Source organism: Methylobacterium sp. 1A, from assembly GCF_058072805.1.
Genome location: NZ_JBYQVE010000002.1, coordinates 1,710,781 through 1,766,765, shown reverse-complemented (window position 1 = coordinate 1,766,765; position 55,985 = coordinate 1,710,781). Strand labels below are relative to the sequence as shown.

At 71.3% G+C, this 55,985-nt stretch carries 52 protein-coding genes and 1 tRNA gene (2 of these 53 only partly in view); 18 read left to right on the top strand and 35 right to left on the bottom strand.

Going from position 1 to position 55,985, the window contains the following annotated elements; all coding sequences use genetic code 11:
• The 13 genes from ACX9MN_RS28405 to ACX9MN_RS28345 form a co-directional block, all read left to right on the top strand.
• Positions 1-299, top strand: the final stretch of a protein-coding gene (locus ACX9MN_RS28405) for a methyl-accepting chemotaxis protein (RefSeq protein ID WP_331297781.1). Its footprint begins 1,630 nt before the window's first position; only the last 299 of its 1,929 coding nucleotides appear in the window; the start codon falls outside the window, past its left edge; it ends in the stop codon at positions 297-299.
• 54 nt (positions 300-353) lie between these two features.
• On the top strand, positions 354-1,937 hold the full coding sequence (locus ACX9MN_RS28400; protein WP_489726083.1) for a chemotaxis protein CheW: 1,584 nt from the start codon (positions 354-356) through the stop codon (positions 1,935-1,937).
• Positions 1,938-1,987: 50 nt separating this feature from the next.
• On the top strand, positions 1,988-3,043 hold the full coding sequence (cheB, locus tag ACX9MN_RS28395; RefSeq protein WP_489726082.1) for a chemotaxis-specific protein-glutamate methyltransferase CheB: 1,056 nt from the start codon (positions 1,988-1,990) through the stop codon (positions 3,041-3,043).
• 19 nt (positions 3,044-3,062) lie between these two features.
• Positions 3,063-3,662, top strand: coding sequence for a HEAT repeat domain-containing protein (locus tag ACX9MN_RS28390; RefSeq protein ID WP_489726081.1), 600 nt, complete (start codon positions 3,063-3,065; stop codon positions 3,660-3,662).
• 12 nt (positions 3,663-3,674) lie between these two features.
• Positions 3,675-4,538: a CheR family methyltransferase gene (locus ACX9MN_RS28385; protein ID WP_091927700.1), complete on the top strand. Its 864-nt coding sequence runs from the start codon at positions 3,675-3,677 to the stop codon at positions 4,536-4,538.
• Position 4,539: 1 nt separating this feature from the next.
• On the top strand, positions 4,540-4,911 hold the full coding sequence (locus ACX9MN_RS28380) for a response regulator transcription factor (RefSeq protein ID WP_020095615.1): 372 nt from the start codon (positions 4,540-4,542) through the stop codon (positions 4,909-4,911).
• Complete coding sequence (locus ACX9MN_RS28375) at positions 4,908-7,490, top strand: chemotaxis protein CheA (RefSeq protein ID WP_489726080.1); 2,583 nt, start codon at positions 4,908-4,910, stop codon at positions 7,488-7,490. Before ACX9MN_RS28380 ends, ACX9MN_RS28375 begins: the two co-directional genes overlap by 4 nt.
• On the top strand, positions 7,490-7,759 hold the full coding sequence (locus ACX9MN_RS28370) for a hypothetical protein (protein WP_042672513.1): 270 nt from the start codon (positions 7,490-7,492) through the stop codon (positions 7,757-7,759). Before ACX9MN_RS28375 ends, ACX9MN_RS28370 begins: the two co-directional genes overlap by 1 nt.
• On the top strand, positions 7,756-8,553 hold the full coding sequence (locus ACX9MN_RS28365; protein WP_103986041.1) for a ParA family protein: 798 nt from the start codon (positions 7,756-7,758) through the stop codon (positions 8,551-8,553). Before ACX9MN_RS28370 ends, ACX9MN_RS28365 begins: the two co-directional genes overlap by 4 nt.
• A gap of 51 nt (positions 8,554-8,604) precedes the next feature.
• Positions 8,605-8,973, top strand: coding sequence for a response regulator (locus ACX9MN_RS28360; protein ID WP_085986780.1), 369 nt, complete (start codon positions 8,605-8,607; stop codon positions 8,971-8,973).
• Between the two features lie 93 nt (positions 8,974-9,066).
• On the top strand, positions 9,067-10,314 hold the full coding sequence (locus ACX9MN_RS28355) for a methyl-accepting chemotaxis protein (RefSeq protein ID WP_146074033.1): 1,248 nt from the start codon (positions 9,067-9,069) through the stop codon (positions 10,312-10,314).
• Positions 10,315-10,452: 138 nt separating this feature from the next.
• Complete coding sequence (locus ACX9MN_RS28350; protein WP_012320756.1) at positions 10,453-11,457, top strand: magnesium transporter CorA family protein; 1,005 nt, start codon at positions 10,453-10,455, stop codon at positions 11,455-11,457.
• A gap of 97 nt (positions 11,458-11,554) precedes the next feature.
• Entirely contained in the window at positions 11,555-13,240 is a 1,686-nt protein-coding gene (locus tag ACX9MN_RS28345) for a methyl-accepting chemotaxis protein (protein ID WP_489726079.1), read from the top strand.
• Positions 13,241-13,255: 15 nt separating this feature from the next.
• On the opposite strand, the gene ACX9MN_RS28340 is transcribed toward ACX9MN_RS28345, so the two are convergent.
• The 5 genes from ACX9MN_RS28340 to ACX9MN_RS28320 all read right to left on the bottom strand — a co-directional run bounded on the left by ACX9MN_RS28340 (position 13,256) and on the right by ACX9MN_RS28320 (position 19,001).
• Entirely contained in the window at positions 13,256-13,576 is a 321-nt protein-coding gene (locus tag ACX9MN_RS28340; protein ID WP_091683019.1) for a DMT family transporter, read from the bottom strand.
• Between the two features lie 128 nt (positions 13,577-13,704).
• Positions 13,705-15,390, bottom strand: coding sequence for a B12-binding domain-containing radical SAM protein (locus ACX9MN_RS28335; protein ID WP_489726078.1), 1,686 nt, complete (start codon positions 15,388-15,390; stop codon positions 13,705-13,707).
• A gap of 254 nt (positions 15,391-15,644) precedes the next feature.
• Entirely contained in the window at positions 15,645-16,487 is an 843-nt protein-coding gene (locus tag ACX9MN_RS28330) for an SDR family NAD(P)-dependent oxidoreductase (RefSeq protein ID WP_489726077.1), read from the bottom strand.
• A complete protein-coding gene (locus tag ACX9MN_RS28325) occupies positions 16,484-17,251 on the bottom strand; it encodes an enoyl-CoA hydratase-related protein (protein ID WP_489726076.1) in 768 nt (255 codons plus the stop codon). Before ACX9MN_RS28325 ends, ACX9MN_RS28330 begins: the two co-directional genes overlap by 4 nt.
• A 10-nt stretch (positions 17,252-17,261) precedes the next feature.
• Entirely contained in the window at positions 17,262-19,001 is a 1,740-nt protein-coding gene (locus ACX9MN_RS28320; protein WP_489726075.1) for an acyl-CoA dehydrogenase family protein, read from the bottom strand.
• Positions 19,002-19,138: 137 nt separating this feature from the next.
• Between ACX9MN_RS28320 and ACX9MN_RS28315 the strand changes: the two genes are divergently transcribed.
• Positions 19,139-20,137 carry an L-threonylcarbamoyladenylate synthase gene (locus ACX9MN_RS28315; RefSeq protein WP_234081292.1) on the top strand — a complete coding sequence of 333 codons (999 nt, stop codon included), beginning with the start codon at positions 19,139-19,141 and terminating at the stop codon, positions 20,135-20,137.
• A 133-nt stretch (positions 20,138-20,270) separates the two neighbouring features.
• On the opposite strand, the gene wrbA is transcribed toward ACX9MN_RS28315, so the two are convergent.
• Positions 20,271-20,873, bottom strand: coding sequence for an NAD(P)H:quinone oxidoreductase (wrbA, locus tag ACX9MN_RS28310; RefSeq protein WP_091683025.1), 603 nt, complete (start codon positions 20,871-20,873; stop codon positions 20,271-20,273).
• Between the two features lie 135 nt (positions 20,874-21,008).
• Between wrbA and ACX9MN_RS28305 the strand changes: the two genes are divergently transcribed.
• On the top strand, positions 21,009-21,881 hold the full coding sequence (locus tag ACX9MN_RS28305) for a LysR family transcriptional regulator (RefSeq protein WP_489726074.1): 873 nt from the start codon (positions 21,009-21,011) through the stop codon (positions 21,879-21,881).
• Between the two features lie 6 nt (positions 21,882-21,887).
• Here ACX9MN_RS28305 and greA read toward each other — a convergent pair whose 3' ends face one another.
• Complete coding sequence (gene greA / locus ACX9MN_RS28300; RefSeq protein ID WP_020096234.1) at positions 21,888-22,361, bottom strand: transcription elongation factor GreA; 474 nt, start codon at positions 22,359-22,361, stop codon at positions 21,888-21,890.
• A gap of 129 nt (positions 22,362-22,490) precedes the next feature.
• Here greA and ACX9MN_RS28295 point away from each other — a divergent pair, with 129 nt between their 5' ends.
• Positions 22,491-23,300, top strand: a complete 810-nt coding sequence (locus ACX9MN_RS28295; RefSeq protein ID WP_489726073.1) for a class I SAM-dependent methyltransferase — start codon at positions 22,491-22,493, stop codon at positions 23,298-23,300.
• Between the two features lie 12 nt (positions 23,301-23,312).
• Here ACX9MN_RS28295 and acuI read toward each other — a convergent pair whose 3' ends face one another.
• The 14 genes from acuI to tuf all read right to left on the bottom strand — a co-directional run bounded on the left by acuI (position 23,313) and on the right by tuf (position 42,749).
• The gene (gene acuI / locus ACX9MN_RS28290; RefSeq protein WP_489726072.1) at positions 23,313-24,299 is read right to left on the bottom strand and encodes an acrylyl-CoA reductase (NADPH); all 987 of its coding nucleotides are present in this window, start codon (positions 24,297-24,299) and stop codon (positions 23,313-23,315) included.
• Positions 24,300-24,372: 73 nt separating this feature from the next.
• Entirely contained in the window at positions 24,373-24,957 is a 585-nt protein-coding gene (locus ACX9MN_RS28285; RefSeq protein ID WP_132367084.1) for a hypothetical protein, read from the bottom strand.
• A 212-nt stretch (positions 24,958-25,169) separates the two neighbouring features.
• On the bottom strand, positions 25,170-26,267 hold the full coding sequence (locus ACX9MN_RS28280) for a cell wall hydrolase (protein WP_489726363.1): 1,098 nt from the start codon (positions 26,265-26,267) through the stop codon (positions 25,170-25,172).
• 425 nt (positions 26,268-26,692) lie between these two features.
• Positions 26,693-30,904: a DNA-directed RNA polymerase subunit beta' gene (gene rpoC, locus ACX9MN_RS28275; RefSeq protein WP_026605423.1), complete on the bottom strand. Its 4,212-nt coding sequence runs from the start codon at positions 30,902-30,904 to the stop codon at positions 26,693-26,695.
• Between the two features lie 176 nt (positions 30,905-31,080).
• A complete protein-coding gene (rpoB, locus tag ACX9MN_RS28270; RefSeq protein WP_020096228.1) occupies positions 31,081-35,205 on the bottom strand; it encodes a DNA-directed RNA polymerase subunit beta in 4,125 nt (1,374 codons plus the stop codon).
• Between the two features lie 245 nt (positions 35,206-35,450).
• Positions 35,451-35,828, bottom strand: coding sequence for a 50S ribosomal protein L7/L12 (gene rplL, locus ACX9MN_RS28265; protein ID WP_020096227.1), 378 nt, complete (start codon positions 35,826-35,828; stop codon positions 35,451-35,453).
• A 49-nt stretch (positions 35,829-35,877) separates the two neighbouring features.
• Entirely contained in the window at positions 35,878-36,396 is a 519-nt protein-coding gene (gene rplJ / locus ACX9MN_RS28260; RefSeq protein ID WP_026605422.1) for a 50S ribosomal protein L10, read from the bottom strand.
• 539 nt (positions 36,397-36,935) lie between these two features.
• Positions 36,936-38,579: a B12-binding domain-containing radical SAM protein gene (locus tag ACX9MN_RS28255; protein ID WP_091980893.1), complete on the bottom strand. Its 1,644-nt coding sequence runs from the start codon at positions 38,577-38,579 to the stop codon at positions 36,936-36,938.
• 258 nt (positions 38,580-38,837) lie between these two features.
• Positions 38,838-39,536: a 50S ribosomal protein L1 gene (gene rplA / locus ACX9MN_RS28250; RefSeq protein ID WP_020096224.1), complete on the bottom strand. Its 699-nt coding sequence runs from the start codon at positions 39,534-39,536 to the stop codon at positions 38,838-38,840.
• A gap of 11 nt (positions 39,537-39,547) precedes the next feature.
• Positions 39,548-39,997, bottom strand: coding sequence for a 50S ribosomal protein L11 (gene rplK, locus ACX9MN_RS28245; RefSeq protein WP_010686899.1), 450 nt, complete (start codon positions 39,995-39,997; stop codon positions 39,548-39,550).
• A gap of 218 nt (positions 39,998-40,215) precedes the next feature.
• Entirely contained in the window at positions 40,216-40,749 is a 534-nt protein-coding gene (gene nusG, locus ACX9MN_RS28240; protein ID WP_012320778.1) for a transcription termination/antitermination protein NusG, read from the bottom strand.
• 76 nt (positions 40,750-40,825) lie between these two features.
• A complete protein-coding gene (gene secE, locus ACX9MN_RS28235; protein ID WP_020096222.1) occupies positions 40,826-41,122 on the bottom strand; it encodes a preprotein translocase subunit SecE in 297 nt (98 codons plus the stop codon).
• Between the two features lie 182 nt (positions 41,123-41,304).
• A tRNA-Trp gene (locus tag ACX9MN_RS28230) sits at positions 41,305-41,381 on the bottom strand.
• Positions 41,382-41,558: 177 nt separating this feature from the next.
• Positions 41,559-42,749 (bottom strand): elongation factor Tu, encoded by a 1,191-nt coding sequence (gene tuf, locus ACX9MN_RS28225; protein ID WP_020093754.1) that lies wholly within the window; start codon positions 42,747-42,749, stop codon positions 41,559-41,561.
• A 308-nt stretch (positions 42,750-43,057) separates the two neighbouring features.
• Between tuf and ACX9MN_RS28220 the strand changes: the two genes are divergently transcribed.
• Positions 43,058-43,921 (top strand): outer membrane protein, encoded by an 864-nt coding sequence (locus tag ACX9MN_RS28220; protein ID WP_489726071.1) that lies wholly within the window; start codon positions 43,058-43,060, stop codon positions 43,919-43,921.
• Between the two features lie 168 nt (positions 43,922-44,089).
• On the opposite strand, the gene phnN is transcribed toward ACX9MN_RS28220, so the two are convergent.
• The 9 genes from phnN to phnG are packed head-to-tail and all read right to left on the bottom strand — an operon-like array spanning position 44,090 to position 50,790.
• On the bottom strand, positions 44,090-44,620 hold the full coding sequence (gene phnN, locus ACX9MN_RS28215; RefSeq protein ID WP_489726070.1) for a phosphonate metabolism protein/1,5-bisphosphokinase (PRPP-forming) PhnN: 531 nt from the start codon (positions 44,618-44,620) through the stop codon (positions 44,090-44,092).
• A complete protein-coding gene (locus ACX9MN_RS28210) occupies positions 44,620-45,756 on the bottom strand; it encodes an alpha-D-ribose 1-methylphosphonate 5-triphosphate diphosphatase (RefSeq protein ID WP_234081297.1) in 1,137 nt (378 codons plus the stop codon). The genes phnN and ACX9MN_RS28210 overlap by 1 nt, the downstream gene beginning before the upstream one ends.
• A gap of 11 nt (positions 45,757-45,767) precedes the next feature.
• On the bottom strand, positions 45,768-46,475 hold the full coding sequence (gene phnL / locus ACX9MN_RS28205) for a phosphonate C-P lyase system protein PhnL (protein WP_020093758.1): 708 nt from the start codon (positions 46,473-46,475) through the stop codon (positions 45,768-45,770).
• Positions 46,472-47,245 carry a phosphonate C-P lyase system protein PhnK gene (gene phnK, locus ACX9MN_RS28200; protein WP_489726069.1) on the bottom strand — a complete coding sequence of 258 codons (774 nt, stop codon included), beginning with the start codon at positions 47,243-47,245 and terminating at the stop codon, positions 46,472-46,474. The genes phnL and phnK overlap by 4 nt, the downstream gene beginning before the upstream one ends.
• The gene (locus tag ACX9MN_RS28195; protein WP_489726068.1) at positions 47,242-47,715 is read right to left on the bottom strand and encodes a GNAT family N-acetyltransferase; all 474 of its coding nucleotides are present in this window, start codon (positions 47,713-47,715) and stop codon (positions 47,242-47,244) included. The genes phnK and ACX9MN_RS28195 overlap by 4 nt, the downstream gene beginning before the upstream one ends.
• Before the next feature lie 8 nt (positions 47,716-47,723).
• Entirely contained in the window at positions 47,724-48,611 is an 888-nt protein-coding gene (locus ACX9MN_RS28190; RefSeq protein ID WP_020093761.1) for an alpha-D-ribose 1-methylphosphonate 5-phosphate C-P-lyase PhnJ, read from the bottom strand.
• A complete protein-coding gene (locus ACX9MN_RS28185) occupies positions 48,608-49,714 on the bottom strand; it encodes a carbon-phosphorus lyase complex subunit (RefSeq protein WP_489726067.1) in 1,107 nt (368 codons plus the stop codon). The genes ACX9MN_RS28190 and ACX9MN_RS28185 overlap by 4 nt, the downstream gene beginning before the upstream one ends.
• A 3-nt stretch (positions 49,715-49,717) precedes the next feature.
• Positions 49,718-50,305, bottom strand: a complete 588-nt coding sequence (gene phnH, locus ACX9MN_RS28180) for a phosphonate C-P lyase system protein PhnH (protein ID WP_020093763.1) — start codon at positions 50,303-50,305, stop codon at positions 49,718-49,720.
• A gap of 2 nt (positions 50,306-50,307) precedes the next feature.
• Positions 50,308-50,790, bottom strand: a complete 483-nt coding sequence (phnG, locus tag ACX9MN_RS28175; protein WP_489726066.1) for a phosphonate C-P lyase system protein PhnG — start codon at positions 50,788-50,790, stop codon at positions 50,308-50,310.
• Positions 50,791-50,869: 79 nt separating this feature from the next.
• On the opposite strand from phnG, the gene phnF reads away from it, so the two are divergent.
• Positions 50,870-51,613: a phosphonate metabolism transcriptional regulator PhnF gene (phnF, locus tag ACX9MN_RS28170; RefSeq protein ID WP_489726065.1), complete on the top strand. Its 744-nt coding sequence runs from the start codon at positions 50,870-50,872 to the stop codon at positions 51,611-51,613.
• A 163-nt stretch (positions 51,614-51,776) separates the two neighbouring features.
• On the opposite strand, the gene phnE (ACX9MN_RS28165) is transcribed toward phnF, so the two are convergent.
• From phnE (ACX9MN_RS28165) to ACX9MN_RS28145, 5 genes are all read right to left on the bottom strand, one after another.
• Entirely contained in the window at positions 51,777-52,643 is an 867-nt protein-coding gene (phnE, locus tag ACX9MN_RS28165) for a phosphonate ABC transporter, permease protein PhnE (RefSeq protein ID WP_489726064.1), read from the bottom strand.
• Positions 52,640-53,521: a phosphonate ABC transporter, permease protein PhnE gene (gene phnE / locus ACX9MN_RS28160; RefSeq protein WP_020093767.1), complete on the bottom strand. Its 882-nt coding sequence runs from the start codon at positions 53,519-53,521 to the stop codon at positions 52,640-52,642. The genes phnE (ACX9MN_RS28165) and phnE (ACX9MN_RS28160) overlap by 4 nt, the downstream gene beginning before the upstream one ends.
• Before the next feature lie 16 nt (positions 53,522-53,537).
• Positions 53,538-54,464: a phosphonate ABC transporter substrate-binding protein gene (gene phnD, locus ACX9MN_RS28155; protein ID WP_012320793.1), complete on the bottom strand. Its 927-nt coding sequence runs from the start codon at positions 54,462-54,464 to the stop codon at positions 53,538-53,540.
• A gap of 118 nt (positions 54,465-54,582) precedes the next feature.
• The gene (gene phnC, locus ACX9MN_RS28150; RefSeq protein WP_489726063.1) at positions 54,583-55,431 is read right to left on the bottom strand and encodes a phosphonate ABC transporter ATP-binding protein; all 849 of its coding nucleotides are present in this window, start codon (positions 55,429-55,431) and stop codon (positions 54,583-54,585) included.
• 114 nt (positions 55,432-55,545) lie between these two features.
• A protein-coding gene (locus ACX9MN_RS28145) for an LbetaH domain-containing protein (protein ID WP_489726062.1) crosses the window boundary here: on the bottom strand, positions 55,546-55,985 show its 3' portion. It continues 181 nt past the right edge of the window; 440 of the gene's 621 nt are visible here — the last part of the coding sequence; its start codon lies off the right edge, out of view; it ends in the stop codon at positions 55,546-55,548.

Here is a 55,985-nt window from a genome sequence, read left to right as displayed (position 1 = left end):
CCGCCGCCGAGGTCGAGAAGAACCGGGCGATCACCCGCGACCTCGAGACCACCGCCGACGACATGGGCGTGGTGCTCGACGGCAACCGGCAGATCCTCCAGGGCGCCGACCTGATCATCCGCAACGTCGAGGAGGCGAAGCGCGGCGTCGACCAGATCGCCACGGCGGCCCGCCAGGGCGGCCAGGCGGTGAACGAGGCGCAGCAGGCCGCCCGCGAGCAGGCGAACGGCGCAGAGGAACTCGCCGCCGCCATCGAGGAGGTCGCGTCGCTGGCCGACGAACTCCAGAACCAGGACTGAGACGCGCCCGGCCGGGACGGCCCCACCCGAATCCTGCTCAGCCCGGAGCCCGCCATGTCCAACGACGCCTCAGCCTCGGCCGCGACCGACCGGTCGGAGACCGCCTCCGCGCTCCAGTTCGTGACCTTCCACGTCGCCCGCGAAACCTACGCGGTGCCCCTCGCGGAGGTGCAGGAGATCATCCGCCTGCCCGACATGGTCGACGTTCCGCTGGCACCCCCCGCCCTGGTGGGACTGGCCAACCTGCGCGGCTCGGTCCTGCCGGTGGCGAGCCTGCGGCGGCTGTTCGAGCTGCCCGACCGGGTCCACGACGACGCCGCCCGGGTGGTCGTGGTCGGCCAGGGGTCCGGCGACGGCGGCGGCGCCGGCGGGACCTCCGGCTTCGTGGTCGACCGGATGGCGAGCGTGATCACCGCCGAGCCCGGGGAGATCGAGGGGACCGACGGCCTCACAGCCACCGCGGCGACCGAGCTGCTCGCGGGCGTGATCAAGCGGCCGGCCGGCATCGTGCTGATCATCGATCTCGGGCGCCTGCTGCAGCGCAGCGGGTCCGGGCGCGCCGGCGCAGAGGGCGGGTCGGGCGGACGGAACGCGGTCGGGCCGATCGAGGCCGGCGGCGCGGCCTCGGCGCGGCCGGAGCGCGAGGCCGGGCTCTCCGACGAGATCCAGCTCGTGTCCTTCGAGCTCGCGGGCCAGGAATACGCCCTGCCGATCGAGCAGGTGCAGGAGATCGTCCAGGTCCCCGACCGCGTCAGCGAGCTGCCGAAGGCCGAGCGCCACGTCATCGGTGTGATCAACCTGCGCGACCGGCTGCTGCCCCTGGTCAGCCTGCGGGCGCTGTTCGGGCTGCCGAGCGTGCCCCTGGGAGAGCAGAACCGGATCGTGGTGGTCGCCTCCCGGGAATCCGCCGGCTCCGTCGGCATCGTCACCGACACGGTGAAGGAGGTGCTGCGGGTGCCCCGCGCGGTGGTCGACCCGCTGCCCGACCTGCTCGCGCAGGGCGACGCGCTGCGCGAGGTCGAGGCGATCTGCCGGCTCGGCGGCGGCAGGCGGCTGGTCTCGATCCTGTCGGCCGCCCGCCTGTTCGCCACCACCGGGATCGCCGGCGGCCTCGCCGGCCTCGGAGCCGCAGAGGAGGGCCCCGTGCAGGAACGTCAGACCGCGACCGCGCCGACGCGCGCCGACGAGGAGGAGCAGTTCGTCGTCTTCCGCCTGGCGGACGAGGAGTACGGCGTGCCGATCGACGCCGTGCACGAGATCGTCCGCGTCCCCGAGCAGCTCACCCACGTGCCGCGGACGCCCGGCTTCATCGAGGGCATCGTCAACCTGCGGGGGGCGGTGCTGCCGGTGGTCGACCAGCGCCGCCGCTTCCGGCTCCCGGAGGCCGCGCGCAACGACCGCCAGCGCATCATGGTCTTCGCGATCGCGGGGGTGCGGACCGGCTTCATCGTCGACTCGGTCTCGGAGGTCCTGAAGATCCCCCGCTCGGCCATCGTGCCGGCGCCGGACCTCGCGCAGGACGAAGACAGCGCCGTGGAGCGGGTCGCCAACCTCGCCGCCGCCAAGCGGATCATCCTGATGGTGAACGTCGACCGGCTCCTCAGCCGGCACGAGGTCGCGGATCTGCAGGCGGCCTGAGCCGCCGTCTCCGGGCCCGGTCCGAGGCCGCTCCTGCCACGCAACCCGCCATGCCCAAGCTCCTGATCGTCGACGACTCCGCCCTGATGCGCAAACACCTTCGCCTGATCTTCGAGGAGACGGGCCAGTTCGAGGTGCGCACGGCGCGCAACGGCCGCGACGCCCTGGACCAGATCGACAGCTTCGAGCCCGACGTGGTCACCCTCGACATCAACATGCCCGAGATGGACGGGCTCACCTGCCTCGGCGAGATCATGGCGGCGCGCCCGCGCCCGGTGGTCATGGTCTCGTCGCTGACCCGCGAGAGCGCCGCCGTGACCCTGGAGGCGATGCAGCTCGGCGCCGTCGATTACGTGGAGAAGCCCGGCGGCACCGTCTCCCTCAACATCGGCGAGGTCCGGGACGAGATGGTCGCCAAGGTCCGCGTCGCGGCCCGCGCCAAGCCCCGCCGCGCCCGCGGCCTCCTCGACCGGGTCCGGCGCGGGCGCGGCGAGATCGCGAAGCGCCGCCCGGCGCCCCGGGCCGCGGCCCGCGTCGAGGGCTGCGTCCTGATCGGCGTGTCGACCGGGGGACCGCGGACGCTGGAGGAGATCCTGCCGGAGCTTCCGGCCGACCTGCCCTGGCCGGTCGTGATCGCCCAGCACATGCCGAGCTCCTTCACGGGGGCCTTCGCCCAGCGCCTGGACCGCCTCTGCGCCCTGGAGGTGGTGGAGGTGACCGCCCCGGTCCCCCTCGCGGCGGGCCGCGTCTACATCGGCCGGGGCGACGCCGACGTGGTGATCGAGCGCCGGCTCGGCCGGCTCGCGGTCGCCACCGTCCCGAGCGACCCGGCCCTGCGCTGGCACCCCAGCGTCGACCGCCTCGTCCGCAGCGCCCGGGATCACCTGCTGCCGGAGGCCCTGATCGGCGTCGAACTCACCGGCATGGGCGACGACGGCGCCGCCGCCCTGGCGGCCCTGCGGGCTGCCGGCGGCCGCACCATCGCGGAGGCCGAGTCGAGCGCCGTCGTGTTCGGCATGCCGGCCGAGCTGATCCGCCTCGGCGGCGCGACCCTGACGCTGCCCGCCCGCTCCATCCCGGCCCAGCTCGTCGGCTGGCTCTCCTGAGATCGACACCGAGACTGCCATGGCCCTGGTCCGCAAGCACCCCGCCCTCCCCGCGCCGGCGGAAGCCCCGGAGGATCCCCGGATCGCCCTGGAGGGCCCGACGGCCGCCGGGCGCCGCGACGCGGCCCATCGCCTGGCCGCCGATCCCGACGCCGCCGGCCTGCTGGCCGACCGCCTCGGCCGCGAGGCGGACCGGAGCGTCGGCGAGGCGATCCTCGGCGCCCTCGGCCGCATCGGCACCCCGGCGGCGGCAGAGCGCCTGTTCGGCCTGCTGGGCTCGGAGGACGTCTGGCTGCGCAACGCCGCGATCGAGACGCTGCAGGAGATGGACGCGGCGGTGCTCGGCGCCCTCGAGCGGGCCCTCGCCGATCCCGACAGCGACCGCCGGATCTTCGCGGTGAACGTGCTGGTCTCCCTGCGCCACCCGGCGGCCGCGACCTACGCCCGCCGGGTCCTGGCCGAGGACGGGCACGTCAACGTCTGCGCCGCCGCCCTCGACGTGCTCGCCGAGATCGGCACGCCCGAGATGGTGCCGGAGATCGAGGCCGCCGCCGCCCGCTTCCCCGACGCGCCGTTCCTGCGCTTCGCGGCCAGGGCCGCCTGCCGCCGCATCACCTGACTGGCGGCCGGCATGACCGCACCGTTCCCGCCGCCGACGCCCGTCGTCACCGATGCCGACTTCGTCCGCTTCCGCGACTTCTTCTACCGCAAGACCGGCATCATGTTCGCCGACAACAAGCGCTACTTCGTCGACAAGCGCCTGCAGGAGCGGATGCTCGCGAGCGCGCTGCCGGTCTTCCGCGACTACTTCAACACCCTGCGATTCCAGGCCAGCGGCCAGGAGTTCCAGACGCTCGTCAACCTGATGACCGTCAACGAGACCTACTTCTACCGCGAGGAGTACCAGTTCCGCTGCCTCGTCCGGTCGATCCTCCCGGAGGTCACCCGGCGCAAGCGGCCGGGCGAGCCGGTGCGGATCTGGTCGGTGCCCTGCTCGACCGGCGAGGAGCCCTACTCGATCGCCTTCCAGCTCCTCGACACGTGGCCGGAGGTCGACCGGTACGACATCGAGATCGTCGCCTCGGACATCGACACCGCCGTGCTCGACCAAGCCAAGCGCGGCCTCTACGGCGACCGCGCGGTCCAGCACGTCCCCCGGGCGACCCTGGAGCGCTACACCCGGCGGGTGCAGGGCGCCCACGAGGTGATCCCGGACATCCGCGAGTCGATCGCCTTCGCGCGGGTCAACCTCTCGGACCCGCTCTCGACCCGGCAGTTCCGCGGCTTCGACGTCGTGTTCTGCCGCAACCTGCTGATCTACTTCGACGACGCGTCCCGCCGCGGCGCCGCCCAGACGCTCTACGAGGCGCTCGATCCCGGTGGCTTCGTCTGCCTCGGCCATTCCGAGTCGATGAGCCGGATCTCCGCGCTGTTCGACCTCCGGAAGTTCGCGGAGGCGATCGTCTACCAGAAGCCCCTGAGCGCGGAGGCCTGACATGGCCAGGATCCTCGTCATCGACGACGCCACCACGGTGCGCCTGTACTACCGCGACGTGCTGGAAGAGGCCGGCTTCGCGGTCGAGGAGGCCGTGAACGGCTACGAGGGCCTGGAGAAGGCCGTCGCCGAGGGCTTCGACCTCGTCCTCGTCGACGTGAACATGCCCAAGATGGACGGCTACGCCTTCCTGCGGCAGGGCCGGACCATGCCGGAGCTCCAGGCGGTGCCGGCCGTGATGATCTCCACGGAGAGCGCCGGCGCCGACCGCGCGCGGGCCTTCGCGGCGGGCGCCAACCTCTACCTCGTCAAGCCGGTGCGCCCGGACGCCCTCGTCGCGGTCGCCACCGTGATGGCCGGAGCCGCACCGTGACCAACGCCCTGCTCGCCCAGTTCATCCCCGAGGCCCGCGAGCTCCTGGAGCGCGCGGGGAGCGGCATGCTGGCCCTGGAGAAGTCGCCGGGCGCCGAATCCCTCGACGACGTCTTTCGGGCGGTGCACACCCTCAAGGGCACGTCCGGCCTGTTCGAGATCGCGCCGCTGACCCATCTGGTCCACGCGGCCGAGGACCTTCTGGTCGAGGTCCGGGCCGGTACGCTCGTCCTGGAACCCGCCATCGTGGACGGGCTCCTCGACAGCCTCGATCTGGTCGGCCACTGGATCGACGTCCTGGAGAGCCGCGCGGTCCTGCCGGACGACGCCGACGCCGTGATGGCGAGCCGGGTGACGGCCCTGCGGGCGTGGCTCCCCGCGGCGATCGAGGCCACCGTCGCGCGGGCCGATTACGGGCCGCCGGACTGGCTCGCCGACCTCCCCGAGGCGGACCGGCAGGCCGCCTGGAGGCGCGCCGCGGCCTCGGGCGCCCCCCTGACCGTCTGGCACTACGAGCCCGACGAGACCTGCTTCTTCCGCGGCGACGACCCGGCCCATCTGGTGGCGCAGGCCCCGGGCCTCGTCGCGCTGCGGGTACGGCCGCGCGCCGCAACTCCGTCGCCGGAGACCTGCGATCCGGTGCTGAGCTGGCTCCGCTTCGAGGTTCTGTGCGTCGCCGACGCCGAGGCGGTCGCCGATCATCTGCGCTACGTCGCCGATCAGGTCCGGGTCGGCGCGATCCGGCCGGACGACCTGATCGTCCTGACCGGGACGGAGGATGAGGCCGAGGTGTTCGGCGACTTCGCCGCGCGGGCCGGGACGCTCCTCGCCGAGGACGCCCGGGCGGACCTCGCCGCCGCCGCCGCCGCCCTGCTGGGGATCGTCGGCGCCGGGACCCGGCAGGCCTGCGCCCTGCGCTGGATCGCGGCGCTGGCCGCCACGGCGGAGACCGAGACGCTGCGCCGCCTCGCCGCCGACCTCGGCGGCCCGCGGCCGGCCTCGGGTTCGCCGCCGACCGATCGGCCGCCCGCAGAGGCGCCCGCCCCGGACCTCGCCCTGCGCCAGCAGGCAGAGGCGATCCTCGCCGCGCAGGCCGAGATGCTGGCCGTGCCGACGGACCCGGCCGTCGCGGAGGGCCGGTTCGAGTCCGTGCGCACGGTGGTGCGGCGCTGCCTGCCGCATCTGGTGCCCGGCCGGGCCGCCGCCCTGGAAGCAGCCCTGGGCCGAGCGCGCGCGGGCGCCACCGAGACCCTCGGCGCCGTCCTCCGCGGCGTGGCGAGCGGCGCGGCCGCCGCACCGCCGATGCCGACACCCTCCGGAGATCCCGCGCCGCGGCCCACCGCGGCCCCGCCGCCGGCGACCGAGCCGCGCGATGCCCCGGAGGGATCCGGCCCCGACGCCAAGGGTCCGGCGCGCATGCTGCGGGTCGAGCAGGGCAAGGTCGACGCCCTGATGAACTTCGCGGCCGAGCTGACGGTCGCCAAGAACGGGCTCGCCTATCTCGCCGGACGCGTCGAGCAGGTCAGCGGCTCGCGCCAGCTCGGTCGGGAGATCAAGGAGCAGTACGCGGTCATCGACCGGATCGCCCAGAGCCTGCAGGTCGGCGTCATGGCGATCCGCATGATGCCGGTGAGCCAGGTCTTCCAGCGCTTCCCCCGGCTCGTCCGCGACATCACGCGCAAGCTCGGCAACGAGGTCGAGCTGGTGATCCTGGGCGAGGAGACCGAGGCCGACAAGAACGTGCTGGAGAGCCTCGCCGACCCGCTGATCCACATGGTCCGCAACGCCCTCGATCACGGCATCGAGACCCCCGCGATCCGGATCGCCGCCGGGAAGCCGGCGCGCGGCACCCTGCGGCTCGCGGCGCGGCAGGAGAACGACAACGTCATCATCGAGGTGGCCGATGACGGCCGCGGCATCGACCCGGAGGCGGTCCGCGAGAAGGCGCTGCGCAGCGGCCTGATCGGCCCGGATCAGGCCGCCCAGATGACCGCGGAGGATCTCGTCAACCTCGTCTTCGCGCCCGGCTTCTCGACGCGGGATCAGGTCTCGGACCTCTCGGGTCGGGGCGTCGGTATGGACGTCGTGCGCAGCGCGGTGCGCAGGGCGGGCGGCGACGTCTGGCTCGCGAGCCAGCCGGGCGCGGGCACCTGCGTGACCGTGCAGCTGCCCCTGACCATGGCGGTGACCCGCATCGTCACCGTGGTGGCGCGGGGCCAGCAATACGGGGTCGCCATGGACGCGGTGGCCGAGACCGTGAAGGTTCCGCGGGACCAGATCCACCGGATCAAGCAGCGCGAGACCTTCGTCCTGCGGGACGCGATGATCCCCCTGATCCGGCTCGCCGACAGCCTGGGCCTCCCGGCGGCCTCGGACGCGCCGCCGGAGGAGGAGGCCGTCATGGTCGCCCGTGTCGGACGCGAGCGGGTCGGCATCGTGGTCGACGGCTTCCGCGAGCGCATGGAGGTCATCGTGCGGCCCCTCGACGGTCTCCTCGCCGGCCTCGCGGGCTTCTCCGGGACGGCGCTCCTCGGCGACGGAAGGGTTCTCCTCGTCCTCAACCTGTCGGATCTGCTCTGATGGCCCTCGAACACAGCGGCGCCCGCATCCGGCTCTCGGGCCACTGCCCGGTCGAGGATGCCGAGCCGCTGCTCGATATCCTGCGCGCCACCCCGGAGGCCGTCGTCGACCTCACCGGCGCGGCGTGGCTCCACACGGCGGTCCTCCAGGTGCTGATGGTCGCGGCACCCGCCCTCCGCGGCCGGCCGGCCGGAGCGGTGCCGGCGGCTTGCCTGGCCGCGCTGCCCGAGGCCGCCGCGGAAGGCGCCGCGGAGGCCGAGCGCGGATGACCGAGCCGGGGACCGGGCGCATCCTCGCCGTGGCGAACCGCAAGGGCGGCACCGCCAAGACCACGACGGCCGTGAATCTCGCCGCAAGCCTCGCGGAGCGCGGCCGGCGGGTGCTGCTCGTCGACCTCGACAGCCAGGGCCATGCCGGCCTCGGCTTCGGCGTGCGGGCGAGGCCCGGCGAGCCGACGGTGCACGACCTGTTCCGCGGCACCGGGGTGACGGATCTCGGGCGCGCCGTGCGGCGCGCCGCCGTGCCGAACGTGGACGTGCTGCCGGCCGATCGCGGCTTCTCGGGCCCCGACGGCGCCGTCGCGCCCCTCGGCCTCGCGGCGGCGCTGAAGCCCCTGGCGACGGATTACGCGGTGATCCTGATCGACACCGCACCGACGGCCGACGCCCTGCTGATCAGCGCCCTGGCGAGCGCGCACCACGTCTTGGTTCCGACACAGCTCAGCCACCTCGCGGTGGACGGCGTCGGGCAGTTCGCGCGCGCGTTCTTCCGGGTGGCGACGAGCCTCAATCCCGGTCTGCGCGGCCTCTCGATCGTGCCGGTGCAGGTGGATCTCCGGATCACGATGCAGCGGGAGGCCCTCGAGCAGCTCGCGAGCCGGTTCGGCCGGGAGCGCCTCCTGGCTGGGATCCGCACGGACATCGCTCTGGCGGAGGCCTTCGGGTGCGGACAGCCGGTTCGGTACGTGAAGCCCCGTGCGCGGGCGGTGCAGGACTTCGAGCTGTTATGCGACCACGTCATGGAAAAATGCATTGCCGGGCAGATTGGAACGATTAAAACTTAGCCGTTCACACAGACATGGAGTTCAGAGCGAGAAATGAATACGATATTACTGGTGGACGACTCACCGACCATTCTTTCGAGCATGTCAGGAATACTTCGCAGTTCGGGATATGAAACCGAACAGGCCGCCGATGCCGAGACGGCACTCGCGAAGGTCAAGGCAGGCCTGAAGCCGGCCCTCGTGATCACGGACTTCCACATGCCCGGCATGGACGGCGTCCAGTTGATCCAGGAGTTGCGGAAGCTCGCGCCGACCCGCTTCACGCCGATGCTCGTTCTCACGACGGAATCGCAGCAGGAGAAGCGCGACGGCGCGCGCCAGGCGGGGGCGACCGGCTGGCTGGTGAAGCCGGTCCAGGCCGACAAGCTGCTGCAGGTCCTCACACAGGTCGCCCCCGCGATTCAGCGCCGCGCCGCCTGATCCGGGCGACCCCTCTCCGCTGAAGCCCGCTCCGCGGGCCTCGGCCTCGCCCGGCCCCGCGCCACCGCTTCCGACCGAATGACCGTTCCCGCGATGCAGATTGCTGCCCGTCCCTCCGCGAAGACCGAGCTGCGGACGCTCCTGCTCAGTGCCGCGGCCGGCGGCGCGGTCGGGGCCGTGCCGCTGATCCTGGGGATCGCGCAGCCGGCGCAGCTCCTCTTCGCGGCCGCCGCCGCGCTCTGCGGGGGCCTCGTGACCCGCGGGCTGCAACCGTCCTGCCGCGCGGTCGAGCCGGATGCCCCGCCGATGGCGGTCACGCTTCGGGCCGAACCGGCGGCCGCCCCGGCGCACGGAGCGGCCTGCGCCGAGGCCGTGGCCCGGGATCTCGGCGACCTCGACCCCTATTTCGCCGTGACGGGCGAGCAGCTGCGCAGCATCGTCGCGCAGACCGAGGCGGCCGCCGCCGCGATCCTCGCCTCGCTGCAGAGGCTCGACGCCGCCCAGGCGCGCAGCGCCGCCTGCATCGGCGGCGCGCACGACCGCATCGTCGGCTTCGCCGAGCAGAGCGACGCCGCGCTGCAATCCCTGGCGGCGGCCCTCGGCGCCTATCTCGACCGGCGCCTGAACGAGACCCGCGAGGAACGCGGCACCGTCGAAGTGGCCGTCGGGCAGATGCGCGGGCTCGATGCCCTGATCCTCAGCCTCGAGAAGGTCGGGGCGGCGACCCGGATGCTGGCGCTCAACGCCAACATCGAGGCGGCCCGCGCCGGGGCCCACGGAGCCGGCTTCCGGGTCATCGCCCGGGAGCTCCAGGATCTCGCGCAGACCTCCCAGACCGCGATGGCCGAGGCGCGCGTGCAGGTGGCGGACGCGCAGCAGACGATCAGCCGGGTGCTGATCGCCGATCGCGGGGACGACGCGACCCGCACCGAGCAGGAGCGCCTCCGCGCGCTGATGGCCGAACTCGGCGGGATCGCCGAGACGACCACCCGGGTCCTCCTCGGGATGGCGCGGACGGACCTCGCCGAGGTCAAGGCGCAGAATGCGGCGGTGGGCGACGAGGTGCTGTCGGTCTTCGGCCAAGTTCAGTTCCAGGACGTCGTCCGCCAGCAGATCGAGGCGGTCGATGCCGCCAACGCGGCGCTGCAGCTCTGCCTCGACGGCCTGCGCCGGCGACTGATCGGCACCGGGCCGGGGCGGGCGAGCGCGCCGGCGGCGATCCTCGAGACCGCGCGGGCGCGCTACGTCACCCAGATCCAGCGCCGCGTCGACGCCCAGGCCCTTGACCACGTCGTCGACCAAGCCCTCGACCCGGTAGCGCCCGACATCGAGCTGTTCTGACGGGTCGGGCCGCGATGTCACGGAAGCGTCAGAAAACAGCGCCACATCCGCGGCACAGCTTGCATCGACCGTCGCGGTGCCGGATGCGGGCTGCGGCCCCGCGCTGTCCCGTGACCGATCCGCATCCGAGACCCGTACGTGATCTTCATCCACCAGCCCGCCGTCGGCGCCGGAGCCACGCTGCTTGAGCGCCGCGTCATCGATCTCCAGGACACGATCCCCGAGGACACGGTCTGGCTCGACCTGATCCGCCCGAGCCGCGAGGAGGAACTGAAGGTCGAGTCGTTCGCGGGCATCGAGGTGCCGACCCGCGAGGAGATGAAGGACATCGAGCCCTCGGAGCTGCTCTACGTCGAGGACGGCGCCCGTTACATGACCGGCCGGGTGCTCTCGAAGGTCAGCGACGCCGAGGAGCCGGGGCTGGCCGGCATCACCTTCATCCTGCGCGGCAACCGGCTGGTGACGGTGCGCCACGAGGAGCCGCAGGCCTTCCGCATGTACACGCAGCGCGCCGGGCGCTCCATGGGCAACGGCGGCGCCTCGACACCCTCGGGCGAATCGATCCTGGCCGGGCTGATCGAGGCGGTGATCGACCGCGCCGCCGACGTGCTGCAGCTCCAGGGCGAGCGCATCGACCGCCTGTCGGGCAAGATCTTCGAAGTGCAGGAGGATCCCTCCGCCCGCAACACCGCGCTGCAGGACACGCTGCGGGCGCTGGGCCGGCACGGCGATCTCATCTCCAAACAGCGCGAGAGCCTCGTCTCCATGGAGCGGATCCTGCTCTCGCTGTCGGCGACCTACCGGACCAACAAGGCCCCGCGCGACCTGCGCGAGGACGTGCGCTCGACCCTGCGGGATCTTCAGTCCCTCGAGGAGCACGCCACCTTCCTGTCGACGAAGATCCAGTTCCTGCTCGACGCGACCTTGGGGCTCGTCAACCTCGAGCAGAACAACATCATCAAGCTGTTCTCGGTCATGGCAGTCGTCTTCATGCCGCCGACCCTGATCGCGTCGATCTACGGCATGAATTTTAAGTCCATACCGGAACTAGATTTCGCCTTCGGATACCCGATGGCGCTGATCATGATGGTCGTGGCGGCGGTATTTCCCTACTTCTTCTTCCGGTGGAAGAAGTGGCTCTGACAACAAACGCCGGTATAGAGCCGACAGAATCTTAAGACCTCCACGGGAGCATGGTTGGGCCTGAAGGCGCGGCGCGGCCGCGAAGACGGAACCTCCCATGCGCTTCTCCCTCAAGACGGTCCTCGCCGGTGCCATCGGCCTGCTCGCCCTCGCCGCCGTCGGCCAGGGCATCGCCAGCGTCGTGAGCCTGTCGGAGATCGAGCGGAACGCCGCGGCGATCTCGCAGCAGGCCCTGCCCGCGCAGAACCAGGCCGAGGCCATCGGGACGGCCGTGCGGGACGCGCGCCTGCGGCTCTACCGGCTCGCGGTGGCCTCGCCCGACGCGGCGGCCCTGGACAGGAACCAGACGGCGCTGACCGACGCCCTCGGCGAGCTGTCCGGCCTCCGGCAGGCCTATCAGGACCGCCTGACGAGCCCGGAAGCCCGGGCGATCTACGAGCGCTTCACCAACGCGTGGAACGCCTATCAGAACATCCAGCTGCAGGTGGTCGAGCTGATGATCGCGGGCGACCAGCCGGGCGCCCTCGCGCTCGTGCTCGATCCCGCGACGGGCGCGCAGAACGACGCCGCGGTGGCCAGCCTGACCGAGTCGATCGCGGCGGCGCGGGGCCAGACCGAGGCCAACGTCACCCAGACCGTGCAGGCGGCGACGCGGGCCAAGCTGATCGCGCTGATCGCCACGGTGGTCGGCCTCGCGGTCGCGGCGGCCGCGATGCTGTTCGCCCTGTTCGGGATCGCGCGCCCCATCGAGCGCATGACCGGCGCGATGGGCCGCCTCGCCGAGGGCGACGAGACCGTGCCGGTCCCGCATACGGGACGGCGCGACGAGATCGGCGCGATGGCGGCGGCCGTGCAGGTCTTCAAGGACAACCTGATCCACACCCGCGCCCTGGAGCGGGAGACCGCCCTGGCGCGCGAGGGCGCCGAGGCGCAGCGCCGGCGCGCGGTCCACGCCATGGCCGAGTCCTTCGAGGCCGCGGTCGGCGGCGTGCTGGCCCGGGTGGCGGACGCCGCCCTCGGCCTGCGGGCCGACGCCGAGGCGATGAGCGGCACGGCCACGCACACCGCGGAGCGCTCGGCCACGGTGGCGGGCGCCGCCCAGGAGGCCGCCCAGCATGTCGGCACGGTCGCGGCGGCCGCCGAGGAACTCGGCGCCTCGGTGCAGGAGATCGGCCGCCAGGTCGACGGGTCCGCCGAACTCGCCCGGAGCGCGGTGGTCCAGGCCGGCGACACGGCCGGCCTCGTGCAGGACCTGAGCACCGCCGCGGGCCGGATCGGCGACGTCGTGCGCCTCATCACCGACATCGCCGGCCAGACGAACCTGCTGGCGCTGAACGCCACGATCGAGGCGGCCCGCGCCGGCGATGCGGGGCGCGGTTTCGCGGTGGTCGCCAGCGAGGTGAAGCAGCTCGCCGCCCAGACCGCCCGGGCCACCGAAGAGATCGCCGGTCAGGTCGGCCGTATCCAGGGCGCGACCGGGCAGACCGTGGACGCGATCGACGGGATCACGGCGCGCATCCGCGAGATCGACGGGGTGGCGACCTCGATCGCGGCCGCCGTCGAGCAGCAGGGCGCGGCGACCCGGGAGATCGCCCGGAACGTGGCCGAGGCGGCGTCCGGGACCGGCGCGGTCACCGGGACGATCGACGCGGTGGCGCGGGCGGCCGACGACACGGGCACGGCCGCCACGCGGATGCTGGCCTCGGCGTCGAGTCTCTCGGAGGAGGCCGCCGAGCTGCGCCGGGAGATCGACGCCTTCCTGCACACCGTGCGCGCGGCCTGAGGCTCGGCCTCAGGCTCAGCCGGGGCTCGACAGCTTCATCAGGACGAGCCCGGAGCCGATCAGGCCGGCCGCGAGGATCCGGCTGGCGCTCGCCTGCTCCCCCAGCACGGCGATGCCGACCAGGAAGGCGCCGACCGCGCCGATGCCGGTCCAGATCGTGTAGGCGGTGCCCAGGGGCAGCGTGCGCATGGCCAGCGCTAGGAAGCCGACGCTGCCGGCCATCGACACGGCCATGATGGCGGTCGGCCAGAGGCGCGTGAAGCCCTCCGACTGCTTCATCGCGAAGGCCCAGACGACCTCCAGCACGCCCGCGGTGACGAGATAGATCCAGGCCACGGCGGCCCTCCCGAAAGGGCCGGGCCGTCCCGGACTTGTGCCCCGCGTGGCGGGGGGAGGACGTGGCCTCGCGGCGGGTCAGCTAGCGATGATCGGCCGAGCCCGCAAGCGCAGCGGCCGCGGATCCCTCAGGCCACCGCGGCGAGGTGCTTGACCTCGGCCTTGGCCACCACCTTGCCGACCGGCGGCGCCTTGCAGGTCTCCGCCTCGGGCGCCAGGACCGGCGGCTGCACCCAGCGGCCGGCATCGAGGTCGGCGATCCGGCCGTTGATCTCGCGGATGACGTAGCGCGAGAACGGGTAGACGTGGAGGTAGATCACCATGTTGGTGACCACGGCCTCCAGGGCGGCCGGGTTGCGGCGGGCGGTCTCCAGGAACACGCTCCAGAAGTGCTTGGCGAGTTCCGGACGCCGCACGGTCATCCGCCAGCACACCCGCAGCAGCGAGTAGAGATCGTGGGCGATGTGGCCCCAGTTGAGCTTCTGGGCGGCGAATTTCGGCCGCTTCACCCGCCGGGCGACCACCCGGACCCGGTCGAAGAAGTTCGGCGGGTCGTAGATCTCCTGGAGGACGTCGCGGTAGTCGGCCAGCACGTCGCGCTGCGGCCGCAGGGTCACGAAGTTGATGCCCTGCGTGCACTGGTCGCCCTGGTCGGCGGTGGTCGCCGCGTAGTTCTCGTAGAGGCGGCCCTCCTTGCGCAGGCGGCGCGAGAGCTGCGTGTTCGGCAGCGCGAAGAGCAGGCCGACCATGGCGATCGGGATGCCGGTCTGGCCGATGCACAGCGACATCGCCTTGCTGATGCTGTCCTTCTCGGTGTCGAAGCCGACGATGAAGCCGGCCGTGACGAACATGCCGTGCTCGTAGAGCTTGTGCACGCTGTCGGCGATGGACCGCTTGGTGTTCTGCTTCTTCTGGGTCTGGATCAGCGTCGCCTCGTCGGGCGTCTCGATCCCGGTGAACAGGGCGAAGAAATTCGCGTCCCGCATCATCCCGAGCAGCTCGTCGTCGTCCGCGAGGTTCAGCGAGGCCTCGGTGGAGAACTTGAACGGGTAGCCGTGCGCCTCCTGCCACCGGATCAGGTGCGGCAGGAACAGCTTGATCGCCTTCTTGTTGCCGATCAGGTTGTCGTCGACGAAGTCGACGTGGCCGCGGTAGCCGAGGCCGTAGAGCCGGTCGAGCTCCGCCAGCATCTGCGGCGTGGTCTTGGTCCGCGGGGCGCGGCCGTAGAGCTCGATGATGTCGCAGAACTCGCAGGTGAACGGGCAGCCGCGTGAGAACTGGACGCCGATGTAGAGGTAGTGGCTGAAGGTCAGCAGGTCGAAGCGCGGGATCGGGCTCTTGGTGACGTCGGCCTTGAACTTCTCGGCCGTGAGCCGGCCGCGGCGCTCGCCGGCCTCCCAGGCGGCCACGAACTTGTCGAGAATGCCCTCGGCCTCGCCCAGCACCAGGAAGTCGGCCTTGTCGTAGACCTCCGGCGTCGAGGTCGGGGCCGGGCCGCCGACGCAGACCGGGGTTCCGAGCGCCACACAGCGGTCGATGACCACGAGGCAGTCCGGCTCCTGGGGCAGCATGCCGCCGGTCATCACGAGGTCGGCGGCCTGGATCTGCGCGTCCGTCAGTTCCTCGCAGTTGCGGTTGACGAGCGTCACCTGCCAGGCCGGCGGCAGCATCGCGGCCAGCGTGATGAGGCCCAGCGGCGGCGCGGGCGCGCGGGCGCCCTGCAGCTCCATGGCCTCTTTGAAGTTCCACATCGAGTTTTCGTAGAACTTCGGGAACACCATCAGCACGCGCGGGGCCGTGTTCGCTTCCGACATGCCAGTTTCCCTCGTTCACACGCACGGTCCCGGCCCGACCGGAGATCGGGGCGGGTACAGGATCGCTCCCCTGACCTGCGGGCGAATTAAGGCCGTTTTTCGCTCCCGCAGCAATCGGAGCCGCCGATCCCGACAGGACGCGCGTCCGGGCCCCGCGAATCAACCCCGCCGACGGGTCCCGGGGCGGATCCGGCCCGTTTGCCGCGGGGCTGCGCCATTCGGGCGACAGGTCCCGCCAAAATCGTCCCGGCCCGTCAGGGCCCGACGCGGAACCGCTCCGGCCGCGTCCCGTCGGCGTCGGTGAAGCCGTAGATCCGCGCGAGGTCGCCGGCATGCAGCACGGCGCCCGCCCGGACGGCGATACCGGGGTCGGCGGCGAGCGCCGCCAGCGCCCGGCCGGCGTAGAGCGGGCTCTCGGTGGCGTGCTGGATGTGACCGAGGTCGCGCGCCCGCTCGGTGGCGACGAAGCCCGGCGAGAGGCCGAGGGCGGTGACGCCGTGGGGCGCGAGTTCCCGGGCGAAGGCCAGGGTCAGCCGGTTGGTCGCGGCCTTGGCGGAATCGTAGAACACGTCGCCGAGGTAATCCTCGGTCCCGAAGGAGACGAGCGCCAGCAGCCCGGCCCGCGCCGCCACCATGGCGGGGGCGACCGCTCGGGCGAGCAGCAGGGCCGGGAGCGGCCCGGCCTCGAGGAGGCCGATGTACGGCTCCGCCGAGCGGCGCCAGAACGGCGTGCCCCAGCCGGCCCCGTCCGGGTAGCGCTCGCCGTCGTAGCCCTCGTTGCCGCTCCACACGCTGCAGGCCGCGACGTCGATGCGCCCGAACCGGCGCAGAGCCCAGTGGACCAGCGCGTCGGTGGCCCGCTCGGAGCGGTGGTCGCACAGGTAGTGGTGCCCGCGCCCGCCGGCCGCGTCGACCGCGCGGGCCGTGTCCTCGATCGCCTCCGCGCGCATCTCGGTGCGCGGGCCGGTCTCGCTGGAGCGGGCAGTGACGATCACCGTGGCCCCCGCCTCGCCCAGCGCCCGGGCGAGGCCCCGGCCGACGCCCCGCGACGCGCCCGCGACGAGGCAGATCTTCTGGGAGAGGTCGGGCGGGCTCACGCCGAGGCGGCGGGCTTCGACCGCGACAGGAAGGCGGCGAGCCGCTCCTGGGATTCGGGCGAGCGCAGCTGCGCGTCGAAGGCTTTCGCCTCAGCCTCCAGGGCCGCCTCGACCTGCGCCTGGTCGCCCCGGATCAGTGCCCGGGACGCCGTCAGCGCCCCGCGCGGCAGGGCGGCGAGGCGCGCGGCCTGCGCGATGGCCTGCTCGACCAGCATGTCGGCGGGCAGCACCGCGTTGACGAGGCCCAGGGCCTGCGCCTCGTCGGCCTCGAGCGGCCGGGACAGGAGCAGCAGCTCGGTCGCCCGGAGCCGGCCGACCCGCAGGGGCAGCAGGTAGCTCGACGCCGCCTCCGGCACGAGGCCGAGCTCGACGAAGGGCATGCGCAGGCGCGCCGCCGGGCTCGCGTAGACGAGGTCGCAGTGCAGGCAGAGGGTCGCGCCGATGCCGACCGCGATCCCGTCGACCGCCGCCACCATCGGGGTGCGGGTCCGGGCGAGCTGGCGGATGAAGGCCAGCGCCGGCGAGGAACTGAATCCATCACCGGCATGCCCCATGAAATCGGCGAGGTCGTTGCCGGCGCTGAACATGCCGGGCTGCCCGGCGAAGACCACGGCGCCGACCGCGTCCGACGCGTCGGCCTCCGTCAGGCCCGCGCGCATCGCGTCGTACATGGCGCCCGTGAGGGCGTTCTTCTTCTCGGGGCGGTTCAGGGTGATCAGGCGGACGCCGCCCGCGAGGTCGTCGATCGTGACGGGTTCGGCCATGATCCGCTCCTCAAACCGCCAGCGCCAGGGCGGCGTCGTCCGTGAAGGCGCCGCCCTCGACCACCGCCTGCTCCAGGCCGGAGGCGGCCACCAGGAGGTTCTCGGCGTAGAACCGGGCGAGCACGATGCGGGCCGCGTGCGCCGGGTCCGTCTCGCCAGCCTTTCGGGCAGCGCTCGCGGCGAGCGCGCGCCGGGCGAGGCAGGCGGCGCCCAGCGTCAGGCCGAACAGGCGCAGGTACGGCGTCGCGCCGGCGAGCGCCGCCTCGGGGCGGTTCGAGCTCAGCGCGGCGAGCTGGTGGCTCGTCGCCCGGTCGAGGCTGCCGATCCCGTCGCGCAGCCGCGCCGCCATGTGGCCGAAGGCCGGGTCGCCGGCCTTGAGCAGTCCCTCCGCGGCGCGGCGCATCCAGGCGATCTGCGACCGCGCGGTGGCCCCGCCGTTCAGCGGCAGCTTGCGGGCGGTGAGGTCGATGGCCTGGATGCCGTTGGTCCCCTCGTAGATGCCGAGGATGCGGGCGTCGCGCATGAGCTGCGCCGCGCCGGTCTCCTCCACGAAGCCCATGCCGCCGTGGACCTGCACGCCGAGCGAGGTCACCTCGTTGGCGAGGTCGGTGGCGAAGGCCTTCGCGACCGGGGTCAGCAGCGAGGCGCGGTCCAGGGCCGCCCGCCCCTCCGGCCCCTTCGACGCGTCGAGGGCCGCGGCGGTGAGGTAGCAGATCGCCCGGGCGGCGGCCGTCGAGGCCTTCATGGTGAGCAGCATGCGCTGCACGTCCGGATGGGCGGCGATCGGGCTCGTCGCCTCGGCGGCGCCGACGGCCTTGCCCTGGCGGCGCTCCTGCGCGTAGGCGAGCGCCCGCTGGGTCGCGGCCTCGGCGATTCCGACGCCCTGCAGGCCGACATTGAGCCGCGCCGCGTTCATCATCGTGAACATGCAGGCCAGCCCCTTGTTCTCCTGGCCGATCAGCCAGCCGGTGGCGCCGCCGCCGTCGCCGAACGCCATCGAGCAGGTCGGCGAGGCGTGGATGCCGAGCTTGTGCTCGATGCCAGAGCAGCGCAGGTCGTTGCGGGTGCCGTCCGGCAGCACCTTCGGCACCAGGAACAGGGAGATGCCCCGCGTGCCGGCGGGCGCATCGGGCAGGCGCGCCAGGACGAGGTGGACGATGTTGTCGGCGAGATCGTGCTCGCCGTAGGTGATGTAGATCTTGTTGCCGGTGATCCGGTAGGTGCCGTCGCCCGCCGGCACGGCCCGGGTGCGCAGCAGGGCGAGGTCGGAGCCCGCCTGCGGCTCGGTCAGGTTCATGGTGGCGGGCCATTCACCCGAGACCAGCTTCGCGAGGTAGCGCGCCTTCAGGTCGTCCGAGCCGTGGGTCGCCAGCGCCTCGATGCCGCCCTGGGTCAGGAGCGGGCAGAGGCCGAAGGCGAGGTTGGCGCCGTTCCACATCTCGGTGCAGGCGGCCTCGATCAGCTTCGGCAGGCCCTGCCCGCCGTGGTCGGCCTCGGCCGAGAGCCCGTTCCAGCCGCCCTCCGTGAAGGTGCGGTAGGCCTCGCGCCAGCCGGGCGGCGTGGTGACCTCCCCGTCCGCGAAGGGAGTGCCGTGCCGGTCGCCGACCCGGTTGAGCGGCGCGATCACGCCGGCGGCGATGCGCCCGGCCTCGGTCAGGATCGCCTCGGCATCGTCGGGATCGACCGCGTCGAGCCCGGCCACGTGCCGCAGCGTGAAGAGCATCTCGGGGACCGGGGCGCGGTAACTCATACGATCCTCCCGTGTGGCGGCCCGCCCGCTCGTTCGATCCGGGGCGGGTTTGACCGCGCCCGCGCACCGGCGCTAGGGCGGGGCGAGGATAGGCGCGCGGGGCTCGCACCGCCATGACCTCGGAGACGGCTTCCCGCATGAATGATCCCGGGTCAACGGTCCCGGCCGCGACCCGGCGGCTCACCGCCGACGCGGCCGGCCTCGCGGAGGCCGCCGCTCTCCTGCGGGCTAGCCGCCTCGTCGCCTTCCCCACCGAGACCGTCTACGGGCTCGGGGCGGACGCAACCGACCCCGGGGCGGTGACGGGCATCTTCGCCGCCAAGGCGCGGCCGCGCTTCAACCCGCTGATCTCGCACCTGCCCGACGCGGCGGCAGCCCTGGCGGAGGGCGTCTTCGACGCGCCGGCGCGCCGCCTCGCGGAGGCCTTCTGGCCCGGACCCCTGACCCTGGTCGTCCCGGCGCACGCGGGCACGCGGGTCTGCGACCTCGCCCGCGCCGGCCTGCCGAGCCTCGCCCTGCGGGTTCCGGCGCACCCGCTCGCGCGGGATCTCCTGGCGGAGGTCGGGCGGCCGGTCGCGGCGCCCTCGGCCAACCGGTCCGGGCGGGTGAGCCCGACCCGGGCCGCCCACGTCCTCGACGATCTCGCCGGCCGCATCGCCGCGGTGCTCGACGGCGGCGACACGCCGGTCGGCGTCGAGTCCACGGTGGTGGCCTGCCTGGGCGGCACGCCGCGGCTGCTGCGGCCCGGCGGCGTCACCCGGGCGGCGCTCCGGGCGGTGCTCGGCCTCGACCCGGCGGCGCCCGTGGCGGCGGATGCCGACCGGCCGGCGGGCCCGGGCATGCTCGCCTCGCACTACGCGCCGCGGGCGCGGGTCCGCCTCGACGCGGTGCGGGTCGAGCCCGGCGAGGCGGTCCTGCTGTTCGGGTCCCGCCCCCCGACCGGTCACGAGACCGCGCGCGCCAGTCTCAACCTGAGCCCGGCGGGCGACCCCGCGGAGGCCGCTGCCCGGCTGTTCGGCGCCCTGCGCGACCTCGACGCCTCGGGGGCGGAGACCATCGCGGTCGCGCCGATCCCCGAGGACGGGCTCGGCGAGGCGATCCGAGATCGCCTCGCCCGGGCGGCCGCGCCCCGCTGACGGCGAAGAAATTTTCGCCGGCCGCGGAACAGAGTTCGGCCTGATCCGTTTATTGATCACGAAGGCCTTCTCAGCCCCCAATGGCCTTTTTCCTTTCAGGCTCGGAGCAATCCGAGCCTTTTTTCTTGGCTTCTCAGTCTCGGGCCAGCTTGGCGGCAATGCCCGCCACGTGGCGGCCCTGGAACCGCGCGCCCTCCAGCTCGACAGCACTCGGCTGGCGGGACCCGTCGCCGTCCGCGATCGTGCTGGCGCCGTAGGGCGTGTTGCCCTTCACCGCCTCGACGCCCGCCTGCCCCTGGAAGCTGTAGGGAAGGCCGACCACCACCATGCCGTGGTGGAACAGCACCGTGTGGAAGCTCGTCAGCGTCGTCTCCTGGCCGCCGTGCTGGGAGGCCGTGGAGGTGAAGACCGAGCCGACCTTGCCGACCAGGGCGCCCTTCATCCAGAGCCCCCCGGTCTGATCGATGAACTGCTTCATCTGCGAGGCCATGTTGCCGTAGCGGGTCGGCGTGCCGAAGATGATCGCGTCGTAGTCGGCGAGTTCGGCGACGGTCGCGACCGGCGCCGCCTGATCGAGCTTGAAGTGGCTCTGCCGGGCGACCTCCTCCGGGACCAGCTCGGGCACGCGCTTCACGACGACCTCGGCCCCCGTCTCGCGGGCGCCCTCGGCGACGGCGTAGGCCATCTGCTCCACGTGACCGTAGGTCGAGTAGTACAGCACCAGAACCTTCGCCATCGGGTGATCTCTCCTGCGTGTCGGACGGACGGCCGAATCGTCGGCCCGCGGAAGGCCACTCCATCGCGCATTTGCCGCCTTGCAAGAATGCCCCGACATGCAAGATTGATCTTGCACAGACGCAAGGATCCGCGCGTGGCGCTCGAATGGGACGACTTCCGGTTCGCGAAGACCGTGGCCGATCGGGGCGGCCTGACCGCGGCGGCGACCGAGCTCGGGATCAACCACTCGACGGCGTTCCGGCGCCTCGCCGCCCTGGAGGCGCGGCTCGGCACGCGCCTGTTCGAGCGGCTGCGCACCGGCTATGTGCCGACCGCCGCCGGGCAGGCGATGATCGACGCGGCCGGACGGATCGAGGCGGACGTGACGCGGTTCGCCCGCGTGGTGGCGGGACAGGGCGAGACACCCTCCGGCGAGCTGCGGGTGACCGCGCCGGCCGGCTTCGCCGCTGACCTGCTGATGCCGATGCTGGCGAGCTTCGCCGAGCGCTATCCGGAGATTCGGATCGACCTCATCCTCGCGGAGGCGACGCTCAACCTCTCGCGCCGGGACGCCGACGTGGCGATCCGGATCAGCCGCGAGCCGAGCGAGACCCTGGTCGGCCGCCGCCTCGCCCTCACGGCTTGGGGAGTCTACGGCCGCGCCGACCGCGCCTACGGTGATCTGGGCCGCGAGGCGTGGATCAGTCCGGGGCCGCTGGTGGCGGGCGGCTCGCTCACGCGGTTCGTGGAGGCGCGGGCGCCCTCCGACCGCGTCCGCCTGCGGGTCAACGCGGTGATCGGTCTCGAAGCGGCGGTCGAGGCCGGCCTCGGCATCGGCCCGCTTCCCTGCTTCACGGCCGACCTCAATCCGGCGCTGCGACGGCTGTCAGGGCCGCACCCGGAACTCGGGGCGGACCTGTGGATCCTGACGCATCCGGACCTGCGCCACGCGGCGCGGGTCCGGGCCTTCATAGAGCACGTCGCCGAGGCGCTGCTGCCCCTGCGGGCGCGCTTCGAGGGCCGTTGACCCGCGTCAGCGAATCTCGACGACCTCGACCTCGTGGCCGTTCACCTCGACCACGTCGCCGATCGTCTTGCCCGTGATGGCGCGGGCGAGCGGTGCCACGTACGAGATCGAGCCCTTGTGCGGGTCGGCCTCGTCCTCGCCGACGATCCGGAAGGTCTGCCGAGTCTCCTTGCCGGACTCGTCCTCGCGGACCACCGTGACGGTGGAGCCGAACTGCACGGTGTCGCCGCCCCTGGGCTCCACGAGCTGCGCGGTGTTCTTCCGGGCCGCCCAGTAGCGCAGGTCGCGCCCGATGCGGGAATCCTCCGCCTTGTCGGCGGGGTCTAGCGAGGCGACCTCCTTCTCGAGACGCGCGACTTCGGCCTCGATCTGCGCGAGCCCCTCCGGCGTAACGAAGTTCGTGTGCGGCGAGATCGGCCGGTCCGGCAGATTCTCGAACGCTTCCCCACCCTCGGGCTCTTTGACGAATGCGACGCTCATGAAGACACCAACACGCGAGGCACGGCAAAGGTTCCCGCGCGACGGCGGTTCGGCCGGCCCGGCGTTTTCGCCGTGGCGCGACACGGGCACCGCTCGCTAGACTCTCCGGCGATTCACCCGGAGCCGTCGATGTCGTCCCTGTCCGCCGCCGAGGCCGTCGCCGCCAACCGCCAGGCCTGGGATGCCTCCGCGTCGCTGCACCGGAGCGACCCGTCTTGGGACCGGCTGACGCAGAACTTCGCGCGGGATCCCGGCTTCTCCAGCTTCGACCCGCCGATGGAGGCGGCCCTGCGGGCGATCGGGCTCGCCGGGACCTCCGTCGCGCAGCTCTGCTGCAACAACGGGCGGGAGACGGTGTCGCTGATGAATCTCGGCGCCCGGTCGGCGACCGGGTTCGACCAGTCGGAGGCGTTCCTCGCCCAGGCCAGGGACCTCGCCGGCATCGCCGGGCGCGACTGCCGCTTCGTCGCGGGCGACGTGCACGCGATCGACGCGGAGCACGACGGTGCCTACGACCTCGCGGTGATCACCATCGGCGTGCTGGGCTGGATGCCCGACCTGCCGCGCTTCCTCGCCGTGGCGGCGCGCCTCCTGCACCCGGGCGGCCGGATCCTCATCCACGAGGAGCACCCCGTCGTGAACATGTTCGAGCCGCGGGCGGAGCAGCCGCTCCTGGTCCGGCACTCCTATTTCCGCACGGCGCCGTTCGTTGGCGAGGACGCCATCGTGTACGGCGACGGGCCGGCCCCGCGGGTCGGACCGCATTACTGGTTCGCCCATCCCGTCGGGATGCTGATCGAGAGCCTGATCGGTGCCGGCCTCGCGATCGAGCGGTTCCGGGAGTTTCCTGACAACATCAGCAGCACGGCCTGCGACGTGCTCGCCGCCGACCGGCTCCTGCCGATGAGCTACCTGCTCCAGGCCCGGAAAGCCGCCTGACGGGCGCCGGACCTACGCCACCGTCACGACGGTCCGGCCTCGGACCTTGCCGGCCAGGATCTCCTCGCCGAGCCGGCCGACCTCCTCCAGGCGGACCATGCTCGTCATGGCGGCGAGCTTGGCCAGGTCGAGCTCCCGGGCGAGGCGGGCCCAGGCCTCGCGCCGCTTCTTCTGCGGGGTGGTGACGCTGTTGATGCCGAGCAGCGAGACGCCGCGGAGGATGAAGGGCGCCACCGAGGTCGGCAGGTCCATGCCCTGCGCCAGCCCGCAGGCCGCGACGGCGCCGTCCGCCCGGGTCATGGCGAGGACGTTGGCGAGCGTCGTGGAGCCCACGGCGTCAACGCCGGCGGCCCAGCGCTCCTTGCCCAGCGGCTTGCCGGGCTTCGACAGTTCGGCCCGGTCGAGGATCTCGGCGGCGCCGAGCCCCTTCAGGTAATCGGCCTCGCCGTCCCGGCCCGTGGAGGCGATCACGTGCCAGCCCGCCCGGGCGAGGAGCGCCACCGCGACGGAGCCGACGCCGCCCGAGGCGCCGGTGACGATGACCGGGCCGTGCTCGGGCTTCACGCCGTGGGCGTCCAGCGCCATGCAGCACAGCATCGCCGTGTAGCCGGCGGTGCCCACCGCCATGGCCTGCTCGGCCGTGAGGCCCTGGGGCAGCGGAACCAGCCAGTCGCCCCGGACCCGGGCGCGCTGCGCGTAGGCGCCGAGATGCGTCTCGCCGACGCCCCAGCCGGTGAGCACGACCGCGTCGCCCGGCCTGTACTCCGGGTGGTCCGAGGTCTCGACGATCCCGGAGAAGTCGATGCCGGGGATCATCGGGAAGCGGCGCACCACCGGCGACTTGCCGGTGAGCGCGAGGCCGTCCTTGTAATTCAGGGTCGAGTGCGTCACCCGCACGGTGACGTCGCCGTCCATCAGGTCGGCGTCGTCGAAATCCCGGAAGGCGAGGCTCTGGCCGGCCTCGTTCTTCTCGACCACCCAGGCCTTGAACGTCCCCATCGTCACCTCCCGTGCTGCGCGGTGAGGTGTGGCCGGGACGCCCGGAATCAAGGCGGCGGCGGTCGTTACCGGCTCAGTATCCGTCGTACCGGCTGCCCGTGTAGAAGCCGAGACCGACGCCGATATCCGAGGAGCTGGCCCCGGTGATGCCGAGGGCGTCCGGGATCGAGCCGACGAGCGGGCCGCCGTAGGCCGCGGGCCGGTAGCCGTAACCGCCGCCGATCGGCGCCCAGCCGGCCCGGGCGGGCGCGACGAGGACGCGGCGGCTGACGCTGGCATACTCCGGCGGGATCGTCTCGGGGATCGTCTGCGCCGGGCGGATCAGCACGGTCCGGGTGCGGACGGCGAAGCGCGGCGGCGTGGTCACCCAGCAGCCGATCAGCTCGCCGCCGGGGCCGCGGCTGGTCTGCCAGTAGCGGCCGCCGGGCGAGACCATCACGCGCTCCGACACCGTGTCGTAGACCGGCGGCGTGGTCCGGTAGACCGTGCGGGGCGGGCGCACCAGCACGTTCTCCTGCACGGTGTCGTAGACCGGCGGCGTGACGACGCGGCGATAGCATTCGGAGCCGTAGCAGCCGCCGGCCTGGGCGGGTGCGGCGAGGAGCGCGCCACCGAGGGCGGCGGCGAGGAAAGCGGTGCGAGCGACCGGCGCGGTCATGGAAGTCCTCTGATACGCATTACTACGAGACGCGGCGCGGACGCGGCGCTCGTCTCGACGTACCAGAGGCCAGACTCGTTGCCCGGCGCGCAAGCATTATCGGGAACGAAGGTAAAATTAACCCTTGGTTTCGACTGCTTAGGCGTCGCCTACCTAGGTAGGATTGTTCGGATCTTCGACAGTCTCTCTTATGAGACCGGATCCGACCCGGGTCAGGTCTGGCCGGCCCGGAGCTGGTAGAAGATGTGCCGGCCGATCACGTCCATCTTGCGCAGACGGCGGGCCCAGCCCGGACGCACGTAGTCGGCGTGGTAGTGGGTCGCGGCGCCGACCTCCGCGAGGTAGGTCCGGCCCTCGATCACCGAGCGGGCGATGCGGGTGGCGGACTCCCAGGCGCCGGCATCGGTGATGCGCAGCGACTTGCCCTCGCAGGCGAAGGAGAACTGGCACCCCATGTAGTGGTGCCGGTTCTGGTACACGACGCCGCAGACGCTCGCCGGGTAGAGGCCGCTCTTCACCCGGTTGAGCACCACCTGGGCGACGGCGGCCTGGCCGGCCTCGGGCTCGCTCCGGGCCTCGAAATAGACCGCCTCGGAGAGGCAGCGCTGCTCCTTGTCGAGGGCGTTCGGGTCGATCAGGTCGGCGTAGCGCCGGCGCGCGTCCTCGGGCACCGGCTGGGCGCTGTCGGGCCGCTCGGTGCGGATCGCGAAATCGGGGAGCGCGAGGCTGGCCGCGGCGATCTCGACGGGGATGGCGTCGGCGGGTGCCGGCGTCGTGGAGGACAGCGCGATGGCCCGCGGCACCGGCGGGGTCGAGCCGTCGAAGCGCTCGGGGCCGCCATCCTCGGTGAGGTCGGCCGTCCCCGCGCCCGTGGAGGCGGCGGTGCCGCTGCCGGTGGTGAGGCCGAGATCCGGCACGGGGACGAAGGCGGCCTCCGGCTCGGATTCCGGATCCCAGATCGCGGAGCCCTGCGTCAGCACGCCGGTGACGCTGCCGGTAACGTCGCCGAACACCAGGGCGCCGCCCGCCTCGCGCAGGTTCGCGGCCCGGCGCGCGAAGCTCTCGGCCGGCGGCCGGGCGGGGTCGCCCTTGCCGGCCCGCTGCACGACCGGGAAAACGTGCGCGCCGGTCTTGAAGGTCGCCTGGGGCGGCTCGTCGCCGAGGCGGCGGAGGGCCGATCCGATCAGCAGGGTGCCGAGCGGCAGCGGCGGGACCGTGTCGGCATCGATCACCCCGAGCCGGCTCGCCCCGATGGCGTTCTCCGTGCCGGCATCGGCGGTGAACGACACCAGCAGGCCCAGACCGACCATCCAGGGCGTCAGGGCCGCCGAGAGCCAGCGCAGGCTCGATTCCCGTCCTCGTCTCGTGCCCACGACGCCAGACCCGCACTCACGCACCCGAACCGGCCCGATCCTCCCCGTTTCCAGGGTGTTTCTGCGGCCGCGCCGAATTTATCGCGCGGTATGGTTGAGCTGCCGTTAAGGCCGGACGGTCGCGCGCGTCTCGATACGGTTTCGGGGTTGCAGTCGACACTGTCCGGCCCGTCATCACGAGCGCAGCGAAGTGACCCAGGGCAGCGGGACGTCTTCCAGCGTGGCGCGACACTGGGTTGCTTCGCTGCGCTCGCAAAGACGGCGTTCGAGTTGGTGAGGGGACACGGCCGGACAAAGGCAGGTCGGAACGAGAAAGGGCGGCCCGAAGGCCGCCCTCTCGCGTCACGAATCTGCCGACGGCCTCACTCGGCGGCGGCGGGCGGAAGCTCCTCGACCGGCATGGCGCCGCTCTCGGCCTGCTTCTGCTGCAGGATCATCGCGTCGCGGCGGCGGGCGATTGAGCGGATATCCGCCACCATCGAGCCCGTGCCCGCCGGGATCAGCGACCCGACGATGACGTTCTCCTTCAGGCCTTCCAGGGTGTCGACCTTGCCGTTGACCGCCGCCTCGGTGAGGACGCGGGTGGTCTCCTGGAACGAGGCCGCCGAGATGAACGACTTGGTCTGCAGCGACGCCTTGGTGATGCCGAGCAGGACCGGGACGCCCTGGATCGGCTTCTTGCCCTCGGCGAGCAGCTTCTCGTTGAAGTCGGTCAGCTCCGTGCGATCGATCTGGTCACCCGAGAGGATGTCCGAGTCGCCGCCGTCGGTCACTTCGACCTTCTGCAGCATCTGACGGACGATCACCTCGATGTGCTTGTCGTTGATCGACACGCCCTGCAGCCGGTAGACCTCCTGGATCTCGTTGACGAGGTAGGCCGCGAGTTCCTCCACGCCCTTGATCGCCAGGATGTCGTGCGGGGCCGGGTTTCCGTCGACGATGTAATCGCCGAGCTCGACCACGTCCCCGTCCTGCAGGTGGATGTGCTTGCCCTTCGGGATCAGGTACTCGACCGCCTCCGAGCCGTCGTGCGGCGTCAGCGTGAGCCGACGCTTGTTCTTGTAGTCGCGGCCGAACGCGATGGTGCCCGACTTCTCGGCGATGATCGCCGCGTCCTTCGGGCGCCTTGCCTCGAACAGCTCCGCCACCCGCGGCAGACCGCCGGTGATGTCGCGGGTCTTGGCCGAGTCGGTCGAGACGCGGGCGAGAATGTCGCCGGCATTCACCTTCGCGCCGGGATCGAAGCCGATGATGGCGTCGACCGGAAGGAAGTAGCGGGCGTCCGAGCCGCGGGGCAGCTTGAGCGCCTTGCCGTCCCGATCGACCACGACCATCGCGGGCTTGAGGTCAGAGGTCCGGGCCGAGCCGCGCCAGTCGACGACGACGCGCTTGGCGATGCCGGTCGACTCGTCGGTGGTCTCGGTCATGGACTGGCCGTCGACCAGGTCCTCGTAGGCCACGATGCCGTCGACCTCGGTGAGGATCGGACGGGTGTAGGGATCCCACTCGGCGATGCGCTGCCCACGCTTGATCTTGTCACCCTCGTCGACCCGGAGCTTGGCGCCGTACTGCAGGCGGTGGACCGCCCGCTCGACCCCGTCCGACCCGACGACCACCACCGCCACGTTGCGGCCGGTGGCGATCAGATCGCCATCGGAGTTCTTGGCGATCGCGCGGTTGCGGATCTTGATCGTGCCCTCGAAGCTCGACTCGATGAACGACGAGTCGGCGATCTGGGCCGCACCGCCGATGTGGAAGGTGCGCATCGTGAGCTGCGTGCCCGGCTCGCCGATCGACTGCGCCGCGATGACGCCGACGGCCTCGCCCATGTTGACGGGCGTGCCGCGGGCGAGGTCGCGCCCGTAACAGGTGGCGCAGACGCCGCTCTTGGTGGCGCAGACCAGCACCGAGCGGATCTTCACCTCCTGGATGCCGGCGGCGTTGATCGCCGGCAGGTGCCGCTCCTCGATGGTCTCGCCGGTCTTGACGATCACCGTGCCGTCCGCGGCCACCAGATCCTCGGCCGTGGCGCGGCCCAGGATGCGGGTGGCGAGCGTCGCCACGACCTGGCCGGCATCCACGATAGCGCGCATCTTGATGCCGTTGGTCGTGCCGCAATCGACCTCGCGGATGACGGCGTCCTGGGCCACGTCGACGAGGCGGCGGGTCAGGTAGCCGGAATTCGCGGTCTTCAGGGCGGTGTCGGCCAGGCCCTTACGGGCACCGTGCGTGGAGTTGAAGTACTCCAGAACGTCCAGGCCTTCCTTGAAGTTCGAGATGATCGGGGTCTCGATGATCTCGCCCGAGGGCTTGGCCATGAGGCCGCGCATCGCCGCGAGCTGCTTCATCTGGGCAGGCGAGCCGCGGGCACCCGAGTGGCTCATCATGTAGATCGAGTTGACCTGCTTGTCGGCCCCGTGCTCGTCCTTCTGGACGGCCGAGATCCGGCCCATCATCTCGGCGGCCAGCTTGTCCGAGCACTTCGCCCAGGCATCGACGACCTTGTTGTACTTCTCACCCTGGGTGATCAGGCCGTCGTTGTACTGCTGCTCGTAATCCTTCACGAGCGCGCGGGTCGTGTCGACGATCGACCACTTGTTCTCCGGCACGACCATGTCGTCCTTGCCGAATGAGATGCCGGCCTTGAACGCGTGGTTGAAGCCAAGCGCCATGATCCGGTCGCAGAAGATCACCGACTCCTTCTGACCGCAGTGGCGGTAGACGGTGTCGATCATCGCCGAGATCTCCTTCTTGGTCATCAGCTTGTTGACGACGTCGAAGGGCACCTTGGCGTGCTTCGGCAGGGCGCCGGAGAGGATCACGCGGCCGGGGGTGGTCTCGTAGGTCTTGGTCAAGGGCTCGCCGTCCGGGCCGATGCCGGTCCAGCGCCACTTGATCTTCGAGTGCAGCGACACGGCCTTGGCGGCGAGAGCGTGCTCCAGTTCGCCCATGTCGCCGTAGACGCCCTGCATCGGGTTCTTGGTGTTGCCCGGCTTGAACTCGCCCGGCGCGCCCTCGGCCACGATCGACAGGTAGTAGAGGCCGAGAACGATGTCCTGCGACGGCACGATGATCGGCTGACCGTTGGCCGGGTGCAGGATGTTGTTCGTCGACATCATGAGGACGCGCGCTTCCAGCTGCGCCTCGAGCGACAGCGGGACGTGCACGGCCATCTGGTCGCCGTCGAAGTCGGCGTTGAACGCGGCGCAGACCAGCGGGTGCAGCTGGATCGCCTTGCCCTCGATCAGCTTCGGCTCGAAGGCCTGGATGCCGAGGCGGTGCAGCGTCGGCGCGCGGTTCAGCATCACCGGGTGCTCGCGGATCACCTCATCGAGGATGTCCCAGACCTCCGGCTTCTCCTTCTCCACGAGCTTCTTGGCCTGCTTGACGGTGGCCGAGAAGCCCTTGGCGTCGAGGCGCGCGTAGATGAACGGCTTGAACAGCTCCAGCGCCATCTTCTTGGGCAGGCCGCACTGGTGCAGCTTCAGCTCCGGACCGACCACGATGACCGAGCGGCCTGAGTAGTCGACGCGCTTGCCGAGCAGGTTCTGGCGGAACCGGCCCTGCTTACCCTTCAGCATGTCGGCGAGCGACTTCAGCGGGCGCTTGTTGGCGCCCGTGATGACGCGGCCGCGGCGGCCGTTGTCGAACAGGGCGTCGACGGCCTCCTGCAGCATCCGCTTCTCGTTGCGGATGATGATGTCGGGCGCGCGCAACTCGATCAGCCGCTTCAGGCGGTTGTTGCGGTTGATGACGCGGCGGTACAGGTCGTTCAGGTCGGAGGTCGCGAAGCGGCCGCCGTCCAGCGGGACCAGCGGGCGCAGGTCCGGCGGGATCACCGGCACGACCGTGAGGATCATCCATTCCGGCTTGTTGCCGGACATCTGGAAGGCCTCGATGATCTTGAGCCGCTTCAGGAGCTTCTTGGGCTTCAGCTCCGAGGTGGTGACGGCGATCTCCTCGCGCAGATCGTTGGCGATCTTGTCGAGGTCCAGCTCCTGCAGGATGCGCCGGATGGCCTCGGCGCCGATCATGGCGGTGAACGAGTCCTCGCCGTACTCCTCCTGCGCGCGCAGGTACTCCTCCTCCGACAGGAGCTGACGCTCCTTCAGGGGGGTGAGGCCCGGCTCGATGACGCAGTACGACTCGAAGTACAGGATCCGCTCGAGGTCCTTGAGCGCCATGTCGAGCAGCAGGCCGATGCGGCTCGGCAGCGACTTCAGGAACCAGATATGCGCGACGGGCGCGGCCAGCTCGATGTGGCCCATGCGGTCGCGCCGGACGCGCGCGAGGGTGACCTCGACGCCGCACTTCTCGCAGATGACGCCCTTGTACTTCATGCGCTTGTACTTGCCGCACAAGCACTCGTAGTCCTTGATCGGCCCGAAGATGCGCGCGCAGAACAGGCCGTCGCGCTCGGGCTTGAAGGTCCGGTAGTTGATGGTCTCGGGCTTCTTGATCTCACCGTACGACCAGGAGAGGATCTTCTCCGGGGACGAGATCGAGATCTTGATCTGATCGAAGCTGACCGGCTGGGCCTGCTGGTTGAAAAGGTTCATGACCTCTTGGTTCATGATCCGCTCCTTGTTGACGCCGGCAGCCCCGCGCCGGGCCACCGCGTCCTGAAAAAGATCCGGCGCCGCGCCCCGCGCGGGCGCTGCTCACCGTCGTCGAACCCCGGAAGGCCCCTCCCCTTCCCGCTCGACCGTGGCGGCGGGCAACCGCCGCCACGGGAGGTGTGGTCTCTCTCTTACTCGGCCGCGTCGGCCGGGGGCTCAAGCTGGTCGTTGGCGGCCTTCTTGGAGGAGGTGAGCTCGACGTTGAGGCCGAGCGAGCGCATCTCCTTGACGAGCACGTTGAACGACTCGGGGATGCCGGCCTCGAACGTGTCGTCGCCGCGGACGATCGCCTCGTAGACCTTGGTGCGGCCGGCCACGTCGTCCGACTTCACCGTCAGCATCTCCTGCAGCGTGTAGGCCGCGCCGTAGGCCTCCAGCGCCCAGACCTCCATCTCGCCGAAGCGCTGGCCGCCGAACTGCGCCTTGCCGCCCAGCGGCTGCTGGGTGACGAGCGAGTACGGGCCGATCGAGCGCGCGTGGATCTTGTCGTCCACGAGGTGGTGGAGCTTCAGCATGTAGATGTAGCCCATCGTCACCTTGCGGTCGAAGGGTTCGCCGGTGCGCCCGTCGTAGAGCGTCGACTGCGCCGAGCGGTCGAGACCGGCCATCTCCAGCATCTGCTCGATGTCGGCTTCCTTGGCGCCGTTGAAGACCGGCGTGGCCATCGGCACGCCGCGGCGGACGTTGTTGCCGGCCTCGGCCAGCTCCTCGTCCGTCAGGCCGTCGAGCTCGCCCGGGGAGTAGATCGCCTTCATCTCCTCCCGCAGCGGCGCGATGTCCTGCGACTTCAGATAGGCATCCACCGCCTTCGACACCTTGCGACCCAGGCCCGCAGCCGCCCAGCCGAGGTGCGTCTCCAGGATCTGGCCGACGTTCATGCGCGAGGGCACGCCCAGCGGGTTGAGCACGATGTCGGCATGCGTCCCGTCCTCCAGGAACGGCATGTCCTCGATCGGCACGATCCGCGACACGACACCCTTGTTGCCGTGACGGCCGGCCATCTTGTCGCCCGGCTGGATCTTGCGCTTCACCGCCACGAAGACCTTGACCATCTTCATGACGCCGGGGGGCAGCTCGTCGCCGCGCTGCAGCTTCTCGACCTTGTCGAGGAAGCGCTGCTCGAGGCGCTTCTTCGACTCGTCGTACTGCTTCTGCATCGCCTCCATCTCGGTCATGAGACGGTCCTCGATGACGGCGAACTGCCACCACTGCGAGCGCGGGTAGTCGTTGATCAGCTCGCGGGTGAGCGTGGTGTCCTTCCGGAAGCCCTTCGGGCCGGCCACCGGCGCCTGACCGATCAGCACGTCCGCGAGGCGGGCGTAGGTGTTGCGGTCGAGGATCGCCTGCTCGTCGTCGCGGTCCTTGGCGAGGCGCTCGATCTCCTCGCGCTCGATCGCCTGGGCGCGCTCGTCCTTGTCGACGCCGTGGCGGTTGAACACGCGGACCTCGACGATCGTGCCGGTGACGCCCGGCGGCACCCGCAGGGAGGTGTCGCGCACGTCCGAGGCCTTCTCGCCGAAGATGGCGCGGAGCAGCTTCTCCTCCGGCGTCATCGGGCTCTCGCCCTTCGGGGTGATCTTGCCGACGAGGATGTCGCCGGCGTTCACCTCGGCACCGATGTAGACGATGCCGGCCTCGTCGAGGTTCTTGAGCGCTTCCTCGGAGACGTTCGGGATGTCGCGGGTGATCTCTTCCGGCCCGAGCTTGGTGTCGCGGGCCATCACCTCGAACTCCTCGATGTGGATCGAGGTGAACACGTCATCCTTCACGATCCGCTCGGAAAGCAGGATCGAGTCCTCGAAGTTGTAGCCGTTCCACGGCATGAACGCGACGAGCACGTTCCGGCCGAGCGCCAGCTCGCCGAACTCGGTCGAGGGACCGTCGGCGATGATCTCGCCCTTCTTGACGAACTCGCCGACGCGGACCAGCGGCTTCTGCGTGATGCAGGTCGACTGGTTGGAGCGCTGGAACTTCTGCAGCCGGTAGATGTCGACGCCCGGCTTGTTGGCGTCGGCCTCCTCGGTGGCGCGGATGACGATGCGGGTGGCGTCCACCTGGTCGACGATGCCGGCCCGGCGGGCCGCGATGGCGGCGCCGGAATCCCGGGCGACCACCGCCTCCATGCCGGTGCCCACGAACGGGGCGTCGGCGCGGACGAGCGGCACCGCCTGGCGCTGCATGTTCGAGCCCATCAGCGCGCGGTTGGCGTCGTCGTTCTCGAGGAACGGGATCAGCGCCGCGGCTACCGAGACGAGCTGCTTCGGCGACACGTCCATGAGGTCGACGCGCTCGGGCCCAACGACGATCACCTCGCCGGCCCGGCGGCAGACCACGAGGTCCTCCGTGAGCTTGCGGTTCTCGTCCATCTGGGCGTTCGCCTGGGCGACGTAGTACTTCGCCTCCTCCATGGCCGAGAGGTAGGCGACCTCGTCGGTGACCACGCCGTCGCGCACGCGGCGGAACGGGGTCTCGATGAAGCCGTACTTGTTCACCCGCGCGAAGGTGGCGAGCGAGTTGATCAGGCCGATGTTCGGGCCTTCCGGCGTCTCGATCGGGCAGATGCGGCCGTAGTGCGTCGGGTGCACGTCGCGCACCTCGAAGCCGGCGCGCTCGCGGGTCAGACCGCCCGGGCCCAGCGCCGAGAGGCGGCGCTTGTGCGTCACCTCGGAGAGCGGGTTGGTCTGGTCCATGAACTGCGACAGCTGCGACGAGCCGAAGAACTCGCGCACGGCCGCGGCCGCGGGCTTCGCGTTGATCAGGTCCTGCGGCATGACCGTGTCGATGTCGACCTGGCTCATGCGCTCGCGGATGGCGCGCTCCATCCGCAGGAGGCCCAGGCGGTACTGGTTCTCCATGAGCTCGCCCACCGAGCGGACGCGGCGGTTGCCGAGGTGGTCGATGTCGTCGACCTCGCCCTTGCCGTCGCGCAGCTCCACGAGCGCCTTGACCACCGCCAGCATGTCCTCCTTGCGGAGGGTGCGCACGGTGTCGGCGGCGTCGAGGTCGAGGCGCATGTTCATCTTCACGCGGCCGACCGCCGAGAGGTCGTAGCGCTCGGAATCGAAGAACAGCGAGTGGAACATCGCCTCGGCGGTCTCGAGGGTCGGCGGCTCGCCCGGGCGCATGACCCGGTAGATGTCGAACAGCGCGCCCTCGCGGTTGGAGTTCTTGTCCACCGCCAGCGTGTTTCGGATGTAGGGGCCGATGTTGACGTGGTCGATGTCGAGCACCGGCAGCTCGGTGATCCCGACCTCCTCCAGGCTCTTCAGGAGCTTGTCGGTGACCTCCTCGCCGGCCTCCGCCCAGATCTCGCCGGTCTGCACGTTGACGAGGTCCTCGGCGACGTACTGGCCGACGAGATCCTCGTCGGTCGCCTTGAGGGACTTGGTGCCCTTCTCGGTGATCTGGCGGGCGTTGCGGGCATTCAGCTTCTTGCCAGCCTCGAGCACGACCTCGCCGGAATCGGCGTCGATCAGGTCGACGGTGGCCTTCATGCCCTTCATGCGCTCGGCGTCGAACGGCACGCGCCAGTCGGCGCCGTCCCGGTCGTAGACGACCTTGTTGTAGAAGGTCGACAGGATCTCCTCGCCGTCGAGGCCCAGGGCGTAGAGCAGCGACGTCGCCGGCAGCTTGCGCTTCCGGTCGATGCGGACATGTACGATGTCCTTGGCGTCGAACTCGACGTCGAGCCAGGAGCCCCGGTACGGGATGATGCGGGCGGCGAACAGGAGCTTGCCCGAGGAGTGGGTCTTGCCCTTGTCGTGGTCGAAGAACACGCCCGGCGAGCGGTGCATCTGCGAGACGATGACGCGCTCGGTGCCGTTGACGATGAAGGTGCCGTTCTCCGTCATCAGGGGCATGTCGCCCATGTAGACGTCCTGCTCCTTGATGTCCTTGACGGACTTCGCCTGGGTGTCCGGATCGACGTCGAACACGATCAGGCGGAGCGTCACCTTCAGCGGGGCTGCGAAGGTGATGCCGCGCTGGCGGCACTCGTCCACGTCGTACTTCGGAGCCTCGAAGGTGTAGCGCACGAACTCGAGCAGCGCCGTCGAGGCGAAGTCGGAGATCGGGAACACCGACTTGAACACGCTCTGCAGCCCCTCGTCGGCGCGCCCGCCCTCGGGCTCGTCGACCATCAGGAACTGGTCGTAGGACGCCTTCTGAACCTCGATGAGGTTCGGCATCTCGGCAACTTCCTTGATCTTGCCGAAGAACTTCCGAATGCGCTTGCGACCGACCAGCGTGTTGGCCATGTGACCTCGCTCCTACCCGCGTGCCTCGCGCCCGGGGAAGCGTTCCCGAAAGGGACCTCCCGCACCGGGCCGTGACGCGCGCCCCGCCGAGCCGCGCCACCGAACCGAATCTCTTGCCGGTCCCGTTCCAGGACCATCCGCCGAAGCGGCCTAAAGCCCGCGGGCGCTGACCCGCGGGCTCCGGTCACGACAGGCTCGCGCGGAGCCTTCGTGGGGTGATGGGCCGGGACCGGCCCATCGTCGACTTACTTGAGCTCAACCTTGGCGCCGGCCTTCTCGAGCTGGGCCTTGAGCTTCTCGGCCTCGTCCTTGGCGACGCCTTCCTTGATCGGCTTCGGCGCGCCCTCGACCAGGTCCTTGGCCTCCTTGAGGCCGAGGCCGGTGATCGCGCGGACCTCCTTGATGACCTCGATCTTCTTGTCGCCGGCGGAGGCGAGGACGACCGTGAACTCGGTCTGCTCCTCGGCAGCGGCGGCGGCGCCACCGGCGGCCGGGCCGGCGGCCACAGCGACGGCAGCGGCGGCCGAGACGCCCCACTTCTCCTCGAGCATCTTGGCCAGGTCAGCGGCCTCGAGCACGGTCAGCGAGGACAGGTCGTCGACGAGCTTGGCGAGATCAGCCATTTTGAATTCCTCTCAGATATCGGTTTGAACGGATGGATTTTGAAGGGCCTCAGGCGGCCTCGTCCTTGTTGGCATAGGCCCCGAACACGCGGGCGAGCTTCGCCGCCGGCGCGTTGACGACCTGAGCGATCTTGGTCGCGGGCGCCTGTACGAGGCCCACGATCTTGGCGCGCAGTTCGTCGAGGGACGGGAGCGAGGCGAGCGCCTTCACGCCGTCCGGGTTCAGGGCGGTCTTCCCCATCGCGCCGCCGAGGATCACGAGCTTGTCGTTGACCTTGGCGAAATCGACCGCGACCTTCGCGGCAGCGACCGGATCGCCGGAATAGGCGAGCAGGGTCGGGCCCTTCAGGAGCGGCTTGATGGAGGCGACGTCCGTGCCATCGAGTGCGATGCCGGCGAGGCTGTTCTTGGCGACCTTCACGGTGGCGCCGGCCTGCTTCATCTGCGCGCGCAGCTTCTGCATGTCGGCGACCGTGAGGCCCTTGTAGTGGGCCACGACGACGACGGCGCTCTGATTGAACACGCCGTTGAGCGTCGAGACGAGATCAGCTTTAGCTGTCCGGTCCACTGGGCTCTCTCCGGTTGGCGGAACCCGGTCTCGGGTCCGCCGGTTGCACATGCCGCCCGGACGTGGTCTCGGCCTTCAGGAAGACCGGGAACGTCCGAACGACGCTTCGCGGCCCTGTCCCCGCGCGTGCCCTTTCGGGCCGCCTCGGGCGAGTTGGTTCAAACCGACACCCCTCCGCGGCCGGGGCCGGGGCGAGGCGTTTCGAATTCGGTCTTCCCCGTCTGTGCAGGCTGGCGGATTAAGCCGGCGAACCGGCACCTGCAGTCTCGGACAGGACATGGCCGGACAAGGCTCCGCGGGGCTCGTCGCCCCTGGGATCCTTCCGGCCAGTGCCACCCGGTTGCCCGGGCGACATTTCGAGCGGAAACCGGCCGATCGGCCGCTCTCCTTCCGTGAGGATGAAATGCGTGAGGCGCGGTGTATAGAGCCTAGCAAGCCGCCTGCCAAGGGCCGGGGCGCGACTTTTCCGCCGCAGGCAAGGACTTGCGCGGGTACCCTGCCGCTGCTGCATCGCTCGGGGCCCGTCCCGGGATCCCCGGCTAGGCCGCCTCGCGCTCCGGCACCAGCTTGCGCCGCGCGGTCTCCCACCAGCTGCGGTCGCGGGCGGCCTTCGCCTCCGCGGCCTTCGCGGCGTAGAACGAGGCGTTGTGCTCGCCGCGCAGGGCCTCGCGGGTGAAGCGGATCAGGTGGTGGGCCACGAACCCCATGTTGAACACCGCCTCGATCTGCCCGCGCTTCAGCGCGTAGCCGGCCGCGCTCCAGAACGGCCTGCGGTAGTCGGAGAAGATCCCGACGCGGGTGATGATGTTGAAGCCCAGGATGAGGCCGCGGCGCAGGTTGGTGAACGTGAGCTTGCCGGCCGTCGGCGTGGTGATGCGGTTCGGGTAGGTCACCGCGCACTGGTGCTTGAAGCGCTCGAAGATCTTCTCCGGCTCGTAGGCGTGCGCGATCGCCCGGCGCCAGCTGCTCACCACCGAATCGTGGGGGCGCTTGAACAGGACGTTCGACTCGAGGCTGGCGTCGTGGAGGAGCCGGCCCTCGCGCTCCAGCCGGTCCCAGAGCGGGGTCTTGGGCAGGGCCTGGAGCAGGTTGATGGTCAGGACCGGGATCGCCGAGCGGTCGATGAAGTCGATCAGGTTCTGCTCGGATTTGTCGGTGTCCGAATCGAGGCCCAGGATGATGCCGGAGGTCACCTCGAGCCCGTAGGAATTGAGGGTCTCGATCGCCTCGTACATCGGCACGGCGGCGTTGTGGGTCTTGTCGATGCCCTTGAGGGCGTCCGCCTCCGGGGTCTCGATCCCGACGAACACCGTCATGAAGTTGGCCTGCCGCATCAGCTCCAGGATCTCGGGCTGCTTGGCCATGTTCAGCGTCGCCTCGCAGGCGAACTGGAGCGGGTAGTTGTTCCGCTTCTGCCATTCCACGAGGTGCGGCAGCATCTCGCGGGTCGCCTTGCGGTTGCCGATGAAGTTGTCGTCGACGAAGTAGACCACCGCCGGGTGGCCCGGCTGGCTGACGATGGCGTCGAGCTCGGCGCACATCTGCTCCGGGCTCTTCAGGCGCGGCTGGCGGCCGTAGAGCTGCGGGATGTCGCAGAACTCGCAGCGGTAGGGGCAGCCCGAGGAGAATTGCAGGGAGCCGATCAGGTAGCGCTTGAGCGGCGCCGCCTCGTAGGCCGGTGCCGGGAAGTCCGCGAGCGGGAGGCGATCCTTGGTCTCCAGCACCACCTGGGCGGGCGGCGGCGTGAGGTCCGCGTCGAGGCGGGCGACGAGCTGGTCGGTGGCGTCGCCGATCTCGCCGATATGGAGGTAGTCGAAGTCGCCGTACTTCTCCGGCGCGCCCGAGACCGAGGGGCCGCCCAGCACCGTCACCTTCCCGGCCGCGCGGGCGCGGTCGCGGATATCGTGGATCTGCGGCTCCTGGATGTGCATCCCGGAGACGAAGACCGCGTCGGCCCAGGCGAAGTCGGCCGGGCCCGCGCGGCGGATATTCTCATCGATGAACCGGCATTCCCAAGCCTCCGGCATGTAGGCCGCGATCAGCAGCAGCCCCTGCGGCGGCATGAACGCCTTCACCCCGCCCATCAGCGGGTAGGCGTGGGAGAATGTCCCGAAGGACGGCGTGTAGGCGGGAAAGACGCACAGGATGCGTCGCTTGGAGGTGACCGTCAGGGTGCATCGCATGCCGGCCTATCTAGCACAGCCGCGGCCGTTGGCGCCCCCCTCGGCGGTTAAGAATGGCGTGAGGGACGCAGGTTCGGGCCGGCTCATCGCGGCTTGTCTTCCTGTCTCGTCACCGACCGTATTCCGCGCCTGCCTCACGCCCTGGACAGGCCTGCGTCGGAGACAGGTCCGAGACAGGGACGTGCACCGATCCCGCGAACGCAGAGCGCCCGGCCGTTCCCGGCCGGGCGCTCCGCAGCGTCGACGATTCGTCGCGCCTCAGGCGGTCAAGACCGTGTTCGGCTCGACCTTCACGCCCGGGCCCATCGTCGAGGTGACGGCGATGCGCTGGACGTAGGTGCCCTTGGCGCCCGCGGGCTTCGCCTTGGCGACGGCGTCCGCGAAGGCCTTGATGTTCTCGACGAGCTTGTCGGCGTCGAACGAGACCTTGCCGACGCCGGCATGGACGATGCCGGCCTTCTCGACGCGGAACTCGACCGAGCCGCCCTTGGCGCCGGCGACGGCGCCCTTCACGTCCATGGTGACGGTGCCGACCTTCGGGTTCGGCATCAGGCCGCGCGGGCCCAGCACCTTACCGAGACGACCGACCAGCGGCATCATGTCGGGGGTCGCGATGCAGCGATCGAACTCGATCTTGCCGCTCTGCACGATCTCGAGGAGATCCTCGGCGCCGACGATGTCGGCACCCGCGGCCTTGGCGTCGTCCGCCTTGGCGCCGCGGGCGAAGACCGCCACGCGCACCGTCCGGCCGGAGCCGTTCGGCAGGTTGCAGACGCCGCGGACCATCTGGTCGGCGTGGCGGGGATCGACGCCGAGGTTCATCGAAACCTCGACGGTCTCGTCGAACTTCGCGGTCGCCCGCTCCTTGACCAGCTTGATCGCCTCGTCGAGCGCGTAGAGCTTGGTCGCCTCGATGCCCTCGCGGGCGGCGCGGATGCGCTTGCCTTCCTTAGCCATGCTGCCCTCCCTTACGCGACGACTTCGAGGCCCATGGCCCGCGCGGAGCCACGGATCATCGCGACGGCCGACTCGACCGTGTCGCAGTTGAGGTCGGGCATCTTCTTCTCGGCGATCTCGCGAAGCTGCGCCTCGGTGATCTTGCCGACGGTCGGGCCCTTGCCCGGGGTCTTGGAGCCGGAGGCCGGCTTCTTGCCGAGCTTCAGGCCGACGGCCTTCTTCAGGAAGAAGGTGACCGGGGGCTGCTTCATCTCGAAGGTGAAGGAGCGGTCCTGATACGCGGTGATGATCACCGGGATCGGGGTGCCCTTCTCCATCTGCGCGGTCTTCGCGTTGAAGGCCTTGCAGAATTCCATGATGTTGAGGCCGCGCTGACCGAGCGCGGGGCCGATCGGCGGCGACGGGTTGGCGGCGCCGGCCGGGACCTGAAGCTTCACGTAGCCCGTGATCTTCTTCGCCATGGGACTGCTCCCAATGAAAATCCGCCCCCGTGCGGCCTGAAGCGCGGCGGGTCGGACGGTTGCAGGTCGCGGTGCGAGCCGTGGATCCCGGAGGCGAAGCCGGGCGGTTCTCCCGCGGATGGTGCCGCATCCGCGAACGGGATGCGGCGGCTTCGCGGCCGCCGCTCAGCGAGGGCCGGGAAAGATGGGCGGCCGGACGGCCGCCGGACTCAGGAGGCTCAGGCCTTCTCGACCTGGGCGTATTCGAGCTCGACCGGCGTGGCGCGGCCGAAGATCGACACCGCCACCTTGAGGCGGGAGCGGGCGTCGTCGATCTCCTCGACGGTGCCGTTGAAGCTGGCGAACGGGCCGTCGGCGACCCGGACGGTCTCGCCGATCTCGAAGGAGATCGAGGGCTTCGGCCGGTCGACGCCCTCGGCGACCTGGCCCTTGATCCGCTCGGCCTCGGCGTCCGGGATCGGCACCGGCTTCGACTTGTCGGCCCCGAGGAAGCCCGTGACCTTCGGGGTGTTCTTGATCAGGTGGTAGACCTCGTCGGTGAGGTCGCACTTCACCAGCACGTAGCCGGGGAAGAACTTGCGCTCGGCGTCGACCTTCCGGCCGCGGCGGACCTCCACGACCTTCTCGGTCGGGACCATCACCTCGTCGAACAGCTCGGTCAGCCCGCGCTGGGCCGCCTGGTCCTTGATGGACTGGGCGACCTTGTTCTCGAAGTTCGAGTAGGCGTGGACGATGTACCAGCGCTTCGACACGGTTCCGTTCAACTCCGACAAGTCCCCGGGGTCACCCCCGATCGGCGGCGAGCCGCCCCCAGACGCCCAGGATCTCTCAGACGCCCAGGATCAGGCCGACCAAGAAGCGCAGGGCCTGATCCACGACCGTGAAGAACAGGCTCGCGGCGACGACCATCACGAACACCATGATGGTCGTGATCGTGGTCTCCCGGCGGGTCGGCCACGTGACCTTGCGGGCCTCGTCGCGCACCTGGGCGAAGAACTCGCCCGGCGTGGCGCGCTTCTGCGGCGCGCGGGCGGGGGTCGCCGGCCGGGCGGGCGGCGGATTCGCGGGACCGCGGGCCGCGCCGCGCACCAGGTCCACCTTCTTGGTCGCTTCGTTCGATGCCATGGCGCCAGTGTCTGTGCGTGTTCGGCCCCGAGGCAGAGACCGCATCCGGGAATGCGAATGTCGGCGCCGAGGACCCGGATGGGCCCGCACCGACGGTCGCTTCAGATCTCGGATTGCGCCCGCTCTAGCGCAACTCCCCCGGCTTGTCGACCGGGCCGCCGCGCGGGATCGGGCTGAATGTCTGGCAGGAGTGGAGGGACTCGAACCCGCAACCTCCGGTTTTGGAGACCGGCGCTCTGACCAGTTGAGCTACACTCCTAGCGCACCGCCCAATGCCCCATCGCGGCGCGGCTTGCAAGGGGTCGCTTGCGGGAAGCGGGCGGGAAGCGGCGCCGACAGGACCCCGCCGGCCCGAAACGACGACGCCGGCCCCCGTCGAGACGGGAGCCGGCGTCGGAGAGGCGGGGCGGCGCGCGGCGCCGCCCCGGATCGATCGTCAGTCGTTGATGGCGGCGACGACGCCGGCGCCGACGGTGCGGCCGCCCTCGCGGATGGCGAAGCGCAGCTTCTCCTCCATGGCCACCGGCACGATCAGCGCCACGTCCATGGTCACGTTGTCGCCCGGCATCACCATCTCGGTGCCCTCCGGCAGCGTGCAGATCCCGGTCACGTCCGTGGTCCGGAAGTAGAACTGCGGCCGGTAGTTGGTGAAGAACGGCGTGTGGCGGCCGCCCTCCTCCTTGGTCAGGATGTACGCCTCGGCCTTGAACTTCGAGTGCGGCTTCACCGAACCCGGCTTGCACACGACCTGGCCGCGCTCCACGTCCTCGCGCTTCGTGCCGCGCAGCAGCACGCCGACGTTGTCGCCCGCCTGGCCCTGGTCGAGCAGCTTGCGGAACATCTCCACGCCCGTCACCGTCGTCTTGGTGGTCGCCCGGATGCCGACGATCTCGACTTCCTCGCCCACCTTCACGATGCCGCGCTCGACGCGACCCGTCACCACCGTGCCGCGGCCCGAGATCGAGAACACGTCCTCGATCGGCATCAGGAACGGCATGTCGATCGGACGCTCCGGCTGCGGGATGTAGCTGTCCACGGTCGCCATCAGCGCCAGGACCGCCTCCTTGCCGATCTTCGGCTCCTTGTCCTCGAGCGCCATCAGCGCCGAGCCCTTGGTGATCGGGATGTCGTCACCGGGGAAGTCGTACTTCGACAGCAGCTCGCGCACCTCCAGCTCGACCAGCTCCAGGAGCTCCTCGTCGTCGACCATGTCGACCTTGTTGAGGAACACCACCAGCGCCGGGACGCCGACCTGGCGGGCCAGCAGGATGTGCTCGCGGGTCTGCGGCATCGGGCCGTCGGCCGCCGACACCACCAGGATCGCGCCGTCCATCTGCGCCGCGCCCGTGATCATGTTCTTCACGTAGTCGGCGTGGCCGGGGCAGTCCACGTGTGCGTAGTGACGGTTCTGCGTCTCGTACTCCACGTGCGCCGTCGAGATCGTGATCCCGCGCGCCTTCTCCTCAGGCGCCTTGTCGATCTGGTCGTAGGCCGTGAACGTCGCCCCGCCCGTCTCGGCCAGGACCTTCGTGATCGCCGCCGTCAGAGACGTCTTGCCGTGATCGACGTGGCCGATCGTGCCAATGTTGCAGTGCGGCTTGGTGCGGGAGAACTTTTCCTTGCCCATGATTCCCATTCCTGCGGCGGGGACCACGCAAGGGCCCCGAATCCTGGTCCGCCGCCCCGAAGTTCCGACAGGGGCGAAAAACGCGGTCCGCTTAGAGGGTCGGCCGCCAGGGATCAAGCTCCGCGACGCGCGGGGGCCCGCCGACCGACCGCGCTGTCAAGCTGCGGATGCGAGTCTTGAACGGAGAAAGATCAATCACAGGCAGTATCCGCGCCGCTTTCGCGCCACAGTGTGGCTTCGCGGGCATAGCGGGATCCGTGCGGCCGAGCTTAAGTGGCGACAACAACGCGTCACCTCGGACCCCCGCCATGATGAAGAAGCTCCTCCTCGCCACCGCCGCGACGGCCCTGGTCACGACGGCCGCCTCCGCCGCCGACCTGCCGCGTCGCGCCGCCCCGCCGGCGGTCTTCACGCCTGTGCCGGTCTTCACCTGGACGGGCTTCTACGCCGGTCTCGAGTCCGCCTACACCTTCACCGACCGTGAGCGCATCACGACCGTCGGCGTCCAGCCCGGCAACGCCACCAACGTCGCCCTCGGCCGCCGCCCGTTCGCGACTTCGACCTCGCAGGACGGCTTCGCCAACATCGGCGGCACCGCCGGCTACAACTACCAGTTCACGCCGGGCGCCGGCATCGTCGTCGGTATCGCCAACAGCATCGACTGGACGGACATCACCAAGAACCGGGTCGTGCTCGGCACCGGCAACGTCGCCGGCGGCCCGCCGAACATCAGCCAGTTCCGCCAGAGCCTCGACTGGCTCGGCACCCTCACCGGCCGCGTCGGCTACGCCTTCGACCGCGTCCTGGTCTACGGGATGGGCGGCCTCGCCTACGGCAACGTGTTCCACGACGCCAACTTCTACACTCCGGGTGGCCGCCTCCAGTTCGCCGGCCGCTACGACGACTTCAAGACCGGCTTCGCCTACGGCGGCGGCATCGAGTTCGCCCTGCCGACCGACAGCTTCCTGAACACCTTCGCGCTCGGCCGCTACATCGGCATCAAGTACGACGCCATCACGGTGAAGGCCGAGTACCTGCACTACGACCTCGGCAGCCAGAACGTGCTCGTCGGCGCGGTCCCGGGCGTGGGCAACGGCGCGTACATCTCGCGCTTCCGCACCGAGGGCAGCATCGTCCGCGCCGGCTTCAACTACAAGTTCGGCGGCATCTGAGTCGGACGACGCCGGGGTTTCCCCGGCGGATCCCAGCGAGGGCGGGTGCCGGCATCGGCGCCCGCCCTTTTTTCGTGGCGCACGCGCGCCGCGCGGCCGGCGCGCGAGACCCGGATCGCGCCCCGCGAACCGCGACCGGGATCGCGGCCCGAGCCGCCGAGAGCCGCGTCAGAAGGCGCGCAGGTGCGCCACCAGCCGTCCGGCCGCAGCCTCCGCGGAGCCGGTATTGAGGATCGTCAGGTCCGCGGTGACGCCGCCCTCCCGAGCGAGACGCGCGGCCAAGTCGCCGTCCTGCGCCCGGCCGCGGGCGGCGATGCGCCGCGCCAGGATCTCGGCCGGCGCCGTGATCTCGACGACGCTCACCCGCGGGCAGGCCGCCCGCGCCCGCGCGACGACGCGGCGCGAGACGTTGCAGACCACCACGTGCCCGTCGGCGACGCGCCGGCCGACCGTCTCCGGGAGCGCGTAGCCGAGGCCGTGGGCGCGCCAGCTCAGGGTGAAGCGCCCGGCCGCGCAGCCCTCGGCGAAGGCGGCCTCGTCGATCTCGTCGTTGTCCTCGTCGGCCGAGGGCGGGCGGGTGACGAGGCGGCGCGGGAAGACGTAGCGCGGGTCGTCGGCGAGCGCCGCCCGGGCGAGCCGGAGCAGCGTGTCCTTGCCGGCCCCGCTCGGGCCGACCACGAGGACGAGGCAGCCCGCCATCAGGCGACCCGCCGGCCGGCGCGCCAGACCTCGCGGACGACCGGCACGCCCTCGGCCCGCTGCACGCGCACGAGGTCGGCCCGCAGCCCGGGCGCCAGGGCGCCGCGATCGGTCAGGCCGGTGGCGCGGGCGGGGTTCGACGTGACGGTGGCGAGCGCCGCGGGCAGCGTGATCCCGGGCGCCTGCTCGGGCAGCAGGAAGGCCGCCATCAGAAGGCTCGCCGGCACGTAGTCCGACGACAGGATGTCGAGGTGCCCGGCCTCGGCCAGCGCCAGGGCCGCGACGTTGCCGGAATGCGAGCCGCCGCGGATCAGGTTCGGCGCGCCCATCATCACGGTGATGCCCTGCCGATGCGCGGCCTCGGCCGCCTCCAGGGTGGTGGGGAACTCGGCCAGCCGCACGCCCTCGCCGACCGCGAGGTCGACGTCGGCCAGGGTGGTGTCGTCGTGGCTCGCCAGCGGGATGCCCATCTCACGGGCGAACTGGACGAGGGCCGGCCGGTTCTTCGCGTTGAGCGCCCGCCCGTCGCGGACCTTGCGCTCGGTGTTGGCGCGGATCTCGTCCATCGGCCGTCCGCCGCGGGTGGCGTAGGTGTAGTACTTCTCCATGTCGCGGAACTGCCGCTGGCCGGGCGTGTGGTCCATCAGCGAGATCAGCCCCACCGGGTAGCGGGCCGTGAAGGTCGCCACCGTGTCGAGCACGTCCAGGGAGGGCAATTCGCAGCGCAGGTGCGTGAAGTGCTCGGCCCGGAACAGGTCGGCGGCGCGCGCGGTGGCGATGGCGCCGGCGAGCTGCTCCAGCTCGGAGCCGAGGCCGCTGCCGTCCGGATCGCTGCCGGCACGGAGCGAATCGAACACCGTGGTGATTCCCGAGGCGGTGATCTGCGCGTCGTAGGCCAGGACGGCGCCGAGGGGATGCCAGCGCACCTTCGGGCGCGGCGCGAAATGGCTCTCCAGGTGGTCGGTGTGCAGCTCGATCAGGCCGGGAATCAGGTGGTCGCCGCCGAGATCGAGGCCGCGCGCGGGCGGGCGCCCCTCGCCGATCTCGGCGATCGCCCCGTCCGAGACCGCGAGCCAGCCGCGCTGCACCCGGTCCGGCAGGACCAGGGTCGCGTTCTCGAGGATGAAATCGTCCATCGTGAGGATCCTCAGGCTGCCCGGGCTTGCGGCGCGAAGCGGGTGACATCGACCACCCGGGTCGCCACAGCGTCGCGCATCTCGCTGTCGTGGAAGATGCCGAGCACGCCGGCCCCGGCCCGGAGCTTCTCACGGACGAGCTCGGCCACCACGGCGCGGTTCTCGGCGTCCAGGGAAGCGGTGGGCTCGTCGAGGAGCAGGAGCGGCCGGTCGGCGATCAGGCCGCGGGCGATGTTGACCCGCTGCTGCTCGCCGCCCGAGAAGGTCGCGGGCGGCAGGCCCCAGAGCCGCTCCGGCAGGTTGAGCCGGGCCAGCAGGGTCTCGGCCCGCGCGCGCGCCGCCGCTTCGGACAATCCGCCCTCGCGGCCCGCGGCCTCGACGACGTCGAGAGCCGGGACCCGCGGGATCACCCGGAGGAACTGCGACACGTAGGCGATGACCCGGGCCCGCAGCGCCAGGACCGCCCGCGGATCGGCCCGGACGACGTCCACGACCGTCGCGCCGTCGCGGACCAGGATCGCGCCGCCGTCGCAGCGGTAGTTGCCGTAGGCCATCTTCAACAGCGAGGATTTTCCCGCGCCGGACGGGCCGCCGAGCACCACGCACTCGCCGGGCTCCACGGACAGGCTGACATCGCCCACCACCGGCAGCACGACGCCGCCGCGCAGGTGCAGGGTGAAGCTCTTGGCGACGGTCTCGAAGGTCAGGAGCGCAGTCATGCGGCGAGTACCGAGGCGACGAGGAGCTGGGTGTAGGCGTGCTCGGGATCGTCGAGCACCCGGTCGGTGAGGCCGGTCTCGATGACCCGGCCGGCGCGCATGACCATGATCCGGTGCGAGAGGAGCCGCGCCACCGCGAGGTCGTGGGTGACGATGATCACCGCGAGCCCCAGCTCGGCCGAGAGCCGGCGGATCAGGTCGAGGAGCCGGGCCTGGACCGAGACGTCGAGGCCGGAGGTCGGCTCGTCCATCAGCACCAGGCGGGGGCCGGTGACGAGGTTCCGGGCGATCTGCAGGCGCTGGCGCATGCCGCCGGAGAAGCGCGTCGGCGGGTCGTCGATCCGGTCGGCGGCGATCTCGACGCGGCCGAGCCAGTCGAGGGCCTGGGTGCGGATCCGTCCGTAATGGCGGTCGCCGAGCCCCATCAGCCGCTCGCCGACATTGCCGCCGGCCGAGACCGCCATGCGCAGGCCCTGGGCCGCGTCCTGGCGGACGAAACCCCACTCGGTGCGCATCAGCGCCCGGCGCCCGGCCTCGCTCAAGGTGGCGAGGTCGCGCAGCGCGCCGTCGCGCATCCGGTAGGCGACCGTCCCGGAATCGGGCGCCAGCTCGGTGGCGATGAGGGAGAGGAGCGTCGACTTGCCGGAACCGGATTCGCCCACGATCGCCAGCACCTCGCCGGGGACGAGGTCGAACGACACGTCGGCGCAGGCGAGCCGGGCGCCGTAGCGCTTGGTCAGGCCGCGGACCTGAAGCAGGGATTCGCTCATTGGGTCGCCTCCGCGGCGTCGGGCAGGCAGGGGGGATCGAGGCGGAAGCTGTAGCCGTAGCGCTCGAAGCCGAGGCTCTCGTAGAAGACGTGGGCCGGCTTGGCGTCGACGTTCGACGACAGGGCGAGCTTGTAGCAGCCCCGCGCCTCGGCGAGCCGGGCCGCCTCGTGCATCATCGCCCGGCCGAGACCGCCGCCGCGGTGCCGGGACGCGACCACGACACTCTCGACGAGCGCCGAGGGCGTGCCCCAGTGGGCGATGTTGTCGAGGATGACGAGGCAGAAGGTGCCGACGACAGCGCCGTCGCGTTCGGCCACGTAGAGCCCGTAATCGGGATAGGCCGCGAGCCGGTCGAGCAGCGCCCCGGCCTGTGCCAGGGTCGCCACCCGCCCGCCATTCAGCTCGGCGTAGAGGTCGAGGATCGCGGGCAGGTCAGGTTTCCCGGCCCGGCGGACCGTGAGGTCAGTCATAGCGCGTCTCATGCCGCGTCCCCCGTGCCGACATGGCCGTCCGCGCGGCGCCCCTCGCAATGGTCGGTGTCCGAGCAGACGAACATGCGCCGGCCCGCATCGTCGAGCAGCACCTCGTCGAGATAGACGCCCTCGGCACCGCACAGCGCGCAGGGATGCTCGAACGCCTGGATCCGGAACGGGTGGTCCTCGAAGTCGAGGCTGCGCACCCGCGTGTAGGGCGGCACCGCGTAGATCCGCCGCTCGCGGCCCGCGCCGAAGAGCTGGAGCGCCGGGCAGTCGTCCATCTTGGGGTTGTCGAATTTCGGCGTCGGCGACGGGTCCATCACGTAGCGGCCCGCCACCTCCACCGGGTACGCGTAGGTGGTGGCGATGTGGCCGTGGCGGCTGATGTCCTCGTAGAGCTTCACGTGCATGGCGCCGTACTCAGCCAGCGCGTGGAGCTGGCGGGTCTCGGTCTCGCGGGGCTCGAGGAAGCGCAGGGGCTCGGGGATCGGCACCTGGTAGACGAGGGTCTGCCCCTCGGTGAGCGGCGTCTCGGGGATGCGGTGGCGGGTCTGGATCACCGTCGCCTCCGCGGTGCGGGTGGTGGTGGCCACCCCGGAGGTCTTGGCGAAGAAGCGGCGGATCGAGACCGCGTTGGTGGTGTCGTCGGCGCCCTGATCGATGACCTTCAGCACGTCCGAGCGCCCGAGGATCGCGGCCGTCACCTGCACGCCGCCGGTGCCCCAGCCGTAGGGCATCGGCATCTCGCGGGAGGCGAAGGGCACCTGGTAGCCCGGCACCGCGATGGCCTTGAGGATGGCCCGGCGGATCATCCGCTTCGTGCCCTCGTCGAGATAGGCGAAGTTGTAGCCCGGTTCGCTCTCCGGGCGGTGCGCGATCGCGGCGCTCATTCGGCGGCCTCCTGCATCTCGACGGCGTCGGACCCGCGCTCGAACTCGGTACGTAGCCGGCGAACCAGCTCCAGCTCGGCCTGGAAGTCGACGTAGTGGGGCAGCTTCAGGTGCTCGACGAAGCCGGTCGCCTGGAGACTGTCGCAGTGGGCCAGCACGAATTCCTGGTCCTGGGCCGGGCTCGCCACCGGCTCGCCCAGCTCCTCCGCGCGGAGCGCCCGGTCGACCAGGGCCATCGCCATGGCCTTGCGCTCGCTCTGCCCGAAGCTCAGCCCGTAGCCGCGGGTGAACTGGGGCGGGGCCGCCCCCGAGCCCTTGAACTGGTTGACCATCTGGCACTCGGTCAGCCGCACCCGGCCGAGCGGCACCGCGAAGCCCAGCTCCTCGGGCACGAACTCGACCGCGACCTCCCCGACCCGGATCTCGCCGACGAACGGGTGGGTGCGGCCGTAGCCGCGCTGCGTCGAGTAGGCGAGGCCGAGCACGAAGCCTTCGTCGCCCCGGGCGAGCGCCTGGAGGCGCAGGGCCCGGTCGGCGGGGTAGTCCACCGGCTCGCGGGTGAGGTCGCCCGCGGGCGCGCCGTCGTCCGGCGGCGAGGGCTCGATCAGGCCGTCCCGGGCCAGCAGGTCGGTGACCCGCGGGCAGGAGCCGGCATCGGCCCGCGGCGCGGCCTCGGCGGCGGGCTCGATCCCGGCTTCGGCGGCGAGCGCGAAGTCGACCAGCCTGTGGGTGTAGTCGAAGGTCGGCCCGAGCACCTGCCCGCCGGGCAGGTCCTTGAACGTCGCGGAGATCCGGCGCTCGACCGCCATGGCGCCGGTGTCGACCGGCGCGGAGGCGCCGAAGCGCGGCAGCGTGGTCCGGTAGGCGCGGACCAGGAACACCGCCTCGACCACGTCGCCGCGCGCCTGCTTGAGCGCCAGCGCCGCGAGGTCCGGATCGTAGAGCGAGCCCTCGGTCATGACCCGGTCGACGAGCAGCGCCATCTGCTCCCGAATCTGCTCGACGGAGAGCTCCGGCACGGCCGGGTCACCGCGGCGCACCTCGGCGAGGAGCCGGTGGGCGTTGTCGATGGCGGCCTCGCCGCCCTTCACGGCCACGTACATGGATCAGGCCTCCGTCACCGTCGTGGAGCGCGGCAGGCCGGCCACGCGGCCGGGCGCCGTCAGGATCAGGTCGACGCCCAGGGGGAAGCCCGCGCGGTTCTCCGCGAGCTGCGCCGCGAAGCCGTCCGGCAGGGGCGCCGGCGCGATCCCGGCGGTGCCCCGGATACCGGGGCCGGACAGGCGCAGCCCCTCCCCCTCCGCGAGCGCGTCGAGGGCGAGCACCAGCGTCGTGGCGGTGTCGGGATAGGCCGGCGTCCCGGCGGCGAACTCCGCCAGCGGCGGGCAGCGCGCCGGGTCGCTGACCAGCGCGAAGGCCGCCGCGGCCGGGTCGCCGGTGAGCGGCGCGCCGGTGTGGAAGCGCAGGTATTCCGCGACCTCCGGCGCCGCGGCGAGGGCCGGATCGAGCCAGACCGGCGTGTCGGCATCGGTGAGCGTCAGCGCGACGGCGGCCAGTTCCGGCGTCAGGGGCGCGGGCGGCGCGAGGCCCGGCGCGAGGAGCCGGACGCGTCCGGGGCGGGCGAGGGCGTCCATCACGGCGCGGAACGTGTCCTGCGCGTCGTGGACCGGGTCGGCGAAGCCGGGGGCGAGCATGCTCAATCCTCTCCGCGGGCGAGGGTCAGGAAATCGACGCGGGTGGCGGCCGTGCGTCGGGCGGCCCGATCCCGGGAGGCCGCGAGCCGCCGGGCGGCGGGCTCCAGGGCGGCCTCGACCCGGGCGCGCCGGACCGGATCCTGCCAGAGGGCGTCGAGGATCGCGGCGAGCCGCGCCTTCGCGCGGTCGCGGCCGAGATGGTAGGCGAAGCCCGCCGGACCGTCCGCGAGGCGGATGGCGGCCCGCGTCACGCTGACCTCGCCGAGATTGAACGGGCGACCGTCGCCGCCGATCCGGCCCGACGCCATCACGAGACCGGTCTCGGGCGGACGCAGGTCCGCGGCCGCGGGCGCTTCGAGGCCCGACACGGCCGCCTCGAGGGCCGCCTCGAGATCCGCGCGGGTCGCCTCGGCACAGAGGGCCATGACCGCCTGGCGCGCCGCGGTCTCGCCCTCGGATCCCGGATGTCTCGGGGTCGTCGTCATCGCGAATCCCTTCGTCGCTCGGTTGTCTAGGTGTATAGACAACTGGCGTGCGCCGCACAAATGAAGTTTGGATGACAGGATGGATGCGCAGGAGCAGGCGGCCGGCCTCGTCCGGGGCGAGGGGATGACGGCGTGGCGGCAGATCGCCGACGCGCTGACGGCCGAGATCGCGGCGGGACGCTACGCGCCGGGACAGCAGCTCCCCGCCGAGGCCGCCCTGGCGGCGCGGTTCGCGGTGAACCGGCACACGGTGCGGCGCGCCCTCGCGGCGCTGGCCGAGGGCGGGCTCGTGCGCGCCAGCCAGGGCCGGGGCACCTTCGTGGAGGAGGCGCCGCTCGCCTACCCGATCGGGCCGCGCACGCGCTTCTCCGAGATCGTCGCCGGGGCCGGGCGCGAGGCCTGGGGCGACCTCGTCGCGGCGACCACGGTCCCGGCCGGGACCGAGCAGGCGGCGTCCCTGGCCCTCGCCCCCGGCGCGCCGATCCTGGAGCTGCTGACGGTCCACCGGGCGGACGGCGCGCCGCTCTCGACGGCGCTGACCTGGCTGCCGCTGCCGCGCTTCGCGGGTTTCGCCGAGGCCTACGCGGCGCGCGGCTCGATCACCCGGGCCTTCGCGACCTGCGGCGTCCACGACTACACCCGGCTCTCGACGCGGATCCGGGCCCGCCCCGCGGATTCCGCGGAGGCGCAGCGCCTCGACATCGCGCCGGGGCGGGTCGTGCTGGTGGTGTCGAGCGTCAACATCGATCCCGCCGGCGTGCCGATCCAGGCGAACCGCACCCTGTTCGCCGCCGACCGCGTGGAGCTGGTGATCGGCGGGTGATGCGATGTCCGCGCGACCTCCGCGCGACCTCCGCGCGACCTCCGCGCGATGTCCGCGCGACGGCCTCGGCACACCGTCCTCGCGAGCGGAGCGAAGCGACCCGGGGCAGAGCGACCCTGGGTCATTGCGCTCCGCGCGTGATGCCAGAAAGCCGAGGCCTCCCTCAGCGCGCCGCCGGCCCGATGATCGCCCGGCGCAGGCGGGTCGAGACCCAGTCGATCGCCGCCACGGTCACGAGGATCATCAGCACCAGGAAGGCGACCTGCTGCAGCTCCAGCACGCGGATCAGCTCGGTGAGGTACTGGCCGATGCCGCCCGCGCCGACGATGCCGATGATCGTCGCCGAGCGGGTGTTCGACTCGAAGAAGTAGAGGACCTGGCTCGCCAGCACCGGCAGCACCCCGGGGATCAGCCCGAAGCGGATGCGGTGGAGCGCCGAGCCGCCCGAAGCGACGACGCCCTCGCCGGCCCGCTTGTCGCAGGTCTCGATCGCCTCCGAGAACAGCTTGCCGAGCGCCCCGAAATCCGAGCACGCGATCGCGAGCGCCCCGGCGAACGGGCCCAGGCCGACGACGTTGATCCAGATCAGCGCCCAGATCAGCACGTCGACCGAGCGCATCACGTCGAGGCCGCGGCGGACCGCGAACCGCGCGAACGGGTTGGGCACGACGTTCCGCGCCGCCAGGAACGCCACCGGGAAGGCGAAGATCGCCGCCGTCAGCGTGCCCAGGAAGGCGATGCCGAGGGTCTCGCCCAGCGCGTGCAGGAAGGTCCAGAACTGGCCCTCCGGCGATGGCGGTAGCATCAACACCGCGAAGGTGCCGAGCCGCCCGAGCCCGTGGAGGATCCGCGCCACCGAGAAGTCGAGGCGCCAGTAGCCGAGCGCTGCGAGCCCCACCAGGACGACGAGCAGGGCGGCGAGCCGCGCCCGCCCCGGCCAGTCGGTGCGGAACTGCGCGGGGTAGCGCGCGCGCAGGCGGCCGAGGTCGGCCCGGGCCGCCGCCCGCAGGGTCTCGGGACGCGCGCTCATCGGGCGTGCTCCGCGCCGATCAGGCGGTGGCGGACCCGCTCGGTGACGAGGTCGATGCAGAAGACGGTCAGGATGATCAGCACGAGGATCGCGCTCACGTCCGCGTAGTAGAAATTGCGGATCGCCACGAGGAATTCCTGGCCGATGCCGCCGGCGCCGACGAAGCCCATCACCCCGGCGCCGCGCACGTTGATCTCGAAGCGCAGCAGCGCGTAGGAGGCGAAGTTCGACAGCACCTGCGGCAGGACCGCGAAGCGCACCGTCTGGACCCAGGTCGCGCCCGAGGCCGACAGGCCCTCGACGGGCCGCATGTCGATGTTCTCGACCACCTCGGAGAACAGCTTGCCCAGCGCGCCCGTGGTGTGGATCGCGATGGCGAGCACGCCCACCATCGGGCCGAGGCCGAAGGCGATGACGAAGATCAGCGCGAACACCACCTCGGGGACGGTGCGGCACAGTTCCAGGAGGCGCTTGGCGCCGACGCGCAGCACGCGCGACCGCACGAGGTTGGCGGCGGCCACGAAGCTGAGGGCGAAGCCCGCCAGCCCCCCGAGCAGCGTCCCGAGATAGGCCATGAGCAGGGTCTCGCCCAGCAGGCCCAGCCATTTGGGCAGGCCCCAGTACCAGGCGCGGACGTCCTCCAGCGGGTGCTCGAGGCTGATCGGCGGCAGGATCTGCTGGATGTAGGCGGTGAACTTGCCGATGTTCTCGGCGAAGACCAGCGGCCGCACCTCGGCGATCAGGCCCGCGACCACGGCGAGCGCCGCCACCAGGGCGAAGCCCGCCAGCGTGCGGCGGCGGGCCTCGCCGGTCGCCGCCGCGTAGAGTCCGGAGAGGGCGGCTGCCCGCTCCGGCGACAGGGGTGTCAGACCGCGCAAGGCGGGCGGCTCCGGATCAGGACTTCCGGCGCTGCTCGTCGTTGAACCGCAGCATGTCGATGATCGGCTGGTAATCCTTGAGAGTCACCGGCGTGAGATCCTGGTCCTTGCCGTCGGAGAGCCGGTCGAACGCGGCCTTGTCGGCCTTCGGCAGGGCCACGAAGGCGTCGCGGATCTTGGCCTTCAGGTCGTCCGGCAGGCTCGCCAGCACGGCGAAGGGCCCCTCCGGCAGGAAGTCGGACTTGAACACGACCCGGAAGTCCGACTGCTGCATCGGCGTGCCGTCGGGCTTCTTGAGCATGCCCTTGGCGGCCATGCGGGTGACCATCGTGTCGGTCTCGGAGTTCCACAGGTTGGCGGCGGCGTCGGCCGTGCCCTGGGTGAGCGCCAGGACGGCGTTCTCGTGGCTGCCCGCGTAGAAGGTCTTGCCGAAGAACTTCTCGACGTCGTAGCCGGCCCGCTTCAGGAAGAAGCGCGGCGCCTGGTTACCGGAGGTGGAGTTCGGATCGACCAGCGCGAGGTTCTTGCCCTTGAGATCCTCGACGGTCTTGTAGGGGCTGGAGGCCAGCACGTAGACCACCGAATAGTAGCCCGAGGCGCCGGTCTCGTGCTTCTGGTTGACGATCGGCTCGATCTTGACGCCGGTCATCACGGCCCGCGCGAACGAGGCCGGCCCGTACCACGCGATCTGGATATTGCCGGCGCGCTGGCCCTCGATCACGGCGGCGTAGTCGCTCGCCACTCGCAGCTTGACCGGCACGCCGAGCGTCTTGGTCAGGTAGGCGGTGAGCGGCGCCCAGCGGTCGGCGGTGCCCGAGGCGTTCTCGGCCGGGATCACGCCCAGCGTCAGCTCCGGATACTGGGCCTTCCAGTCCTGGGCGGCGGCCGGCAGGCCGAGGAGGGCGAGGGCCGCGGCGGCGGCGAGGGTGCGTCGGGTGATCATCGGGTCGTCCTTCGTGGCGTCGGCGAGGTTCGGCCGGCCGGAGGCCGGTCGGGCGTTTTCAAGACGGTGCGCTCTGGCGGTGCGCTCTGGCGGTGTTCGTTGGGGCCCGGGGCCCGGATCAGGCGCCGAGGGCGGCCTCGCGGACCGGGCGGACCGATACGAGACCGGGCCGGCCCGGCATCGCGGCCCGCTGCTCCGCCTCGCGCTGCGCGGAACCGTCCAGCACCTCGCCGGCCTCCAGGCCGTAGAGCCGGCGCGCCACGTCCTCGGTGAGGTCGAAGGGGCCGCCCTCGAACACGACCCGCCCGGCCGCGAGGCCGACGAGGCGGTCGCAGTAGGCGCGGGCGAGGTCGAGGGAGTGCAGGTTGCACAGCACCGTGATGCCGTAGCGCCGGTTCACGTCGGCGAGCGCGTCCATCACGAGCCGCGTGTTGCGCGGGTCGAGCGAGGCGACCGGCTCGTCGGCGAGCAGGATCTCGGGTTCCTGCACGAGGGCGCGGGCGATGGCGACGCGCTGCTGCTGGCCGCCCGACAGGCCGTCGGCCCGCTGGCCGGCGAACTCGCCCATGTCGAAGCTCTCCAGGGCGGCGAGGGCCATGCCGCGGTCCTCGGCGGACCATTGCCGGAGCAGGGCGCGGTGGGTCGGCACGTGGCTGAGGCGCCCCATCAGCACGTTGGTCATGACGTCGAGCCGGCCGACGAGGTTGAATTGCTGGAAGATCATGGCGCAGCGGGTGCGCCACTCGCGCAGCGGGCGGCCGCGCAGGGTGGTGACCTCGCGGCCGTCGTGGAGGATGCGCCCCGAACTCGGATCCGCCAGCCGATTGATGAGGCGCAGCAGCGTGGACTTGCCGGCACCGGACCGGCCGATCACCCCGACGAAGCTGCCGGGCTCGATCCGGAGCGACACGCCGTCGACGGCGCGTCGGTCGCCGTACTGGCGCGTGAGATCCTCGATAACCAGCATGCCACCATCCGCCGGGGAACGGCCGCACGTAGACGCCGGTTTGACGACGATTGGATGACGTATTCGGAACGATTATATTTGCCGGCGCAGCATCTTGGCATTTCGATAGCCGACTTAATCTTCGTGGCGCTCCAGGAATGCTTCGATGGGCAGCCCGCGGAAATCCGGCAGCGCCCGGCGCAGGCGCTCGTGGTCCCAGTCCCACCACGCCAAGCGGGTCAGACGGTCCGCGACCACCTCGGGGAAGCGGCGCCGGACCGGCCGGGCGGGATTGCCGACGACGATCGTGTAGGGCTCGACGTCGCGGGTGACGATGGCGCCCGCCCCCACCACCGCGCCGGTGCCGATCGTGCGCCCGGGCAGGACGACCGCGCCGTGGCCGATCCAGACATCGTGGCCGATCGCCACCGGGCTCGCCCGGCGCCGGTCGAAGAAGGCGGGCTCGTCCGATTCCTCCGGCCAGTAGGCGCGCGCCCGGTAGGTGAAGTGCGCCTGCGACGCCCGCTCCATCGGGTGGTTGCCGGGATTGATCCGCACGCTGGCGGCGATCGAGC

Excerpts from the sequence above, each read along its gene's own strand:
- ACX9MN_RS28400 (WP_489726083.1), top strand. The coding sequence starts at position 354 with ATGTCCAACGACGCCTCAGCCTCGGCCGCGACCGACCGGTCGGAGACC.
- cheB (WP_489726082.1), top strand. The coding sequence starts at position 1,988 with ATGCCCAAGCTCCTGATCGTCGACGACTCCGCCCTGATGCGCAAACAC.
- ACX9MN_RS28390 (WP_489726081.1), top strand. The coding sequence starts at position 3,063 with ATGGCCCTGGTCCGCAAGCACCCCGCCCTCCCCGCGCCGGCGGAAGCC.
- ACX9MN_RS28385 (WP_091927700.1), top strand. The coding sequence starts at position 3,675 with ATGACCGCACCGTTCCCGCCGCCGACGCCCGTCGTCACCGATGCCGAC.
- ACX9MN_RS28380 (WP_020095615.1), top strand. The coding sequence starts at position 4,540 with ATGGCCAGGATCCTCGTCATCGACGACGCCACCACGGTGCGCCTGTAC.
- ACX9MN_RS28370 (WP_042672513.1), top strand. The coding sequence starts at position 7,490 with ATGGCCCTCGAACACAGCGGCGCCCGCATCCGGCTCTCGGGCCACTGC.
- ACX9MN_RS28365 (WP_103986041.1), top strand. The coding sequence starts at position 7,756 with ATGACCGAGCCGGGGACCGGGCGCATCCTCGCCGTGGCGAACCGCAAG.
- ACX9MN_RS28355 (WP_146074033.1), top strand. The coding sequence starts at position 9,067 with ATGCAGATTGCTGCCCGTCCCTCCGCGAAGACCGAGCTGCGGACGCTC.
- ACX9MN_RS28345 (WP_489726079.1), top strand. The coding sequence starts at position 11,555 with ATGCGCTTCTCCCTCAAGACGGTCCTCGCCGGTGCCATCGGCCTGCTC.
- ACX9MN_RS28335 (WP_489726078.1), bottom strand. The coding sequence starts at position 15,390 with ATGTCGGAAGCGAACACGGCCCCGCGCGTGCTGATGGTGTTCCCGAAG.
- ACX9MN_RS28325 (WP_489726076.1), bottom strand. The coding sequence starts at position 17,251 with ATGGCCGAACCCGTCACGATCGACGACCTCGCGGGCGGCGTCCGCCTG.
- ACX9MN_RS28320 (WP_489726075.1), bottom strand. The coding sequence starts at position 19,001 with ATGAGTTACCGCGCCCCGGTCCCCGAGATGCTCTTCACGCTGCGGCAC.
- ACX9MN_RS28315 (WP_234081292.1), top strand. The coding sequence starts at position 19,139 with ATGAATGATCCCGGGTCAACGGTCCCGGCCGCGACCCGGCGGCTCACC.
- wrbA (WP_091683025.1), bottom strand. The coding sequence starts at position 20,873 with ATGGCGAAGGTTCTGGTGCTGTACTACTCGACCTACGGTCACGTGGAG.
- greA (WP_020096234.1), bottom strand. The coding sequence starts at position 22,361 with ATGAGCGTCGCATTCGTCAAAGAGCCCGAGGGTGGGGAAGCGTTCGAG.
- ACX9MN_RS28295 (WP_489726073.1), top strand. The coding sequence starts at position 22,491 with ATGTCGTCCCTGTCCGCCGCCGAGGCCGTCGCCGCCAACCGCCAGGCC.
- acuI (WP_489726072.1), bottom strand. The coding sequence starts at position 24,299 with ATGGGGACGTTCAAGGCCTGGGTGGTCGAGAAGAACGAGGCCGGCCAG.
- ACX9MN_RS28285 (WP_132367084.1), bottom strand. The coding sequence starts at position 24,957 with ATGACCGCGCCGGTCGCTCGCACCGCTTTCCTCGCCGCCGCCCTCGGT.
- ACX9MN_RS28280 (WP_489726363.1), bottom strand. The coding sequence starts at position 26,267 with ATGGTCGGTCTGGGCCTGCTGGTGTCGTTCACCGCCGATGCCGGCACG.
- rpoC (WP_026605423.1), bottom strand. The coding sequence starts at position 30,904 with ATGAACCAAGAGGTCATGAACCTTTTCAACCAGCAGGCCCAGCCGGTC.
- rpoB (WP_020096228.1), bottom strand. The coding sequence starts at position 35,205 with ATGGCCAACACGCTGGTCGGTCGCAAGCGCATTCGGAAGTTCTTCGGC.
- rplL (WP_020096227.1), bottom strand. The coding sequence starts at position 35,828 with ATGGCTGATCTCGCCAAGCTCGTCGACGACCTGTCCTCGCTGACCGTG.
- ACX9MN_RS28255 (WP_091980893.1), bottom strand. The coding sequence starts at position 38,579 with ATGCGATGCACCCTGACGGTCACCTCCAAGCGACGCATCCTGTGCGTC.
- rplA (WP_020096224.1), bottom strand. The coding sequence starts at position 39,536 with ATGGCTAAGGAAGGCAAGCGCATCCGCGCCGCCCGCGAGGGCATCGAG.
- rplK (WP_010686899.1), bottom strand. The coding sequence starts at position 39,997 with ATGGCGAAGAAGATCACGGGCTACGTGAAGCTTCAGGTCCCGGCCGGC.
- secE (WP_020096222.1), bottom strand. The coding sequence starts at position 41,122 with ATGGCATCGAACGAAGCGACCAAGAAGGTGGACCTGGTGCGCGGCGCG.
- tuf (WP_020093754.1), bottom strand. The coding sequence starts at position 42,749 with ATGGGCAAGGAAAAGTTCTCCCGCACCAAGCCGCACTGCAACATTGGC.
- ACX9MN_RS28220 (WP_489726071.1), top strand. The coding sequence starts at position 43,058 with ATGATGAAGAAGCTCCTCCTCGCCACCGCCGCGACGGCCCTGGTCACG.
- phnN (WP_489726070.1), bottom strand. The coding sequence starts at position 44,620 with ATGGCGGGCTGCCTCGTCCTCGTGGTCGGCCCGAGCGGGGCCGGCAAG.
- ACX9MN_RS28210 (WP_234081297.1), bottom strand. The coding sequence starts at position 45,756 with ATGGACGATTTCATCCTCGAGAACGCGACCCTGGTCCTGCCGGACCGG.
- phnL (WP_020093758.1), bottom strand. The coding sequence starts at position 46,475 with ATGACTGCGCTCCTGACCTTCGAGACCGTCGCCAAGAGCTTCACCCTG.
- phnK (WP_489726069.1), bottom strand. The coding sequence starts at position 47,245 with ATGAGCGAATCCCTGCTTCAGGTCCGCGGCCTGACCAAGCGCTACGGC.
- ACX9MN_RS28195 (WP_489726068.1), bottom strand. The coding sequence starts at position 47,715 with ATGACTGACCTCACGGTCCGCCGGGCCGGGAAACCTGACCTGCCCGCG.
- ACX9MN_RS28190 (WP_020093761.1), bottom strand. The coding sequence starts at position 48,611 with ATGAGCGCCGCGATCGCGCACCGCCCGGAGAGCGAACCGGGCTACAAC.
- ACX9MN_RS28185 (WP_489726067.1), bottom strand. The coding sequence starts at position 49,714 with ATGTACGTGGCCGTGAAGGGCGGCGAGGCCGCCATCGACAACGCCCAC.
- phnH (WP_020093763.1), bottom strand. The coding sequence starts at position 50,305 with ATGCTCGCCCCCGGCTTCGCCGACCCGGTCCACGACGCGCAGGACACG.
- phnG (WP_489726066.1), bottom strand. The coding sequence starts at position 50,790 with ATGACGACGACCCCGAGACATCCGGGATCCGAGGGCGAGACCGCGGCG.
- phnF (WP_489726065.1), top strand. The coding sequence starts at position 50,870 with ATGGATGCGCAGGAGCAGGCGGCCGGCCTCGTCCGGGGCGAGGGGATG.
- phnE (WP_489726064.1), bottom strand. The coding sequence starts at position 52,643 with ATGAGCGCGCGTCCCGAGACCCTGCGGGCGGCGGCCCGGGCCGACCTC.
- phnD (WP_012320793.1), bottom strand. The coding sequence starts at position 54,464 with ATGATCACCCGACGCACCCTCGCCGCCGCCGCGGCCCTCGCCCTCCTC.
- phnC (WP_489726063.1), bottom strand. The coding sequence starts at position 55,431 with ATGCTGGTTATCGAGGATCTCACGCGCCAGTACGGCGACCGACGCGCC.